Raw genomic sequence first — 55,397 nt, 5'->3', positions numbered from 1 at the left:
CTGACCGTTTGTCTCGGCGGGGCTGAGCTTCGAGGCGCAGTGCGCCAGGAACAACATCTGGCCGTCGGCAGTACTCGGCAGGCCATGGCTGAAGCGTGAGCCGTGCACTTTGGCTTGGTCCCGGACCGACTTCTGGTCCACGGACCAGTCCATGCCGAACGGCGGGTTCGAGAGCACGTAGTCGAAGGTCTGGTCCTTGTAGAGGTCCTCGACGAGGGTGTTGCCCTGCTTGATCGCGTCCGGACGGCCACCTTGGATGAGCAGGTCTGCCTTGCCGAGTGCGAACGCTGAGGGCATGAGCTCCTGACCGTAGAGCGTCACGTCAATCTTCCCATTCATCCGCCTCAGCGCGTCCTGGGCGATAAGCAGCATGCCGCCGGAACCCGCGGTCGGATCGTAGATTGAGCGCGCCGCGCTCTCCCCCGCCAGGGTCTCGTCGTCATTCGTAATGAGGATGTCGACCATTAGCTTGATCGCGTCGCGCGGGGTGTAAAAGTTGCCCGCGGCCTTCCCCTTCTTGTTGAAGGCCCGGTACATGATGTCCTCGAAAACATCGCCCATCGCGGTGTTTTCGAGTTTGCTCGGAGCAAGGTCCAGCGTCGAGAAATGCTTGATGACGGCGTGCAGGCGGTTCGCCTCGGCAAGGACCTTTGCGCGCCTGGCGAAGTCGAAGGAGACCCAGATGTCGGCGATGTTGTTCGAGAAGCCGGCGATGTAGGCTTTCAGGGAATTCTCGACATTGTCGTCGACAGAGGCGATCGTGGTGAGGTCGAGCGGCGAGACGTTGTAGAAGCTGAGCTTGAACTTTTCCTTGACGGCGATGTCAATGAAGTGCGGCGGCATATCCCCAAGGGAAGCTACGAACTGGGTCACCTCTTCCTTCGAGTCCGCCAGCATGCACTCCAGACGGCGCAGCACCGTGAATGGGAGGATATAGTCTCCGTAATCCTCCTCGTCAACGATATTGCGCAGGAACTTGTCCGCGGTGTCCCATACAATGCGAGCAGTCGTACTGGTGGATATCGCCGTGGGCTCTGGCATGCTTGTTCGTTCCTGACTCACTTGTAGATCCTTGTATCAAGAACTTTACATCGGGCCGTGTATCAGGAACGTGACATCCTGCTCGTGTCTGAGACAAACGGGATCACGCCGGACTGCGGATATGGCACTGGGATCACCGGCCTGGAGCAAGGGAATGAGTCTGAGTGGTAACGATAGTCGCCGCTAATCGCTCAGATCTCTTCGAACGGCAGGTTCACTCTCTCATCACCGACGTCGACGGCTGATCCCGGCGGCGCTGCTCGTGGGTGGTCTTGGTACAGCGCGTCGGAGAGCCCCATGCCTGTGGTGGCGAGGACCTGTTCCCAGATGAATGCCATGGGCATGACTTTATCGTTCAGCCGTACTCACGGAGGATCTTAGTGACACGAGCGGTGAGTTCGTCGGCTCTGGCCAGGATCCGTTCCTCTTCCTCCGACGAGATCTCGTGTCTGGTAGAACGCGGCTCAGGATCAGGCATCGGAGTGCGGACAGGGGCAGGGCCTTCCAGCAAGGCGTCCATGGCTCGGATGACTGCCGTGAGCGACGAGGGGTGCATCGAGGCGTAGGGGTCGACGTAGCCCCAGCGATCGATCGCAGGCAGCATGCCGACGCAGAAGAGCCAGTCAGGGTTGGCGTCCGGTAGCAGGTGGCGGTGCTCGTCGTCCTCCCGGTCGCGGCGGTGGCCCAGTGCCCGGACGGCCCCGTGCGACCACCCGTTATTGGTGCCGACTACCTCGAGCCACGACCATACGGCGCACGCGGAGCAGGACTGCGCATCGGGTGCGACGCCGATACGTGGGCGCAGCCGTTGCATCTCATTCGGCCTGAGGCCCAGCGCACCTGCTCGGTCCAGGCCCAGTCCCCCGTGCCCGGGCGGCGCGATCATCACCGCGGCGAAGAGCATTCGCCGCAGGCGCAGACGGAAGACCCATTGGGTCGCAGGATCTTGGATCAGTACGGTGGCGCGCTTTACCAGCCGACGGAGCGATTCGGGGTTGTCTTTGTGGCAGCGCGGCCAGGCCGGGGCGACGGTTGGCTCCTGACTGATCATTCGCCGTAACGAGGCCAGCACAGCGCGCGATGCCCCGACCTGCCTGGAGAAGAGAGCAAGGGTGGCGTCGTCGACCAACTCGGTGGGCTTGCCCGCGACCGAGCACCAGTCGAGCCAGAGATCGGGCAGGGCAGTCGTCATTCTCTTGATTGTCCCACCGGGCGCTGGACAGCTCTGGCTTTTCGTTCTTCATGTCCCCTGCAGCCGAGTGCATGACTATGCGCTGGTTGTGAGTGATTCAACAATCACCGCGTCACGCGAAGGCAGTCCTTCTCCATGCCCCGATAAGCGCACTTATCAGGGACCCAACGGCAAATGTCACTACACCGACTTGCTCCGAGCCAGATCGTGGGAAGGACAGTTCCCGCAAGCGGCCCGACGGGCCGCCCTATCCGCGGGTGGCAGATCAAGCCACTAGCACGCGAGAGGGACATGCGTGGATGATCCGAAGCGTGAACGCCTCAGCGCGTAGCAGTGACCACATTTAGAATTGATCCCATGGAGCGCAAAGGTAAAAAGGGGCAGGCTTCTTCCGAGGCCGCCGCTAAAGCCATCGCGTTGCGGCCGATCCCGCCGGAGGCCATTCGCTCCGGGGCCACTGTCGCGGCCGCCATCGCGATCCGTCGCGAGCAAGAGCGTCTGACGGCACTCGGGGGCAATCCAGACCGGCGCTGACGCGAGCTTGCGATTGGACCAGAAGTCATCCCTAAGCAGTCGGGAATTCGGCGTCCGCCGGCAACCCTGTACTGCACCTTGAACGGCCAGGGGCGCTACGCTCGGAATCCTCCGACCGCCACACGCCGGCGGGTTCCTGCGGTGGAGTAGACTCGGACCATCATGATCAGCCCGTTGCCGTCAGGCAGGCCTGATTTTCTTTGCCACTGCAGGCTCCGCTTCTCTGCGAAGGCTGCTCTCAGTTCGCCGACTGATTCGGGATGCGGTGGTGCAGCCGAACGAATTCGACGGGCACCTATTTGTCGCGGCGCCCGTGCCGTCGTAGGGCTCCGATATCAAGGCGGCGCGGGCCTCGGTTGCCTGCTTGGGCCCGGCCTCGGTCTTCCAGCCCACCTCGTCCACGATCGCTCCCAAGTCTGAGCTCGAGACAGTCCATGGCGATATCAAAGGCCAATTCCATGTCGGTAACCCGCGAACCGGCTACGCACCGTCTTCCTTAGCCCCACGGGCAAAGTCGGCGAGTGACAGCGCCATCTGCGCCTTTGTGAGCAGCAGGTGTCCCCCTGCCATCCTTGATCAAGGTACTGGTCTCATGAGTAGGCGATCTCCGTCACCACGTCACCTCTCCATGCTCCTCTATATAGGCATGGTAGATCGGTTGGGATCTCGCAGTGGTCGGTGTCCCGGAAGCGGGTCTCATCGACCACACTCCGAAAGTTTTGGGGGCCAGAGGCGGGCACCCACCTCGTAACCTGCAGTCACACCGCTCAGTGAGGGGAGGTGGGTCTGACGCCAGATGCCCCACCAATCGCGACAGGAGCAGTCAGCGCGGAAGCAGATCAAAATAGGCGGTGCCAGAATTCCAGCTGATTGGGTGCAGTAATGTACCCACGGCAGGGTTCAAGGCACTCCACATCATGCCGTTGCCGGCGTAGATGCCAACGTGCCCCCAGTTGTTCGGTCCCTGCGGATTCTGAACCACCAAATCCCCCGGCTTCGGGGTGTCCGTTTGTACCCCAACACGCCACTGCTCTACCCGGGGCAGTTCGATACCGGCCTGACGGTAGATCCATTGCACGTAACCTGAACAGTCCCATGCCTTAAATGCAGTACCGCCCCACACATACCGTCCGCCTAGACCTTCCTGCGTGAACCGTAGGATGTCCTGGCGGAGCTGACTTAGATTTTGCCAAGGGGCCCCAGACCGCTCTACGGGCGGTGACGATGAGCAAAGAGCCGGCGATGTGTCTGTTTCCAAGGCCGCAACGACGGCTGTCGCTGCCCGTTCCCAACGCGCATAGAGCTCGGGGAAAGCAGATACCTGGACCGCCTGGGCAGCCAGGCCTTTGTCCATTGCCTGCCACCCCGGTATGTCGAGCAGCCCTCGAGGACTTCCTCGGTTTGGTCCCAGTGGGCCGCCATAGAAGGCGCGGGCGTTGTAGAAAGCGTTCATTAGCTGCTCGACACTCCCCCAGCCCGCCCCGGGACGCTGTTGGGCCGATCCTATCGAGTCATGGTCACTGCCGACGCCGTCATTCGGAAAGCCCAGGGAAGCCGGCACGCTGGGGTTTGCGAGTACGCGCAATCCCGACTCCTGCATTGCCATCATGATGGCAATGATCTGTCCCGACCGGGGTACGCCGAGCTGTTTGCCGACCCCGACGTACGCGCGCGCCACACTTTCCTGTCGCGAGTTCAGCTCGTATAGGACCTGGCTGCCATCGCGGACCTCCAGGCCACCGCCAGTCCCCGTACCCGTGCTGATAGATGCGGCATCAGCCGGAACACAAGCGACAGTTGGCTCCCTTCTCAGACCAGCAAGTAGAGCCACACCCGCGACGAACGCCATCAGGCCGAGAAGCACAAGGACAGTCGAAGCGGCAGCGACACCCTTGAGGAGTGCCCGCCTTTTAACCAGACCGGCCACGGCCATAGGACCGAGCATCAGTAGACGATCCGGTCTGCGGTCGCATAGAAGGCCACCATGACGCAGCGGTCAGCCGGAGCTGTAATCGCAGGCGGGCAGTTCAGCATCACCGTTATAGGTGCGGAATAAGCGTTTTGGTCCCTGCTCGTCTCATCGACCACTTGCACGATCACAGTGCACACATGAAGGCCTACCCAGGGAGGTGGGAATTCCTGAACTTTGGCCAACTCAAGATCGCAGCGAACAGATTGCGCTGTGCCGGTCCGGCGCGCCGACTCCCGTCCAAGGCTCGCGAAGGAAGTGGCAGTCACACCAGTGGCCTCGAACTCTTTGACTAACACCGATAAGGGGTTGGATCCATCGGGAAGCAACTCCCACCACGAGCGCACCCGTGCATACACATCCGAATACGACGACGAGCGGCTGTCCCAGGTGTAGATTCCCCTTGCTGCCTCTAAAGCGAGCGCACGGAAGTCGCGCGTTGGCGAAAGATCAACAGGCGAGGCCAGTGCGGCCACATTGGTTTCGCCAGGGAGAGCAGAGGGCGCGCCCGTTGCTGCGGGTGTCCCGGAAGGTACTGACGCTGGAGGCATGCTTGGTGTCGGGCTTGGGACCGGCGCCGCAGCGGACCTACCGACCGGCCGGAACAGGATGACAAGGCCGCCTATCAGCAACACAACGAAGAGTCCGGCAACGAACGAGCGCTGACGGCCCACCGGAAGGAGTGCACGCAGTCCCCGGCCAACCATGACTTATGCAGTCTGCCTGTTGGCCTCGTGCTGGAGCACGCGCCAAGCTGTCCGGTACAACTGCCGCGCGAAACCGATATTCACGGCGACATACCGCTCAGTGACACCAAGCTCCGTCGCCAGCGCCGCCATCTGCACAGACCTAGGCAGGCCGCGCAACCCTGGACGGACTATGGTCTCCGCGACTCTTCTCAGAACAGCCGTGGGAAGGCAATCCGCAGCGCACCGGCAAAGACCTTCCATGCTGACCCCCGGCTCGGGGTGGCAGTTCAAAGCAGCATTGATAGTCATGGCGGTCTGCCGCACGACGGTAACGGCATGCCAGCGCCTCCTGTCCCTTGGCGAGGGCGGCCCGTAATGCCTTGGCCCGACTAAGCTTGAGACAGCCAATTGCCAGGTATCCTCCCTCACGTTTTTTTGCACCAGGCCAAGCATGGCCTGAGCCCAGGCGTGATCGACATACTTCTCCGTGCTGTCCCAACCCAACCCGGCGCTGACGACAGCAAGCACTTCAGGTGAGGGTTCCGCCGTCGTGAAATCCATGAGCAGCGGCAAAGTCTGATGACTAAGTTCGCGCCGGACGTGTGCCGCGCAGATCTTGTTGCAGACACCTTGGACCCAGGCTTCGAACGGAATGCCGGGCAACTCCCGGTAGCGCCCCTTCGTCACGCCGTCCCATACGGCGACCCGGATATCCTGCATGAGGTCGTCCACATCGCACATGCGCCCAATCCGCGTAAGACGGGAAACCACGTAACCCTGAACACTGTTGACCGCGCTCATGATGCGGTCGATCGGGATATTGCACTCCCCTGCCGCAGGAGGGTTTAGCAATGAGACGTCGACAGTGATGGTCTTAACTGGTTCCCGGATGGGTTTATTTGCTTTGGCGTCGAGTTCCACGACTTCACCGCTTTTGTTCAGATCGAGTAGTAAGCAGAGTCGCGGGTAGAGCAACTCGCGGATGTGGATGCGCAGATCCACCAACGACCAGTAGAAGCTATAGAAGTTATTGTCGAAGATACTTAAAGTATCGTCAAGGGTGCCGTTCTTACTTTTTGGTCAACCTTCGGGAAGAATGTGGCTATGCCGCGGATTACCCAGCCACACGACGCCGCCTGGTCGGCTGACGTTGAGGCTGCCGTCGCCACTTTTGGCAACCGGTCGCGGAACGAGATTCTCCGATTCCTCACGGCGAATGGACCGGCGACGCGAGGCGACATTGTCGCAGCCGTCAGCGCCGGCGAACCGAGCGTAGCTAAGCACCTCACCGCCCTGGAGGACGCGGGCGTGGTGATAGTCGACGTCGAACCTGGGCGCCGGCACGGGCGCTCGCCCCGGTACTCTGCCAACGCAGCCCGAATAAAGGAACTGCTCGACGCGCACCTAGGCTACCTGCTCGAGAAGTAGTGGCAACGTTTGCGACGGCGGTAGCGCCTGTTCGATCTATTCCGCTGCTTCACCCGCGTCTGACGATGAACCCGCCGCTGCTTGCTCACCTTCCGGCCGCCGGCTGATGTCCCTGTTCAAATACTCTGTGATGACACGAAGCGTTTCCGGGGACACATCACCAAGAGTCCTGGCCGCAAACGTCTTCACACGAGCTGCGCGCAGGGACTTCACAAACTCAAGCTGTGAATCAATGCGCTCGGGCAGGTCAGCGGCCTCGCCTCCCTGCAGATACCCAGGGTCGACATTGAAGATTTCACACAGAGCTCCCAGCAACGCCGGGTCACTGACGAGTCTCCCCGTGCCGTCCTTCATGTAGAACCAGCGGGCTCTGGAAAGCTTGATTCCCCTGCTCTGCAGCTTCTGCTGAACCTCACGGAACGTGACCGGCTGACCTCGCTCGGCAACCACAACATCAAGCAGAAGGTTCAGGCGTCGCGCCAACTCTGCCTGTGGAGACGAGCCAGCACTGAATGCCTCTTGGTCAGAAGACAAGACCCGCCTCCCTTCTGGTGCGATGGTTCACGCCGACCCTGGTGCCAGTATTCCTCTGCGGAACGCCGCCTGCAATAAGGCTTGCGGGTTGCTTCCATCCCCTTACGGATGAGCGTATCGTTCTCCTGTAGACCCGTCTACAGGTCGTTCAGCTCAGTCATTCGGCGGGGGTCTCCGTGGCAGAGGACATCTTGATGAACCGGACGCGAAGCCGACTCCTTCGGTTCCTAATCGTGCATGGTCCAGCGTCTTGCGGGCATGCCTCTCGTGCCCTGGGACTTTCGCAGTCGACCGTCCGTCGACAGATCACGCTGCTGAGCGACGCCGGTCTAATCACCCCGCTAGCAGGAACCTTCGGCGCCCAAGTGGACCTAATTGAGAAGCATCTTCAGGAGCTATCCGCCGGGTTCCAATGTCCTGTTACCGACCTCAGGAACCCAGACCATGAGGACGCGCACTCGTCCGAATCGCCGTTCCACTCCTGCGAATGCCCAGGAACGTCGGAGGAAACCAGCTGAACAAGGTCGGATCGATTTTTTGAGGATTGCTCTGAAACTTCAAAAATGGAGTCGTCTGTTCCGGCGCCATAGAGGATGAGAGTGGAGTCGCAAGCTCGCCGGCACGTGCCACCCAACCGACGGTCGAGCGATCATTAGGATGCTCGACCCGCGGCTCGGGCGCCTACTTTGCCACTTAGTACATGCAAGCCCACCGGGCCATTGACGCATCCAAGGACCAGGCAGACAGGACCATGCTTTCAGCGCCGTTACACAGACAGAAATGAATGGCAGGATCTACCAACTGCCTGAAGTACGAAGGCAGGTACAGCTATTGGCGGAGACTTCAGAGGTAGTGCAACCATGACGTGTACCAAGCGGTTCTTGTTTAGTCTAGGAAGTTCACGCGTCCCTGGCGCGTCACATAGGGACTTGAACCGCCAGGCCCCACTTATCGCGGCGAGGCATCCCGGGCATTCCCGGTTATTGCCGCCGCACCTTGATGTCGGGGTGGTTCTCCTCGACCCAGTCGGCCATCCGGTTGCCCCGCAACGCTATGAACTTCAGCGAGGCTTCCCGAACCCTGATGTACTCGTCTTTTGTGACCGGGACGCCGGAGCGCGTGAAGACCTTGTCCTCGTCATCCTCCTCGAGGAAGAAGGCGATCTTCCCCTCCGGCGTCACGAGATCCTGGAAATGGAAGAACTCCACGAACTTCTCGAACGTGCCGAAGAGTTCGAAGAAGTCCCAATAGTTAGTGATGACGTCGGCGAGGGGGCTGTCTGGTTCCTTGGCGTAGTGGCGCCGGATGCACTCCAGCGTCAGGTCCATCCGGTCCGCAATCTTTGCTCGCATTCCCCTGGCGGTGTTGAGGGTGGGCAGGTGTATTCCCCTGACGGGCCAGATCATGGCGCTGCCGATCGTGTACGGCGGGTCGAAATAGCGGCGCTTCTGCTCCTCATTCAACTGGGCCTTAGCCTCGACCAAGGCCTTGGGCTTCACCCACCTGGTGTAGGAGTTCGTGATGGCGTCACTGCCGAACGTGATCGATTTGTCGGGCGTCTGCTCGAACATCAGGTAGTTTTTCCGACGCACCTTGGGAATTTCCGAGACCGCCAGTTCGAACAGCTGGCCCCCGCATAGCTCCTTCGTCCAGAGCAGCTGATGGTCAGCCTTGAGCCGCGGACTATTGGAGTCCGCGTCCGTTCCCGGAGGCGTGGTGTCGAGAAGGTAGTCGAAGGCGATGTCGAAGACGCGCATGGAAGGAAGTCTAGGTGGCCGCCTATTGCGAACCGCGGAACCTGCGGTTGAAACAAGCTTGTCTCCCGCGGGCGGTCGCGGATGTCCCTCTGAGGGTAGACGAATTGTTAATTTACTGGCGGAAAGCACGGGCTTCCGCTTGTTAAGGTCCGCCCAGAAACCCCGCAAACATAAGGACTGATTGTAAATTTTCGGGCCGAGTGGACTGTTATTATGAGTGTCGTTAAGGTATAGGCGTGGTCTTTAACGCGTCGCTGACAAAAGCTCGGCGCCGACGGACACAACCGGAGAGGTCTGCAGGATCTTGCCTTGTCCCTGCTCCGGTTCGACTCGCGCGTTGGCGGAGTCAGCTCATGTACAGTCGCGAGACCGCCCCTTGCACACGGCGTGCCGCACTGTCCCTTACCTGGGCGATGCTATTCCTGAGGCGACTGAACTGCTCGGCAACCACGGCATCGGTCTGGGCGATCGATTCTTCGTTCCGGAATTCCCACAAGACGCGCTCTCCGCTCATGGGCGGATTCTGGTCTCACACTTCGCGGAAGGGTTCGCAACTCTTTACCGGGCGACTACTCCAGAATCCATTACGTGAACGAGTTGATCGATGTGCTACGCGGCGCCCTCGGCGACACAGATGTGCAAGCGCTTGTGCACGCGGCGACGGCGGGGGGATTCCTTGTGGCAGCCCACACCACTGATACCCGTGATAAACCCAAACGCTACGCTACGAAGCCGAATTTGAAGGCCGCGCACCGGCGGTCACGCCGTGCTCCTAACGGTCACCGCACGCCGGCTGCGGCGACATCCGGCTATGCCGAAGGTGTCGGATATTCTGACCGTAAAAAGGCGAGGTGGGGCAAATTGACGAACAGCAGGCAATAGCGGCCGTAGCGAAGGCATTGAAGAGTATTCCCGAAAAGAATTTCAGCGCGTGGCCGGGCGGGTGGCCTGACCAAATCGGTTTGTCTCTCGTCGATGCCGTGTTCTCCATCCGAGCCGTCTATAAGACGAAGCACCCGGCCAAAGGCGTCCTCGGCAGGGCGAAGTTATTCCGAGACGCCTACCCCGACGCCGCAAACGACCTTGAGTGCTTGCGCAACCTAGGCGAGAAGCGAATAAGGGAGGTCATGGGGAACGGTAAAACCGTCGGACGCTTCAAGAGCGAGTGCATCATCCAAGCGGCCGACAACTTTCTTTCTCTCACTCCCCCAGTTCGCAGCGCGACGCACCTCCATGCACTCGACCCGGACCACAGAAGTGCCTACACGGAGGTAAAGGGCCTCGGCGACGTGACATACGAGTACCTCACCATGCTGCTTGGCCAGCCCGGGATCAAGGCAGACCGAATGATCCGTGGCTTTGTCGATGCCGCACTCAAAGAACAACATCTGGCGCCTGTGAAGGCGGAAACTGCTAGGCGAATTGTCGCCGCCGTGCATGCCGCGGAGCGCCCCGATGTTGAGCTTCAGAAGTTCGACCACGCGATCTGGAAATCACCACATCGGCTTGCCTGTTAGCGCAATGCCAGCTCGACTCGTCCGATTACAGAGTTGCTTAGAACCGCCAAGAGGTCAAAGGTCGTCAGCATTGGAATGGCCTCGGCTCAGCACAGCGATCGGCTAAGGGCCCCCGACAGGATTAAAGGCAGTTCTTCAGGACGCCGACAATGACGTCATGCTCGGGTTGGGTGACCCAAAGCGCGTACTTGGCCTTGACGTCAGTTTGCCGCTCGACATATTCACACCGAAAAGCTTTGTTCGGGGGAAGCCATGTTGCGGCGTCTTTGTCGCCTTTGGCGCTGTTAGTAGGGCCGTCGGCGGCCATGAGGTTCAGTGGGTCGTTCGCGAGCTCTTTGCGCTGATCTGCGCTCAGCTGCTGGGCACCTTTCTGCCACGCGTCGCTAAGCGGGACAATGTGGTCAATTTGGATGTCGGAGCTGGCGTCCTGCCCGCGGACGAAGTTGATCGTGGTGCCCGTGTACTTGTCGGCCAGTGTGCCTGTCGCGACGACGCAGTTGTTGGTACCGGGTTTGAACGTCTCCTCGGTCAGGTCGCGGGCGAGGATGTCATTACGTGTGTCGCAGCCGTTGTGGTCTGTGTCGGCCCAGGCGGGTCCGAACTCATCGCGGGTGTAACCAGTCTTTGGGGCTCGGCCCTTGACCGGGATGGTCTCAAGCTGGACGAGGGCTTGTCCTGCCTCTCGGGCAGCGCCACCGCCCGAAGACTGACCAGCAGAGGTACTTGGAGCGGTTCCGATGCCCTCTATGGCATGGGCGGCAGCGTCACAGCCGGCAAGCGGGCCGACCAGCAAGAGGGCGGCAGCGACTGTCAGGGCTGGGGCAATCGAGCGAATGATTTGAACGGCCCTTCCGTATTGAGGCGAGTTGCTTCACACTAACTTCGGCCACCTTGTGCAAGCGGTAAGAGGACATGTCGTGCCCGCCACACCGGAGCAAGTGTAAGAACTGAACCAGGAAGCCCCTGGCAGGCCGAATCAATTCACCGTGGCCAGGCGGGCCTTGGAACGGGTCCCTATCAGCCGCTGCTTGGTCAGGGGTTGCTCCGTTGATTGCTTGGACTCCGCGCCACCAGGAAGGATCTCGCTCAATCTCGCAATTTCCCGGATGTGCTCTGAGGTAAAGATGATCTTTCCCTTGCCCCAGCAGGCGTGAGGGAACTTTCCGCTGGTCGCGCCGTCACGCAGCCAAGACTCAGTGCAGCGCATCAACGCTGCTGCTTCGGCAGGCTCAAAAAATTCGATATCCACAGCGTCTCCCAGGAATAGGTGCACGTTTCCCAGTTCATGCACCCGGCAGGACTCGCCAACATGACCGAGATCCGTAGTCGCCGGCGCCGACTCCCTTAAGGCTCGCTACAGCCGCTGGAAAGCCGTCACGGACCGCTCAGTGGCGTCGGCACCCACCTGCAATGCCTCAGGCATCAAGTGCCCGTAAACCTGCTCCGTGGTCTTCGTGGAAGCGTGCCCGAGCCGGCGCGAGATAGTGAACAGGGGGACGCCGTCCTGGATCAGCCAGGACGCGTGCGTGTGGCGCAGGTCGTGGATTCGCGGGCTTTTGGTCAAGCCGATTGCCTGGGCCGTGCGAACGGCAGGCACCCAGTAGTCAGCCCAGTAGAGCTTGTGGACGATCCGGCCGCCCGTGGGCGTCGTGAACACCAGTTCCTTTCCTGGCCTGCTTGCCACGAGCGGGATCAACAGCTCCACCAACGCCGGGTTCAGCCCTATGGTCCTCTTGCCAGCTCCGGTCTTGGTCGCGCCAACATAGAACTGGTTTTGACCATCCCGCTTCCAAGCCTTGTTGATCCGGGCAGTAGGTGGTTTGGAAAGCAGGTCTACATCCGCCACGGTCAAGGCTGTCGCTTCTCCAAAGCGCGTACCGGTCATGACCAAGAAGTCCGTGAAGGCCCTGTACCTCTCCCCCATCCCCTCCATGATGAGTCTGTACTCGGCATGAGTCAGGAACATGGCCTCATCTTCAGCCTTCTCAATGTTCGGCAACTGCACCCCGCGGCAGGGATTGCGGCCGATGTAGCCGAGCATCTCGGCGGTGTTCATCGCAGCCGATATCAGACCATGGATGTTGTGGATTGTCTTGGGTGCCTTGCCCTTAGCCATCATGGACTTCACCCAGTGCGCGATGACGCGGTAGTCGAGCTTGTCCACGGGAACATGACCGATGACTGGCCGGATGTGGAGGTCCAGCATGGTCTGGTACGTCTTGACCGTTCCGCTCGATGGGCGGACTAGCAGGTCGATGTGTTCCTGGATGACTTCCGCCACAGTGGGCGGACGTTTCTCATTCGTCAGGATGGCGTGCTGAGCGATCTCAAAGGACTGGCCGTTGGCGTCCAACAGCCGCTTAAGGGTTTCCGCCTCGGTAAGAGTGGCTACGGTAAGGCCTTGGGCGGTCTTGGACTTCTTGTCCCGCCAGCGAACCATGTAGGACTTCGAACCGTCCTTTTTGGTGCGAGTACTGATGCTGGCCACACACAAAACGGTACGCTCGTGTACACACTTCGGCGGATTTTGTACACGCACATTCCTTCAACAGGCCCTTGACCTGCGGAAACGCTGTGCCCGAGGTGGGACTCGAACCCACACACCTTTCGATACCGCATTTTGAGTGCGGCGCGTCTGCCAATTCCGCCACTCGGGCGCGGATTACGCGGAGCCAAAGTACGCTCACAGCTGACTGTGAGCAACGCGATCGCTTCACGTACGCGGAATTACTCTACATGCAGATAGGCTGAATTCCAGAATCGCGCCGCCGTCGCCGCAAACGAACCCTGCAAACCAAGTACAGCAGCGGTGGCACCTAAGATAGTGATGTCCCGCCGTACCTTTTCAAGGAGATCCCGTGACTGAACAGACGGAGTCCAAGCCCACGTCCCAGCCGGCGCGCCGCGTCATTGTGGCAGAGGATGAAACCCTCATCCGCCTCGACATCATCGAGATCCTGCGCGGCGAAGGTTACGATGTCGTGGGTGAGGCGGACAATGGCGAGAAGGCCGTCCAGCTCGCCGAGGAACTCAAGCCGGACCTGGTCCTCATGGACGTCAAGATGCCCGTCATGGACGGCATTTCTGCGGCCGAAAAGATCGTCAAGGCCCGTATCGCCCCCGTGGTGCTGCTGACCGCCTTCAGCCAGAAGGAACTGGTGGAGCGTGCCCGCGACGCCGGCGCCATGGCCTACGTCGTCAAGCCCTTCACCCCCGCGGACCTCATCCCGGCGCTGGAGATCGCACTCTCTCGCCACGAGGAAATCAAGGCCCTCGAGAGCGAGGTGTCCGACCTGCAGGAGCAGTTCGCCACCCGCAAGCTCGTGGAACGCGCCAAGAGCCTGCTGACCACCAAGATGGGCCTGACCGAACCCGAAGCCTTCCGCTGGATCCAGAAGACCTCGATGGATCGCCGCCTTAGCATGCGCGAGGTTGCAGAGACCATCATCAACCAGGTCAACTAACGCGCCGGCCGGGCCCGAAGAGTTTCCGACGGCGGCCCGGCCCCCACGGGTACCCTAACGCGCACAGCACCAAAGCAAAGGACCCCTGCCAACCGGCAGGGGTCCTTCGCTGTGTCTGAAGACTAGGCCTGGGCCTTCTTCTTCTTTTCCGGCCACGGGCCGAGCTTTTCCTTGTTGCTGGCGACGTCTCCGGCGCGCGTGGAGTCGGCGAGGTCGCCCACCTTGTGCACCTTCAGCGAGTTGGTGGAGCCGGCCTTTCCGGGAGGCGAACCGGCGGCGATGACCACCAGGTCACCGTCTTCCACAAGTCCCATTTCCTCAAGGCTGCGGTCCACCTGGGCCGTCATGGCGTCGGTGTGGTCAACCATCTGGACAAGCACCGGCTGGATGCCCCAGGTCAGCGCCATCTGGTTCCAGACCTGCTCCACCGGGGTGAACGCGAAGACCGGCTTGATGGGCCGCAGGCGGGAGAGCCGGCGGGCCGAGTCACCGGACTGGGTGAACGCACAGATGTACTTGGCGTCCAGCTGGTCGGCGATTTCGACGGCGGCACGGGTGATGGCGCCACCACGGGTCCTGGGCTTGGTCCCCAGCGGGGGGACGCGCTCCAGGCCGTGGACTTCGGTGGATTCGATGATCCGGGCCATGGTCTTGACCGTCTCGATCGGGTACTTGCCCACGCTGGTCTCACCGGACAGCATGACGGCGTCAGCACCGTCCAGGACGGCGTTGGCGCAGTCGGAAGCCTCTGCACGGGTGGGGCGCGGGTTGTCGATCATGGACTCAAGGACCTGGGTGGCCACGATGACCGGCTTGGCCCAGCGGCGTGCCAGTTCAATGGCGCGCTTCTGCACGATCGGCACTTCCTCCAGCGGAAGCTCCACGCCCAGGTCGCCACGGGCCACCATGATGGCGTCGAAGGCGTCGATGATCTCGGGCAGCTGCTCAACGGCCTGCGGCTTTTCGATCTTGGCGATGACCGGTACGCGGCGGCCTTCCTCGTCCATGATCTCGTGGACGCGGGCGATGTCCGTAGCGTCACGCACGAACGACAGCGCCACCAGGTCAACGCCGCGGCGCAGCGCCCAGCGGAGATCGTCCTCGTCCTTTTCGCTCAGCGCGGGCACGTTCACGGCCACGCCGGGAAGGTTGATGCCCTTGTTGTTGGACACCATGCCGCCAACGGTCACCTCGGTGACCACCTTGACGTCGTCCACCGCCGTGGCACGCAGGGCCACCTTGCCGTCGTCGATCAGCAGGGCATCGCCCACCTTGACGTCCTCGGTGAGGCTCTTCAGCGTGGTGGAGCAGATCTCCCGGGTACCGGGAACGTCTTCGGTGGTGATGGTGAAGACGTCACCCACGGCCAGGGCGTGCGGACCGTCGACGAAACGGCCCAGGCGGATCTTGGGGCCCTGCAGGTCGGCCATGATGGCCACGGCCTTGCCAAGGTCGGATGCTGCCTTGCGGACGTTCTCATAGGTGTTGTCATGCACGGAGTAGTCGCCGTGGCTCATGTTCATGCGGGCGACGTCAACGCCGGCTTCCAGCACCGCGAGGGTGTTTTCGTAGCTGGCAATTGCCGGGCCAAACGTAGCCACAATTTTTGCGCGTCTCATATACCTACCCTATTGGTCTCTTGCATTGGTTAAGTTGTCTGCGAGGTGAACCCTCGATGCATCCTGCGGGACTGCGGCCAGAGGACGGCGGCTAGAGGACGGCGATGGCCCGGTCCGTCGGTGCTACGGGAGCGGGAAGGATCGTGCTTCCCATCAGGTACTTGTCAACGGCGGCAGCGGCGGCACGTCCCTCGGCGATGGCCCACACGATCAGGGACTGCCCGCGGCCGGCGTCACCGGCAACAAACACGCCCTCGGTGTTGGTCATGTAGTAGCCGTCGCGGGCCACGTTGCCGCGGCCGTCGAATTCGGCGTGCACCTGTTCGGTGATGCCGGCAGGCTCGGCACCGGTGAAGCCGAGGGACAGGAACACCAGGTCCGCCGGGATGATCCGCTCGGTGCCGGCCTTCGGGAGGCGCTTGCCGTCAACGAACTCGGTCTCCGCCACCTTCACGCCGGTCAGCTTACCGTTCTCGCCAACGAACTCGACCGTGGACGCGAGGTAGGTGCGTTCGCCGCCTTCCTCGTGCGCGCTGGCCACCTCGAACAGGGTGGGGAACGTCGGCCACGGCTGGTGGCTGGCACGCTCCGACGGCGGCTGCTTGCCAATCGCCAGGGTGGTCACCGAGGCGGCGCCGTGCCGGTGCGCGGTCCCCAGGCAGTCAGCACCGGTGTCGCCGCCACCCAGGATGACAACATGCTTGCCGTGGGCGTTGATCTGGTTCTCGATGGTTTCCCCGGCGACTGCACGGTTGGCCGGCACCAGGTAGTCCATGGCGAAGTGGATGCCGTCCAGGTCGCGGCCCGGGATGGGCAGGTCACGCGGAACCGTGGCGCCGGTGCAGACCACGACGGCGTCGTAGCGCCTGCGCAGCTGCTCCCAGGTGACGTCGGTCCCCACGGAGACGCCGGTACGGAAGCGGGTGCCCTCGGCCTTCATCTGCTCGACGCGGCGGTCCACCTGCTCCTTTTCCATCTTGAAGTCGGGGATGCCGTAGCGGAGCAGGCCGCCGATCTTGTCGTCCCGCTCATAGACGGCAACCGTGTGGCCCACGCGGGTGAGCTGCTGGGCGACGGCGAGTCCTGCCGGGCCGGAGCCAACCACCGCAACGGTCTTGCCTGTCAGGCGTGCGGGCGGCAGCGGGTTGACCCAGCCGTTGTCCCAGGCCTCGTCGATGATCGAGACTTCCACCTGCTTGATGGTGACCGCGGGCTGGTTGATTCCCAGCACGCAGGACGCCTCGCACGGCGCCGGGCAGAGCCGTCCGGTGAACTCGGGGAAGTTGTTCGTGGCGTGCAGGCGCTCGATCGCTTCCTCACCTTTGTCCCGCCACATGAGGTCGTTCCACTCGGGAATGAGGTTGCCCAGCGGGCAGCCCTGGTGGCAGAACGGGACGCCGCAGTCCATGCAGCGTCCGGCCTGGGCCTTCAGCGTGCCTTTTTCCTGCGCCTCATAGACCTCTTTCCAGTCCATGATGCGGACGGGAACAGGACGGCGTGGCTGGGTTTCACGCTGGCGTACTTTCAGAAATCCGCGTGGATCAGCCACCGGTCACCTCCAGGATTCGAGACCATACTTCTTCGCCGTCAGGGTCAAGGCCCTCTTCGATGGCGTCGAGACGGGTTTGCAGCACAGCCGCGTAGTCGCGCGGCAGCACCTTGGTAATGCGGGCAGCGGTGTCATCGAAGTTCTCGAGGAGACGCGCCGCCAGCTGGGAGTCAGTTTCTTCCACATGCTTGACCAGCAGGCCGTGGACGATGTCGCGGTCTTCGGCGTCCAGCTCGCGGAGCTGGAGTTCGCCGGACTGCAGGGCGTCCTTGTTGACCTTGGCAGTGTCCAGGTCCAGGACGTAGGCGGTTCCGCCGGACATGCCGGCACCGAAGTTGCGGCCGGTGCGCCCGATGATCAGCGTCTGGCCGCCGGTCATGTACTCGCAGCCATGGTCGCCAATGCCTTCGACGACGGCGGTGGCACCGGAGTTGCGGACCAGGAAGCGTTCGCCCACCTGGCCGCGCAGGAACATCTCGCCGCTGGTGGCGCCGTAGCCGATGACGTTGCCGGCGATGACGTTGGTCTCCGCCTTGAACACGTTGGTACGGTCCGGGCGGACGACGATCCGGCCGCCGGAGAGGCCCTTGCCCACGTAGTCGTTCGAGTCGCCGTAGAGCCGCAGGGTGATGCCGGCAGGCAGGAAGGCACCCAACGACTGGCCGGCGGTGCCGTTCAGCGTGATGTCGATCGTGTCCGTGGCCAGCACATCCGTGCCGAAGGTCTTGGTGACCACGTGGCCCAGCATGGTGCCCACCGAACGGTCGGTGTTGATGACGTCAACGGTGATCTTCACCGGGCTGCGGTCCGTCAGCGCTTCCGTGGCCATGGTGATCAGCCGCTGGTCGAAGTGCTTGTCCAGCTCATGGTTCTGGCCGGTCATGTTGCGCAGCGGCGCGTCGTCGTCGAACTCCAGGCCGTGCAGGATCGGGTCCAGGTCCAGGCCGTCGGCCTTCCAGTGGTCGATCGCCTCGCGGGCGTCCAGGACCTCTGCGTGGCCAATGGCCTCCTCGAGGCTGCGGAAGCCAAGCTCCGCCAGGATCTCGCGGACTTCCTCGGCAAGGAACTCGAAGAAGTTGACCACGAACTCCGGCTTACCGCTGAAGCGGGCGCGCAGCTCGGGGTTCTGCGTGGCCACACCCACGGGGCAGGTGTCCAGGTGGCAGACGCGCATCATGATGCAGCCTTCCACCACCAGAGGAGCGGTGGCGAAGCCGAACTCCTCGCCGCCCAGCAGCGCGGCGATCACAACGTCGCGGCCGGTCTTGAGCTGGCCATCCACCTGCACCACCACGCGGTCGCGCAGGCCGTTGAGCATCAGCGTCTGCTGGGTTTCGGCCAGGCCGAGCTCCCACGGGACACCGGCGTGCTTGAGCGAGTTCAGCGGTGAGGCGCCGGTACCGCCGTCGTGCCCGGAAACGAGTACGACGTCGGCCTTGGCCTTGGTCACGCCGGACGCCACGGTGCCGATCCCGACTTCCGAGACCAGCTTCACGTGGACCCTCGCCGAGGGGTTGGCGCGCTTGGCATCGTAGATGAGCTGCGCGAGGTCCTCGATCGAGTAGATGTCGTGGTGCGGAGGCGGGGAGATCAGCCCCACGCCGGGGGTTGAGTGCCGTGTCCGGGCCACCCAGGGGTAGACCTTCTGCGCCATCAGCTGGCCGCCTTCGCCGGGCTTGGCACCCTGGGCCATCTTGATCTGGATGTCGTCCGCGTTGGTCAGGTAGAGGCTGGTCACGCCGAAACGGCCGGACGCGATCTGCTTGACCGCAGAGCGGCGCTTGGGATCGAGCAGGCGATCCACGTCCTCGCCGCCTTCACCGGTGTTGGACTTGCCGCCCAGCTGGTTCATGGCGATGGCCAGCGTCTCGTGGGCCTCCTGCGAGATGGAGCCGTAGCTCATCGCTCCCGTGGAGAACCGCTTGACGATGCTGGAGACCGGCTCCACTTCCTCAAGGGGCACGGACGGGCGGTCGTTCTTGAACTTGAGCAGGCCGCGGAGGGTCATCAGGTTGGTGGACTGGTCGTCCACGCCCTTGGTGTAGGCCTTGAAGATGTCGTAGCGGCGCTCACGCGTGGCGTGCTGCAGCCGGAACACGGTCTCCGGGTTGAACAGGTGCGGTTCGCCGTCACGGCGCCACTGGTACTCGCCGCCGCCCAGCAGGGGGCGGTGCGGCTGCTCGATGCCCCCCTCGGGGTAGGCCATCTGGTGGCGTGCGGACACTTCGGCCGCGATCACGTCCAGGCCCACGCCGCCCAGCTGGGAATGCGTGCCGGCAAAGAACTCGTCCACCAGGTCCTGGCCCAGGCCAAGGGCTTCGAAGGTCTGGGCGCCGGTGTAGGACGCCACGGTGGAGATGCCCATCTTGGACATGATCTTCAGGACGCCCTTGCCCAGGCCCTTGATCAGGTTGTAGACGCCGTCCTGCGGGGTCACACCGGTGACGTCGCCGGCAGCGATCAGCTGCTCCACGGATTCCATCGCCAGGTACGGGTTGACGGCGGACGCGCCGTAACCAATGAGCACGGCCACGTGGTGCGTTTCGCGGACATCGCCGGCCTCGACCACCAGGGCGGTCTTGGTGCGGTTGGCACTGCGCAGCAGGTGGTGGTGCACGGCGCTGACCAGCAGCAGCGACGGGATGGGTGCCCATTGGGCGTTGGAGTCACGGTCGGACAGCACGATGTACTGCACGCCGCGGTTGATGGCGCCGGAAACCTGCTCGCAGATCTCGGTGAGCCGGGCGCGGAGCGCGTTCTCGCCGCCTTCGGGCCGGTACAGGCCGCGGACCTTCATGGCCACGCGGTTGCCGTCCGCGTCCTCGATGTTGGCGATCTTGGCGAGCTGGTCGTTGTTGATCACCGGGAAGGGCAGCTGGACCTGGGGCTGGCGGACCTGCTTGGTGTCCAGCAGGTTGCCGTTGGGTCCGATGGCGCAGGTCAGGGACGTGACCAGTTCCTCGCGGATGGCGTCCAGCGGCGGGTTGGTGACCTGCGCGAAGGACTGCACGAAGTAGTCGAAGAGCAGGCGGGGGCGCTTGGACAGCACGGCCACGGGGGTGTCGGAACCCATGGCGCCCAGCGGCTCGGCGCCAGTACGGGCCATCGGGCCGAGCAGGATCTTCAGTTCCTCGGTGGTGTAGCCGAAGGTGCGCTGGCGGATGTTCACGGACGCGGCAGTGTGCACCACGTGCTCACGCTCGGGCAGGTCGTTGAGGTCGATCAGGTTGTCCTTGACCCACTCCGCCCACGGGTTGGCCGCGGCAACTTCGGCTTTGACCTCTTCATCATCGATGATGCGGCCGGCCTCGGTGTCCACCAGGAACATCTTGCCCGGGGACACGCGGCCCTTCTTGACCACCTTGGAGGGTTCGACGTCGATCACACCCACCTCGGAGGCGAAGACGATCAGGCCGTCTTCGGTGATCCAGAATCGTCCGGGGCGCAGGCCGTTGCGGTCAAGGGTTGCGCCCACCAGGTTGCCGTCGGTAAAGGACACGGCGGCGGGGCCGTCCCACGGTTCCATCAGCAGGGAGTGGTACTCGTAGAAGGCGCGACGGGCCGGATCCATGGTGGCGTGGTTTTCCCAGGCCTCGGGGATCATCATCATGATCGAGTGCGTGATGGGCCGGCCGGACAGCCACAGCAGCTCCGCTACCTCGTCGAACGAGGCGGAGTCGGAGGCGCCGGGGGTGCAGATGGGGTACAGCTCTTCCGGCGAGTCGCCCAGCAGCGGGTTGGCGAGCTGGGACTGGCGGGCGCGCATCCAGTTCCGGTTGCCCTTGACGGTGTTGATCTCACCGTTGTGGGCAATGGTCCGGAACGGCTGGGCGAGCGGCCAGGACGGGAAGGTGTTCGTGGAGAAGCGTGAGTGCACGATCGCCAGCTTGGTCTTGAACCGCTTGTCCGAAAGGTCCGGGTAGAACGGCTCCAGCTGGGCGGTGGTGAGCATGCCCTTATAGACGATGGTGCGCGAGGACAGCGAGGGGAAGTACACGCCGAACTTGTTCTGGGCACGCTTGCGGATGCGCCAGGCGCGCGAGTCGAGCTCGTTGCGGTCCAGTTCCTCGCCGTTGGCGGATGCCAGGAAGGGCTGGGAGAAGTAAGGCATGCAGGCGCGGGCCATGGCGCCCACGAGGTCGGCGACCACCGGCACTTCACGCCAGCCGAGGACCTTCAGGCCCTCATCGGCGGCCAGGCCCTCGATACCTGCCTTGGCGGCGTCGGCCTCGCGCTGCTCGGCAGGCAGGAACGCGGTACCGGCGACGTACTGGCCCGGTGCGGGCAGCTCGAACTCGGTGACCGCACGGAAGAACTCGTCGGGGATCTGCATGAGCAGGCCCGCGCCGTCGCCCGTGCCCTCGTCAGCACCCACGGCACCGCGGTGCTCCAGGTTGCGCAGGGCGGTCAGGGCGGCGTCGACAATGTCATACCCGGGTTCGCCGCGCAGGGTCGCGATGATCGCGAGTCCGCAGGCGTCCTTCTCCTGTTCCGGGTTGTAGAGCCCGGCGGCCTCCGGCATGGCTGCGAAGCGCTTGAACGGCGACATTGCAGTCTCAGGCTGGTCCGGTTCGGACCAGCTGGGAGTGTGAAGAGTTTGGGTCATGGGAGACGTCCTTCCTCCTGATCGTGCGTATGGAAGGGACACCGTTGGCCCCACTCGTCGGCGCCGCTGCGGTGGGCACAACAAAGTGTTGATTACTGGAAATTGTAGGTCAGCGCAGCCTGCTGAACTAACGGTTACGCAGGCCCCTGCCCGAGGCATCATCAGCCAGCAAATCCATGCTGGACGGACGGTGCCCCATGCCACGACATTGTGGTTTTCGGGCGCTTCGAGCGGTGGCTCTGCTGCCCTGCCTGGCCGGCGCCCTACTTGCCGGTGCCGGCCTCCGGTGCGGGTCCTGTGGCTGTGCTGCCGGAGTGTCCGGCAGCCGTTGCATCCGTTCCGGGCTTTGAGCCCGCCGGTGCCGCCGCGGCTTCTTCCGTGGGGTCGGAAGCATGCCTGGAACCGCTGTGGTTATCAGGGAGATTACCACGCGAATCACTATCTGAGACAACATCGTCCGGATCACGGACTTCATGACTGGCCACGGAATCGGTTCCCGGTTCCACGGTTTTCTCCGCTCCGCGCCCCGGAAGGTACACGGTGTCCGGGTCCGTCCGGCTTTTGAGGCCCAACAGGATGAAGGCGACCAGGGCCGCCAGGAACACGAAGATGCTGGTCCACACGTTGAGCCTGGTGGTGATGCCGAAGATGGTGATCTGTTCGGCGTCGTCGATGCGCATTGCCTCGATCCAGACCCGGCCCAGGGTGTAGTACATGGCGTACAGCCAGAAAAGCCGGCTCCGGCGGAAGTTGAAGCGCCGGTCCAGGGCCAGCAGGATCAGGACGCCGGCCAGGTTCCACAGGGACTCGTAGAGGAACGTGGGGTGGAAGAGGGTGTCCGCCGGCATGCCGGCGGGGAAGTTGGGGTTGTCGGCGTCCACCTGCAGGCCCCACGGCAGCGTGGTGGGACCGCCGAAAAGTTCCTGGTTGAAGTAATTGCCCCACCGGCCTATGGCCTGGGCCAGGAGCAGGCCCGGGGCCGCTGCGTCGGCGAATGCGCTCAGCTTCACTCCGCTGCGGCGGCAGCCGATCCAGGCGCCAAGGGCCCCAAGGACCACGGCGCCCCAGATTCCCAGCCCGCCGCGCTGGATCTGCGGGATCAGCGAGAGGTCTCCGGTGCCGTCGAACCCCGGGCCGAAGTAAGCGTCCGGTGATGACACCACGTGGTAAAGCCGGCCTCCGATGATGCCGAAGGGTATGGCCCAGATGACGATGTCCCAGACGCTGCCTTCAGGGGCGCCGCGCCTGGCCCAGCGGACGGATGTGAGCCAGAGCCCCGCGACGATCCCCGCGAGGATGCACAGCGCGTAGGCGTGGATCCGGAGGCTGCCCCATGGCAGGGGAATGTCGAACCCGGACCAGTCCGGGCTGGGGATGCTGGCCGGCACCATCGTGGGTACCAGCGCGGCTGCCTGAAGGAGTGGCTGCATGTCCTAGGCCCCGGCTTCCTGCGCCAGGCCCGGTTCAGGCGCCAGGCCGGTGCTCAGGTCCTTGGTGAGGGCGGCGACGGCATCCACTCCCCCGTCGCGGAGGGCCGCCACCAGGGCGGTGCCCACGATGACGCCTTCGGCGTAGGCGGCGATTTCGCGGACCTGGTCCGCGGTGGACACGCCCAGCCCGACGCAGACGCGCTCGGCGCCGGCGCCGTGCGCCGCCGCCACAACGTCCTTGGCTGCGGTGCTGACGGAGGTGCGGGCACCGGTGACGCCCATGATGGAGACGGCGTACACGAATCCACGGCTGGCATCCACGGTCCGCTGCATGCGCTCGGCGGTGGAGGACGGCGCCACGAGGAACACACGGTCCAGGCCGTACTTGTCCGAGGCTTCCATCCACTCGGCGGCCTCATCCGGAATCAGGTCCGGGGTGATCAGCCCGGCTCCCCCGGCCTCGGCCAGCCGGCGCGAGAACTCATCCACGCCCATCCGGACCACCGGGTTCCAGTACGTCATGACCAGGACGGCGGCGTCGGTCCTGCTGGTGATGCCGGCCACGACGTCGAACACCTGGCTGACGTGGAAGCCCTTGGCCAGTGCCTCGGTGGTGGCGGCCTGGATGACCTGGCCATCCATGACGGGGTCCGAGTAGGGAATGCCGATCTCGATCAGGTCCGCGCCGTTTTCCGCCAGGGCAATGCCTGCGGCGATGGTGTCCTCCACACTGGGGTAGCCGGCGGGGAGGTAGCCGATGAGGGCGGAGCGTCCCTGGGAGCGCGCCCTGTCGATGGCTGCTGCCGACTTGCTGGTCATCTTTGCCCGGTTAGGCATTTCTGCACTGCTCACAGCTGCTCCCCCTCTTTGCCGATCTCGGATTCGGCGGAATTCTTGTCCAACAGGTCAAACCATTCGGCGGCGGTGGCCACGTCCTTGTCTCCGCGTCCGGACAGGTTGACGATGACGATCTTTTCGGCCGCTGCCGCCGGGTCTTCGGCAGCAAGCCGCTGTCCCACCTTGATGGCTCCGGCCAGCGCGTGCGAGGACTCGATGGCGGGGATGATGCCCTCGGTGCGGCACAGGAGGCGGAAGGCCTCCATGGCTTCGCTGTCCGTGATGGGCTCGTAGCTGACCCGTCCGATGTCGGCCAGGTAGGAGTGCTCGGGTCCCACGCCGGGGTAGTCCAGGCCGGCGGAGATGGAGTGCGACTCGATCGTCTGGCCGTCGTCGTCCTGCATCAGGTAGGAGCGTGCGCCGTGCAGCACGCCGGGCTTGCCCAGGGTGATGGTGGCGGCGTGCCGGCCGGTTTCGACGCCGTCGCCGCCGGCCTCGAAGCCGTAGATCTTCACGGAGGGATCATCCAGGAACCCGTGGAAGATGCCGATGGCGTTCGAGCCGCCGCCGATGCAGGCGCAGACGGCGTCCGGGAGGCGGCCCTCCTGCTCCAGGATCTGGGCGCGGGCTTCCTCGCCGATGACCTCGTGGAAGTAACGGACCATGGCCGGGAACGGGTGGGCTCCGGCAGCGGTGCCCAACAAGTAGTGGGTGTTGCCAACGTTGGCCACCCAGTCCCGGAGGGCCTCGTTGATGGCGTCCTTGAGGGTCTGGGATCCGCTGGTGACGGGAATCACCTTGGCGCCCAGGAGCTCCATGCGGGCGACGTTGAGCGCCTGGCGGCGGCAGTCCTCGGCGCCCATGTACACCACGCACTCCAGGCCCATCAGGGCGGCAGCGGTAGCGCTTGCCACGCCGTGCTGGCCTGCGCCGGTCTCGGCGATGACGCGCGTCTTGCCCATGCGCTTGGCGAGCAGCGCCTGGCCAAGGACGTTGTTGATCTTGTGCGAACCCGTGTGGTTGAGGTCTTCGCGCTTGAGGAAGATGCGCACTCCCCCGGCGTGCTGGGAGAACCGCTTGGCTTCGGTCAGGAGGGACGGCCGGCCGGAGTAGTTCTTGTTCAGGTCAGCGATCTGCGCACGGAAGTCGGGATCGTCCTTGGCCTTGTTGAAGGTCTCTTCAAGTTCGTCCAGGGCGGCGATGAGGGACTCGGGCATCCATCGCCCGCCGTAGTTTCCGAAGTACGGCCCCGGGGCGTGGCGGAGGGATCCGCCCTGCAGGAATGCTTCCGCGGTGTTGTTGTCAGCGTTTCCTGAGGGTGCGTCAGCCATCAGTCCTGTCCTGTTCGGTGGTGGTTGGTCAAAAAGTTGCTGTTCCGGCGGTGGCGGCCGGAATGGTGTGCTGTCCTGCGGGCCGGCGTGCCACGGGCCCGCAGGACGACGGTTTGGTGCGTTTCGTCAGCCGCGGGCGGCGATGGCGGCGGCACCTGCGGCAGTGAACTCTGCGATGCGTTCCCGGGGCGTGGCGTGGCTTACCAGTGCCTCGCCCACGAGTATGGCGTTGGCGCCGCTGCCGGCGTAGTGCGTGACGTCGGCGGCGTCGCGGACGCCGGATTCGGCAACCACCACGGCCTCGGCCGGAATCAGCCCCGCCAGTGCGGCAAAGACGGAACGGTCGACGTCGAGCGTTTTGAGGTTGCGCACGTTGACGCCGATGATCCGCGCGTTGGCGGCCACGGCCCGCTCGATTTCCTCTTCCGTGTGGGTCTCCACGAGCACGTTCATGCCCAGGTCCCGGCTGAGGCCGCTGAATTCGGCCAGCTGGGCGTCCGAGAGGGCAGCCACGATGAGCAGGATGAGGTCGGCGCCGTGGGCACGGGCCTCCCAGATCTGGTACTCGTCGAGCGTGAAGTCCTTCCGCAGCAGCGGGATGTCGACGGCGGCGCGCACGGCGTCGAGGTCGGCCAGGGACCCGTTGAAGCGGCGCTGTTCGGTGAGGACGCTGATGACGGAGGCACCGCCGTCGGCGTACTGCCGGGCGAGCGACGCCGGATCCCCGATGCTGGCGAGATCGCCCTTGGAGGGGCTGCGGCGTTTGATTTCGGCAATGACTTTCAGCTGTTCCCGGGTTGGGGAGGTGCCGCCGAGGGCGGCCCACGCGTCACGGGCAGGTGCCGCGGCCTGGGCCAGGTCCTTCAGCTCAGCCAGGGAAACGAGCCGTTTCCTGGCCTCCATATCCTCCCTGACACCGGCGTTGATGTCGTCGAGAACAGTCGCCATCAGTGGCCGGAGTTCTTCAGCTTGCTGCCTTCGACGCCGTAGCCTGCCTTGCGCATGACGTATCCGAGGATCAGTCCGACGACCATGACAACGGCGCCGCCGATGAAGATGGGGGTGCTGGCGATGACGAAGGCGATGGCTGCGATGAGCGCGCCGACGAGCATGACGATGACGCAGGTCCACGCGGCCGGGCTGTTGCCGTGGCCCAGTTCCTGGCTGTGGTCAATGGCGCCGGGGGCAACGGTGCGGGTGCCTGGCTTGGAAACGGACGCAGGTGCTTTGCTCATGGAAATCTCCTCAGGATGGATACTGCTTACATTCTGCCATTTTTTGGCTGCCGCCCGCGTACTGCAGGGCCTGCCGCCCCTGCCGGCGCCGGCGTCCGCCGGTCTTAGGTGGGGTCCTCGCCCCGGGAAAGCCGGTCCCAGCTGTCGATCTCGTCCACGGGGCCGGCCACCGCCGTGGCGCCGGCGGCCGTGGGTGCTGCCGCTCCGGCCGCGTCATATTTGGTGCGCGTCTTCCAGTAACGGGAGGCGGGCAGGATCAGCAGGGCTGACAGGGCGAGAAGGCAGCCCGCGACGACGGCGAGCAGCGGGAACGGGGTAACGTCCACGTGCGCCTGGCTGCCGGAGACGCCGGTGGCTGCCGCAATGGACCCTTGCGCCGCGGCGAGCGGATCGGCCAGGACGGTGGCCGCCGCCGTCACCACGCCTGCGGAGGCAAGGACGATGATGGCCGTGATCACCCACCGGGCGATCCTGCCGGCGATGGCCGCTGCGAGCCCGCCTGCCAGGGCCACCAGGGCCAGGGCCGTCACCGTGGTGGCGGCCTTGCTGCCCTGCACCTGGATGGTGCTTTGGGCGGCTCCGGCCTGTCCCACCTGGTTGGGGTCCAGGGTGGCGGTCATCCAGGTCTGGGTGGTGGTGCCGAAGGCGGCCAGCGCCAGGAGGGTAATCAGCATGACCAGGGTGGACTTGCGCGCCCAGACCGGCACGGCCCGGGTCTTGCGGGCTTTGCCGGCCTTGGCCGCCGTATCCGCCTGTCCTGCCTTGGCCGCCTCTTCGGGGCGGCCTGCCGCCATGCCGGAGTCCGGCATCAGGAAACCGACCCGTCGGGAAGGGATTCCGCGGAAATGTTGTGCAGCGATCCGGCCGTGTGCACGGCGCGTAACGGAGCGGCGGCCTTGTTGACCGTTTCCAGGGCCTCGGTGGGGTTCACGGAGTCTGCCACGATGCCACCCCCTGCCTGGACGTAGGCGCGTCCTTCCCGGATCAGGGCGGACCTGATGGCGATGGCCATATCCATGTCGCCGGCGAAGTCGAGGTAGCCCACCACGCCGCCATAGATGCCGCGGCGGTGCGGTTCCAGCTCGTCCAGCAGCCGCAGGGCACGGGGCTTGGGTGCGCCGGAGAGGGTGCCGGCCGGGAAGGTGGCCTTCAGCACGTCATAGGCTTTGGCCTGCGGAGCCAAACGGCCCACCACGGTGGACACCAGGTGCATGATGTGGCTGAAGCGCTCCACCTCCATGAACTGGGTGACGTCCACCGTTCCCGCCACGCAGACCTTGGACAGGTCGTTGCGGGACAGGTCCACCAGCATCAGGTGCTCGGCGCGTTCCTTCTGGTCCGCCAGGAGCTCCTCGGCCAGGGCCTTGTCCGCCTCGACCGTCTTGCCGCGCGGACGCGAGCCGGCGATGGGGTGGGTGATGACTTCCTCGCCGGTGACCGTGACCAAGGCTTCGGGCGAGGAGCCGACGATCGAGTACTCGCGGCCCTCGGCGTCGGCCAGGCTGAAGATGTACATGTACGGGCTGGGGTTGGTGTTGCGCAGGACCCTGTAGACGTCCAGCGCGGACGCCTTGCACTCCATCTCGAACCGGCGCGAAATCACCACCTGGAAGACCTCGCCGTCCACGATCGCTTCCTTGCCGCGGTCCAGCGCCGCAAGGTATTCAGCCTCGTCCCAGCGTTCCTGGACGCTGGAGGCAAAGTCCAGGGCCGCCGGCGTCAGGACGGAGACCGGCTGCACCACCGGGGTGCTGATTTTGGCCAGGAGTTCCTTGACCCGGCGCACGGCGTCGTGCCAGGCCTCGTCAACGCGTTCGGAGCTGTTGTCGAAGTTGATGGCGTTGGCGATGAGCAGGACCGTACCGTCCACGTTGTCATGCACGGCCATGTCGGTGACCAGGTTCAGGGCCATTTCCGGCAGCTGCAGGTCATCCTCGGGCGGGCTGACCAGCCGTTCCCAGTGCCGGACGGTTTCCCAGCCGAGGAAGCCCACCAGCCCGGAGGTAAAGGGCGGCAGCCCTTCGAAACGGTCGGTGCGCAGCGCCTCCACGGTGTCGCGGATGGCGTCCACCGGACTGCCGCTGACCGGCACGCCCGCGGGCGGCTGGCCCAGCCAGTGCGCCTGGCCGTCCTTGGTGGTCAGGGTGGCACGGGACTTGGCGCCGATGAAGGAGTACCGGGACCAGGCTCCGCCCACCGCTGCCGATTCCATCAGGAAGGTGCCGGGCTGACCCTGCGCCAGCTTCCGGTACAGCCCGATGGGGGTTTCGGCGTCGGCGAGGACCTTGAGCCGGACGGGAATGACGCGGCTGTGGCCGGCAAGTTCCCGGAATTCCTCGAGGCTCGGGCTGATGGTTCCAAGGTCCTGCATGGTTATGCTTGTCCGCCTGTTCTTCGAAAGGGCCGGCATTGCCGGGCGCCTTGGTGTGCTTGCTGGAGTGGCCGGGGCTGTGGAGGAAGCCCGGCCGGGCAGCGTGTCCGCCTAGCCTGCGTGGCCTGCCACCACGTCGAGGTCCCTGCCGTCGAAGCAGGTGCGGGTGCCCGTGTGGCAGGCCGCGCCCACCTGGTCCACGCGCACCAGCAGTGCGTCGCCGTCGCAGTCCATGGCCACGGATTTGACCCATTGCACATGCCCCGAGGTATCACCCTTGCGCCAGTACTCCTGCCGTGAGCGGGAGTAGAAGGTCACCCGGCCGGTGGTCATGGTGCGGTGCAGCGCCTCGTCGTCCATCCAGCCGAGCATGAGGACTTCGTTGGTGTCGTACTGCTGCACCACCGCGGCCACCAGGCCGGCGGCGTCGCGCTTGAGTGCCGCGGCTACCTCCATGGGCAGCGGGCTGGCCGGGACGGATTCCCCGGACGACGGCGGCACGGATGCCACAGGCTGGGACACGGCGGATCCTGCGGTGGGGACGGGGGTTGGCTGCTCAGACATCGGGTCAAGTCTAGTGCCTTCACGTGCCCGTCCTCCTGTTGTGAACAACGGCACGCCACCTGCCCCTGCGCTGCTGCCCAACTCCGCGCCTGTCGTGCTAGTTTTCCAAGTGATGCATTTCGTCGAACCGTCCCGAGAAGTCCTGGCCGAAACCCTGCTTGCGGCCGGCCCTGATGCGCCCACACTGTGCAAGGGCTGGCGTACCAGGGACCTTGCCGCGCACCTTTACCTGCGCGAGCGGAAGGCCGCCGTCGGGCTCGGTTTGATCATCAAGCGCCTGGCCAAGGCCTCGGACCAGGCAACCGCCAAGCTGGCAGCCAAGCTGACCACCAACGAGGACTACGCCCGGCTGGTCAACACTTTCCGCGCCGGTCCACCGGCGCTGTCGCCGATGAAGATCAAGGCACTGGACGAAAGTTCCAACCTGATCGAATACTTCGTGCACACCGAGGATGTCCGGCGGGCCGTGGACCGGTGGGCGCCCAGGGCACTTGATGAAGCGTACTCTGACGCACTGTGGGACGAACTGGTCAAGCGTGCCGCCATCCTCTACCGCGGCGTGGACCTGGGCATTGTCCTGGTCCGTCCGTCCGGTCCGCGGCATGTTGCCAAGCGCGCCCCCGTCTCGGTGGCGATCGTCGGCGAGCCGGGCGAACTGCTGATGCACGCCCACGGCCGGACACGCCACGCGCTGGTCACCTTCGAAGGCCAGCCCGACGCCGTCGCCCTCCTCCAGTCAGCCGAAGTAGGCCTCTGACCCAACTGGGTCGCAATTGTTGTCGTTATGAGCGTTCATAACGACAACAAATGCGAGTCAGTCGGGTTAGCGGACTTCGAAGCCGGCTTCCCGGATCGCTTCCTTGACCTGGGACATCATGTTGTCCGGTCCCCAGTGGAAAATCGAAGCCGCCAGGACGGCGTCCGCGCCGGCTGCGACGGCCGGCGGGAAGTGTGCGGGCTCTCCGGCACCGCCGGACGCGATGATCGGGACCCTGACGGCAGCCCGGACCAGCTTGATGAGTTCGAGGTCGAACCCGTCCTTGGTGCCGTCGGCGTCGATGGAGTTCAGCAGGATCTCCCCCACCCCGCGGTCAGCCGCTTCCCTGGCCCACTCAATGGCGTCGATGCCGGTGCCGGTGCGGCCGCCGTGGGTGGTCACTTCGAATCCCGACGGCGTGGGCTGGGACCCCGGGCGGGTGCGGCGGGCGTCAACGGACAGGACGAGCACTTGGGAACCGAAGTGCCGGGTGATTTCGTCGATGACGTCGGGCCGGGCCACGGCCGCGGTGTTGATGGAGGCCTTGTCGGCGCCGTAGCGCAGGAGCTTGTCCACTTCCGCCACGCCGCGGACGCCGCCGCCCACCGTCAGCGGGATGAATACTTCTTCGGCCGTGCGGCGGACAACGTCGAACGTGGTCTCGCGGTTGCCCGAGGAAGCTGTGACGTCAAGGAAGGTCAGTTCGTCGGCGCCGGCGTTGTCGTAGCGGTGGGCGAGTTCCACGGGGTCGCCGGCATCGCGCAGGCCCTCGAAGTTGACGCCCTTGACGACGCGTCCGGCGTCGACGTCGAGGCAGGGAATGACGCGTACTGCTACTGCCATGGGGTACTCCTGGAGTCTGTGTTGGTTGCTGCGGGGCCGGCTCAGATGCGGCAGGCGTGGATGCTGCTGACCAGGATGGCGCGGGCGCCGAGGTCGTACAGTTCATCCATGATGCGGTTGGTTTCCTTCTTGGGAACCATGGACCGGACGGCCACCCAGTCGGAGTCGCGCAGCGGCGAGACCGTGGGCGATTCGAGGCCAGGCGTCAGGCCGGCCGCCTTCTCCACGAGTTCCTTGCGGATGTCGTAGTCCATCAGCACGTACTGGCGTGCCACCAGGACGCCCTGGAGCCGGCGGATGAGGACGTCGATTTCCTTGGCGGTGCCGTTGGCGGCGCCCCCGTTGCCGGTGCGGCGGATCAGGACGGCCTCGGATTTGAGGATGGGGTCGCCGAAGATTTCCATGCCGGCGGCCTTGAGGGTGTTGCCGGTTTCCACGACGTCGGCGATGGCGTCGGCGACGCCCAGGCGGACCGAGGATTCAACCGCGCCATCCAGCCGGACCACCTTGGCGTTGATGCCGCGTTCGGCCAGGTAGTTGCGCAGCAGTCCGTCGTAGCTGGTGGCCAGGCGCTTGCCCTCGAGTTCCTCCACCTTGCTGAAGTCGCCGACGGGTCCGGCAAAACGGAAGGTGGAGCCGGCGAAACCCAGCGGCAGCAGCTCTTCGGCTTCCACGCCGGCGTCCAGGAGCAGGTCGCGTCCGGTGATGCCGACGTCGAGTGTTCCCTGGCCGACATAGACCGCAATATCGCGGGGGCGGAGGAAGAAGAACTCGATTTCGTTGTCAGGGTCCACCATGACCAGTTCGCGCGTGTCGCGGCGCTGGCGGTATCCGGCTTCGGAGAGCATGGCGGAGGCGGCTTCGGACAGGGAGCCCTTGTTGGGGACGGCTACTCGCAGCATGGGAAATTCTTTCTGGGGTGGAAGGTCTGGGTTTTCAGGCAGTGCAGGCCACGGCGGGCCCGGCGGCAGTGCGCCGGACCGGTGGCTACAGATGCTTGTAGACGTCTTCCAGGGTCAGGCCTTTGGCGAGCATCAGAACCTGCAGGTGGTACAGCAGCTGGGAGATTTCCTCGGCCGCGGCTTCATCGGATTCATATTCGGCAGCCATCCACACTTCGGCTGCTTCCTCAACGACTTTTTTGCCGATGCCGTGAACACCGGACTCCAATTCAGCGACGGTGCGGGAGCCTTCCGGGCGGGTGGCTGCCTTCTCGCTGAGCTCAGCGAACAGCGTCTCGAAATTCTTCACGCCCTCCAGCCTACTTGGTGCAGCCGCAGCGGCGCTTCCCGGGCCGTTGCATGACGGGCGCGATGTGAGCGAATACACACACCGCGCCCGTGCAACAACCTGACGCCGGGTCCGGTGCTGCGCCTAGCTCCGGTACTGCTTGAGGACGACGGCGGTAGCCAGCGCAGCTGTCACGGCCTCATGGCCCTTGTCTTCCTTGGAGCCGGGCAGGCCTGCCCGGTCCAGCCCCTGCTGTTCGTTGTCGCAGGTGAGCACGCCGAAACCCACCGGCACGCCCGTGGACACGCTGACGTCGGTGAGGCCCGACGTCGCGGCCTGGCAGACGTAGTCAAAGTGCGGGGTTCCGCCGCGGATCACGACGCCGAGGGCAACAACGGCGTCAAAGTGCCGTGCCAGCCGCGCCGCGGCAACCGGGAGCTCGAAGCTGCCGGGAACCCGCAGCACCGTGGGCTCGGCGATGCCGGCATCCTTGGCGGCCCGGAGTGCGCCGTCCAGGAGCCCGTCCATGATCTGTGTGTGCCAGCTTGCTGCGATGATGGCCAGTTTCAGCTGCGACGTCTCGGCCGGGTTGAGGGTGCTGAGGTCGATGTCGGGGGCGCCGTGTCCACTCATGGGTTCTTGTTCCGTTCAGTCTTGTTCGTGGTCGAAAGGGGTTTCAGGGGCGGGCACGGGCACGGGAGCCACGCCGGTGTCCAGCAGCAGCCGGTGTTCCATGCGGTCCTTCTTGGTGCGCAGGTAGCGGATGTTCTGTTCGCGGGACGGCACCTCCGTAGGCACCATTTCCACGACCTTCACGCCCGCCTTGGCCAGCCTGTTCTGCTTGTCCGGGTTGTTGCTCAGCAGCCGCACCTCATGCAGGCCCATTTCGGCCAGGATCTGGGCTGCGGCCTTGTAGCACCTGGCGTCAACGGGGAGGCCCAGCTGCTCGTTCGCCTCAACTGTGTCGAAGCCGGCTTCCTGCAGGGCGTAGGCCTTGATCTTGTTGGCCAGGCCAATGCCGCGGCCTTCCTGCCCGCGCAGGTAGAGCAGCGTGCCGCCGTTGTCCCGGATCAGTTCCAGCGCGAAGGCAAGTTGTTCGCCGCAGTCGCAGCGGTAGGAACCGAAGACGTCGCCGGTGAGGCACTCGGAGTGCAGCCGCACCAGTGGTGCTTTACCGTCAGTGGGAGCGTTGGGGGAACTGACGGCGAGGTGTTCCACACCCGTCACCAGGTCCGTCCATGCCTGTGCCACGAACTCGCCGAAGGCCGTGGGCAACTGTACAACCGGCCCTCCGCTGACGGGATGGGGCGCTGCGCCGGACACCGTGTGGTGTTTCCGGTGGCCGTTCTGGTGGCTGTCGTCGGTGGCTGCCGCTGCCGTCATCGCTTCTCCTTCTCTTCGCCCGGCGTTACCCGGACATCCTCACGCTGGGTTCCCCCGGCCCCGGCTTCAAGATACGCCACCAGGTCCTCGATGGAGATCAGGGGGCATCCATGTTCAGCTGCGAACGAACGGAGCCCGTCCAGGCGCATCATTTCACCGTCGTCATACACCACTTCCGCGATCACCCCGACAGGCTCCAGGCCTGCAAGGCGGCACAGGTCCACCGCGGCCTCGGTGTGCCCCTGGCGTTCCCGCACTCCACCGTCAACCGCGCGAAGCGGGAAAATATGCCCCGGGCGGGTCACGGATGCAGGACCGGCGTGCGGGTCGGCCAGAATCCGGGCGGTCAGGGCCCGGTCCGTGGCGGAGATTCCGGTGCTGACGCCGGTGGCGGCGTCGCAGGATACCGTGTAGGCCGTGCCTTTGGCGTCCTCGTTGACCGCCGTCATGGGAGGCAGTGCCAGTGCATCCGCGCGGTCTCCGGTCAGCGGCACGCAAATGACGCCGGAGCTGTACCGGATGGTCCAGCCCATCAGGGCGGGCGTGGCGTGCTGGGCGGCGAAGATGATGTCGCCTTCGTTTTCGCGGTCCTCGTTGTCGACGACGAGCACGGGCCGGCCGGCGGCCATGGCCCGGACTGCGTCCTCAATGGAGTCCAGTCCCACGGCAGGCGCGGACGTCCGTCCATCGGTCACAGTGACAGCCTCCGCGGATGCGGCGGGTTCCAGGCGTACGGCGGCGTTCACCGTGCACCTCCTGCAACCGCGGCGCCACCGGTACCGGTTGCTGCATCCGCGTCGCGGAAGGCCAGCAGCCGCTCGGTGTACTTTGCCAGCACGTCGACCTCCAGGTTCACCCGGCTGCCGGTGGTTTTGGTCCCCAGGCCCGTTTCTGCCAGCGTGGTGGGGATCAGGCCTACCTCGAACCAGGGTTCCTGCTCCGAAGCCGGGCTGACGGCCGTCACGGTGAGGGAGACGCCGTCGATGGCGATGGAGCCTTTCTCGGCAATGTAGCGGGCCAGGTTGGCGGGGACGGCAAAACGCAGCCGCTCCCAGTTGCCCTGGGGTTCGCGTTCCAGCAGGACCCCCACGCCGTCCACGTGGCCCTGGACCACGTGTCCGTCCAGCCGGCCGCCCGCGGGAACACAGCGCTCCAGGTTGACCGAATCGCCGGCTGCGAGTTCGCCGATGGTGCTCCGGACCAGGGTCTCCCCCATGACGTCCACGCTGAACTCCTTGCCGTCGATGGCGGTTGCCGTGAGGCAGACCCCGTTCACGGCAATGGAGCCGCCAAGTGCCAGGCCTTCGGTGGAGCCGGGGGCGTGCAGCCGCACGGTGGCGCTGGTGTTACCGTCACGCTCGACGGACAGCACCTGCCCCTGCTCGGCAATAATTCCGGTGAACATCAGTAGCCTCCCTGGGCTTCTTCCGCGCTGCCGCGGGTTGGTGGGTGGTCGAGTGCAACTTTCCGTTGCGGTCTGAGGTGAAGCCTGAGGTCCCGGCCGAGCGTCCGGACGGCGCCGCCGTCGGCCTCGTCCCATTCCCATTGCTGGGCGTCCGGGAGGCTGGTGATGCCCAGCCCGTTCAGGGCGGGGGTGCCGGATCCCAGCAGGGTGGGGGCAAGGTAGACGATGAGTTCGTCTACCAGGCCGGCAGAGAGGAAGGAGCTGAGGATCCGTGAGCCGCCTTCCACCATCACATGCCGGATCCCGGCTTTGTACAGCAGGGTCAACGCTTCGCGGGGGTTCCGGGTGGGGAGGTGGACAGCCAGGCCGTCATCGCCGTGGATCGCGGCGTCGTCCGGAATTCCGCGCAGTCCCATGACGGCCCGTACCGGCTGTTTGGGTGCGGGGTCTCCGGAGGGTTCCCGGGCGGTCAGGCGGGGGTTGTCCACCAGCACGGTCTGGGTGCCCACCAGGATGGCGTCGATGCGGCCGCGGATTCCGTGGTTGTCTGCCAGCGACTCAGGGCTGGAGATCCATTGGCTGGTGCCGTCTTCGGCTGCTATCCGGGCGTCCAGGGTCTGGGCGATGTGGAGGGTGACGAACGGGCGCTTGGCGGCGACTGCCTCAAACCACTGGCGGTTCAGGTCCAGGGATTCGTCGGCGCCGAGGCCACTGCGGACCCGGACGCCGGCCGCCCGCAGTGTTGCTGCGCCACCGGCCGCCGGGTCATGGGGGTCGTCGACGGCGTACACCACGTCCGTGATGCCGGCGTCGATGATCGCCTGCGTGCACGGCCCGGTGCGGCCCACGTGGTCGCAGGGCTCCAGCGTGACCACCATGGTGCAGCCGGATAGATCAAGGCCGACGGCGGCGGCCTGGGCGATTGCGTCCGCTTCGGCATGCGCGGTGCCGGCGCCGCGGTGGTAGCCGGTGACAAGTTGGCGCCCGTCAGGACCGACGACGACGGCGCCCACCAGGGGATTCGCTCCGCGCGGACCCTGCAGGGCTGCCTGCAGGGCGTGCTCCATGGCGCGGGTTTCGTCGGCGCTGAAGGCGGTGACCACCCCGGCCGCGGGCTTCAGTTCCACCGGGCCCGTCATGCGGCGGCCGGGACGGATGGGGTGCCTGCCTTGGAGGCGGCAGTATTTTCGGCGGTTAAGAGCCATCGCTGGGGGTTCATGCGTGTCGTTCCTTCCCTGTCGAACCGCGATGGCTCCGGGGATACGACAGCAGAACGTTGCGGACCCAACGGGCCCACTGATACAGCTGTACGTGCTTCTCTCATCCAGACTTTAACTGTCGGTACCGGAATTCCACCGGTTCAACCGTCCGCCGGAATCCTCCTGGGAGGAAGCCGGCTCGCGGGTCGCGGACTGTCACCGCCGGTTCGGACTTACACCGACCCCGGAGCACGTATGTGTGTTGTTATTGTGCCACAACCGGCAGGGGCACCCGGTTATTCCGTCGCCCCGCGTAATGTCCGGCTGCCCTTGTGGCGCAGCAGGTCGATGGCTGCGGCGGGGTCATCGGCGCCGTAGACGGCAGAGCCCGCCACAAAGACGTTGGCGCCGGCCTCGGCGGCGCGGGTGATGGTTTCCTCGGTGATCCCGCCGTCCACCTGGATGGCAACTCCCAGCCCGGAGCCTTCCACAGCTTCGCGGGCCCGGCGGATTTTGGGGAGCGTGACGTCCAGGAACGCCTGGCCGCCAAAGCCCGGTTCCACAGTCATGATGAGCAGCATGTCCAGCTCCGGCAGCATGTCGAGGTACGGCTCCACGGGGGTGGCGGGGCGAAGCGCCATGCCCGCTTTGGCCCCCCTGCTGCGCAGTTCCCGCGCCAGCTTGATGGGCGCAATGGATGCCTCGGCGTGGAACGTGACCGATGCCAGGCCTGCGTCGGCGAACCCGGGCGCCCAGCGGTCCGCGTCGGCAATCATCAGGTGGGCGTCGAGTGGAACCGGGCTGACGGCCTGGATCCGCTGCACCACCGGCAGCCCGATGGTCAGGTTGGGGACGAAGTGGTTGTCCATGACGTCCACGTGCACGGCGTCGGCGTTGCTGATCCGCCGCAGTTCGGCCTCAAGGTTGACGAAGTCGGCGGAGAGGATGCTCGGGTTGATGCAGCATTGCGTCACAGGGTTGCCTTTCGGATGAACGTGCGTTGGTCGCAGCGAAGTTCCAGCCCGCTGCAGGGAGCGGGCGGGGCTGGTAGCCGCAGGTCGGGAAGCCGGGAATTCTTCCTGGCCAGGTTTCTTTGCCTGTCAGGGTTTCTTCTCTCCTGTCAGGATTTCTTCTGTATCAGGGCCAGGAACATGGCATCGGTGTGGTGGATGTGGGGCCAGAGCTGCGCGGTCAGTTCGTGGCCCGCGCCAAGGCTTCCAGTGAGGCTGACTGCGTCAAGTGCGGCGCCGGCATCGAGGAGTTCCAGGTCGCCGCGCTTCCGGAGCACGTCGGCCACAACAGCTGTGGTCTCTGCCGGGTGCGGTGAACACGTCACGTAGGCCACCACTCCCCCGGGCCGAACCGCGGCCAGGGCAGAGTTCAGCAGCTCGCGCTGCAGTGGGCCCAGGTCTGCAATGTCCTTGGGCGAGCGACGCCACCGGGACTCGGGCCTGCGCCGAAGTGCCCCCAGGCCGGTGCAGGGAACGTCCACCAGGACACGGGAGTATTGCCCCGGCTGTTCGGCGCCTACATCCCGGCCGTCGCCGGTCCGGACCTGCCAGCTGTCCTGCGGTACGGCGGACAGTGCCTGGCTGACAAGCTTTGCGCGGTGCGGGGCGGGCTCGTTCGCAAGAAGCGTGGCCCCCCGCTGGTGCGCAAGGGCACCAAGGAGTGCCGCCTTTCCACCCGGGCCTGCGCAGAGGTCGAGCCACGCTTCACCGGCACCATCGGCCGCCTGGCCGATGTTCACCGCGGCCAGGGCCCTGGCCACCAGCTGGGAACCGACATCCTGCACCCGGAGGGTACCGGCGCGTACGGATGCCAGCCGCCCCAGGTCACCGCCGCTGGAGAGCGCGGAGCCTTCCACCAGTTCCCCGGGGGTGGCACCGTTTTCCAGCGCTTCGTCGAGGCTGCCCAGCCCCGGCAGGGCCACAAGGTTGACCACAGGGGCGGCGTTGTCCGCTTCGAGCAGGTCGTTGATCTCGGCTGCGGGCCGGCCATGGGCCACGAGCGACTGGCGCATTGCCCGGACAATCCATTCGGGGTGGGCGTACCTGAGCGAGGCAATCTTCGTCTCGTCGGTTTCGCCCTCCACCAGCAGGTCCAGCCATTCCTCAAGGGGGTGGGCAGTGACCTTGCGGAGGACGGCATTGATCAGCGCGGAGGGTCCCGCCCCGATGACGGCACGGGCAAGTCCAACCGTCTGGTCCAGTGCGGCGTGCGCGGGGACCCGCATGGCCAGCAGCTGGTGGGCGCCGATACGGAGGGCGTCGAGGACGGCGGGGTCAAGCTGGGCCAGGGGCCGGTCCACGCACCGCGCCAGGATGGCGTCGTAGGTGCCTTGGCCGCGCAGGGCTCCGTAGCTTAGTTCCGTGGCGAATCCGGCGTCGCGTTTGTCCAGCCGGTGGTGCCGGATCCGCGCGGGCAGCACGAGGTTGGCGTAGGCGTCCTCCTCAGCCACGGCACGCAGCACTTCGAAGGCCACCAGGCGGGCTGGATCGGCGCGCCTGGTCCGCTGCGACGGCGCCTGCCCGGTGAAGTTCCGCTGCGGCCCGCGGTTGCGTTCCCGCCCTTTGGCATCCCTTCTGCTGGCATCCCGGGGTCCGCCCTTGCCGCGGCCGCCTCCTCCGGCGCTTCCCCCTCCGCCGGTGTTTGGTCCGCCCGTGTTCCGTCCACCTGTATTACCGCCGGACACGCTCATTCGAACACCACACCCTCCAGTGAAGCCATGCCGCGTGCCCAGTCGGCTGCAGCCATCATCTTTTTCCCAGCGGGCTGGACCCGGGTGAGTTCCACGGCGTGTGAACCTGTTCCCACCAACACGGCTTTCCCCTGCAATGCCACTGAGCCAGGGGCAAGTCCTGAAATATCCGGCCGGAGCCGGACAGGTTCGAGCTTGACCCGCTGCCCGTCCAGCAGGGTCCAGGCGCCGGGCTCAGGGGTGACTCCGCGTGCCTGCCTGTTGAGGGCAAGGGCCGGGTGGGACCAGTTAAGGTGTCCGTCCTCCAGAGTCAGTTTGGGTGCCAGGGAGATCTCTCCGGCCTGCGGCTGCGGCGACGCTTTTCCGGCCTCGATGGCGGACAGTGTCTGCGCCAGCAGGACGGCACCGCTGCGGGACAGCCGCTCAAGCAGGTCTCCTGCCGTGTCCTGGGGCCTGACCGCCTCGGTGAGGGTGCCAAAAACAGGACCGGTGTCGAGTCCCTCTTCAAGCTGGAAGGTCACGGCACCTGTGACATCGTCTCCGGCAATGACGGACCGCTGGACCGGTGCCGCGCCTCTCCAGGCCGGCAGCAGGGAGAAATGCAGATTGACCCAGCCGTGCGCCGGTATGCCCAGGGCCGCAGGGGGAACCAGTCCGCCGTAGGCAACGATGGCCGCGACGTCCGGCTGCACTGCGGCGATGGCGGCGACGGCGTCGGCGTCGACCCGGGCGGCACGGATGACATCAATGCCCAGTTCCCCGGCCCGTTGTGCCACCGGCGACGGCGTCAGTACGCGTTTGCGTCCTACCGGGGCATCGGGACGGGTCAGGACCGCGACCACGTTGAAGCCGGCATTGACGAGGGCGTCCAGGGATGGCACGGCGACGGCGGGCGTCCCCGCGAAGAGGACCCTCACCCTGCTCCGCCAAAGCTGGAGCCGGGGGTGCTGGTTTGGCCAAAGCCGGCACCGCCGAAACTCGATCCCACGTTCTTGGCGCGCTTGGCTGTGGTCCGACCGGCGACGGCGTCGTAATTGGCGTTGCGGATGGACCGCAAGGCAGCCTTCCGGTCTGCGCCTTCGAGGCGGTCGGTGTAGAGGATGCCGTCCAGGTGGTCATTTTCGTGCTGGAAGCAGCGTGCCAGCATGCCCTCCCCGTCGATGGACACCGGATGTCCATGCACGTCCACACCGGTGACCCGGGTGGCGCGGAAGCGGCGGACAGGGAAACCGAGGCCCGGAATGGACAGGCAGCCTTCCACCTGGTCCGGCTGGTAGTCCCCGCTGTTCTCCAGGACCGGATTGATGATGTGCCCTTCCACACCGTCGATGCGGTAGGTGAAGACGCGCTTGCTGACGCCGACCTGCGGGGCGGCAAGCCCTGCACCGTCCACGTCCTCCATGGTTTCGGTCATGTCGGCCACCAGTTTGGCAAGCTCGGGTCCGAATTCCGTCACGGGATCGGCAACTGTGCGCAGCACAGGATCACCGATGATGCGGATATTCAGAATAGCCATGCGCTGTTTGTCCTCACGGTTGGCGGCAAAGGGAACCTATCCAGTTTAGGTGCAGTCTCTCCGGGTCCATCCGGCGCTTAGGCGGTACGGGCCTGTGCCAGCGGCGGGGGTGCGATGGGCAGCAGCGCGGTGCCTGCACTGATGGTGTCCGCCGACAGTTCCCAGACCCGGCGCAAGGCGCAGAATTTCCACCAGTGGTGCTTGAGGACCTCGGGGTTGGCACGGACGGGCCGGACCTCCGTCTCCCCGATGGCGACGGCCAGCAGGACCGGGTTTTCGCCGTACTTCCAGGGCTCCCAGGTTCCCGCCTCCGCATCCACCAGGCTTTCCTCCGCCTTCATGCCGGCCACCAGCTGCATCACTACTTTGTCGTCCAGCGGTTTGACCAGGCCGTCGCGCGTTGTGCCCTTGGTCTTGTAGTCGATCAGGCAAATGCGTCCGTTGATCCGCGCCACAAGGTCAAGGGTGCCGGCGTAGCCCACGGTGTTGTTCCAGACCGTGATCTCGGGGGCGATGGGCTCCACCTGGAAGAGCTCCCACCACTCGTCGAAGCGGACCGCGAACGCTTCCTCCCCGTTGGCGGCCAACGCCTCACGGGCCTCCTTCATGGCGTGGGGACGTCCCAGCGCTCGCAACGCCACCTGCTCGCAGTAATTGTGGACCCGGTCCCCGCGCCGGGCGGCATCATCACGATAGGTTTCCGCAGCCTTGGCCGCACGGTTGATGGCCTGCTTGATTTTGGCCGGGCTGCCCAGGCAGTCCGACAGCAGCGGATCATTGGCCAGGCTGCTGGCACCCATGTAACCGAACCAGCCATCAAGGCCATGCGGCTGCTGGCTGATAACCGTGGTGATGGAAGGTACGGAAAACTGCTCAGACGTTGACCGTGCGTACATCCGGCCGTATTCGGTGGCGTGGGCGAGAAGCGGATCAGTCATACAAAAGACTCTTTCACAGGGGGCCGACAAAAGCTCCGGGAGGCAGGCGCTGCACATGAAAAAGGCCCGTCTCCGCTGCTGATGAGCGGAAACGGGCCTCTGCGGTGGGCGATACTGGGTTCGAACCAGTGACCTCTTCGGTGTGAACGAAGCGCGCTACCACTGCGCCAATCGCCCCGATGCATTTGAATGCTAGCCCACCTCTGCCCTATTTCAAAAATCGAACAACACACCCCGCTGACCGGTACCGCGCCGCCGCCCCTGCCTGGCCGGGAATCCTCGAAAGCAGCCCAACGGGACACAGCCTGCCGCCCCCGGGCGCCCCTGCCGCCGTCGGAAATTACACAACTGTAACTCGCAAAATCCGCGTGATTACAGCGATCTGGAGGCACACAATGGGCGCAGGGCCGAAGCGATTTGGAGAATCCCGGAACCTCCTATATTGTTTTTACTCGTTGGAACGCGAGGAAATGCCGGAAACGGCAGGGAATCAACCCTCCAAAATGCGGACGTAGCTCAGCTGGTAGAGCACCACCTTGCCAAGGTGGATGTCGCGAGTTCGAATCTCGTCGTCCGCTCGCAGGACACTGTCACAGCAAAGGTTCTTCGGAATTGACGCTAACACGGTGGGTTGGCCGAGAGGCGAGGCAGCGGCCTGCAAAGCCGTATACACGGGTTCGAATCCCGTACCCACCTCGGTGAAAACCATGGTTTCCGGATACTTCGGATGCAATGGGCGATTGGCGCAGCGGTAGCGCGCTTCCCTGACACGGAAGAGGTCACTGGTTCGATCCCAGTATCGCCCACTGGCAAGGCAACTTGCCCGCAGTACCACCGGTTTACCGGTCCATCCTGCACACGCGGACGTAGCTCAGCTGGTAGAGCACCACCTTGCCAAGGTGGATGTCGCGAGTTCGAATCTCGTCGTCCGCTCTCTTACATCCCACAGCCGGTCTTCCGGTTCGGGGCGATTGGCGCAGCGGTAGCGCGCTTCCCTGACACGGAAGAGGTCACTGGTTCGATCCCAGTATCGCCCACCATGTAAAGCAGCTCTGCGGAGCTGCTTTTTTCGTATTCCCGCTCCGCTGCAGGCGAATTCCCTTGGCACACCTTTCACGCCCGGATAGGATCGAAGGCGCGAGGAGCGACCTGGCTCCGCGACAGAAGGGAGGTGCTCGTGGGTTTGATTGACGATCTAAAGGGCAAGGCTCAGGGTCTCATCCGCGGCAACGAGCAGGCCATCAAGGACGGCATCAGCAAGGCCGGCGATTTCGTCGACACGAAGACCGGCGGCAAGTACGCAGGCCACGTCGACAAGATCCAGGATGGCGCTTCCAAGCTCATTGACAAGAACGGAACCCCGGGCCAGGCACCTGCCCCCGGACAGGTTCCCCCGGCAGCTCCTGAAAATCCGGTTCCGCCGGTGGACAGGGCTCCGTAAAGGATTTGGCCGGGGCCTTGCCCCAGCACGTCAACGGGGCGCGGGTCCCGCCGCGAGGCGGCGCCCGCGCCTTTGGCGTTTAAGAATGCCCTCGGCTGCCCGGCCAGTCTGCCTTTGGCAGCCCCGATTGCCGGTTCCCAAACCCGCGCCGGTAACCTGCCGGATATGCCCAACTCCCCCGCACCCTCCAGGACAACCAAGGCCGGACTGCCGCGGTTCGACTCCCGGCCCGTTGTCGCCGGGATCGTTACCGCCCTGGTGGGCTTTACCTCGTCCTTTGCCGTAGTCCTCGCCGGCCTCAAGGCGGTGGGCGCCGATTCCACCCAGGCCGCGTCCGGCCTGCTGGCGCTGACCCTCGCCGTCGGGCTGGGCGTCCTGGTCCTCGCCTGGCGCTCCCGGGTTCCGGTGACTCTGGCCTGGTCGACGCCGGGTGCGGCGCTGCTGGCTGCAGCGGGAATGCCCGACGGCGGGTGGCCGGCCGCCGTCGGCGCCTTCCTGGCGACAGGCCTGCTGTTGGCCCTGACCGGCATGGTGCCGGCGCTTGGCAGGTTGATGGCGCGGATTCCGTCCCCGCTGGCGCAGGCAATGCTGGCCGGGGTCCTGCTCCAGCTTTGCCTGGCCCCCTTCAAAGCCCTGGGCACGGTTCCCGGTTTTGTGGCGCCGGTGATCCTGTGCTGGCTGGTGATGATGAAGTTCGCTCCGCGGTGGGCGGTGCCCGCGGCTTTGCTCATGGCCCTGGGCGTGATCGGAATTTCCCTGGCGTCCGCCGGGACGCCGGTGGATGCGGGAGGCCTTATGCCCACACTCGCCTGGACCACGCCGGCGTTCAGCCTGCAGGCCCTGGTGGGCATCGCCGTCCCCTTGTTCGTGGTGACCATGGCGTCGCAGAACGTTCCCGGGGTAGCTGTCCTGCGGTCATTCGGATATGACACTCCGTGGCGGCCGGCGATGCTGGTCACGGGAGCGGGGACTGTTGCGGGGGCTCCCTTCGGCGGCCACGCCATCAATCTTGCAGCGCTCAGCGCGGCGCTGGCCGCAGGCGGGGAAGCAGGCGGGGACCGGAGCAGGCGGTGGGTTGCCGGCTTCACCTCCGGGCTGGCCTACCTGGTGCTTGCCGCTTTTTCCGCTGCCCTGGTGGCGGTGGTGAACCGGGCGCCGGCCGGGATGCTCGAAGCAGTGGCCGGGTTGGCCCTGCTGGGAACCCTTGCGTCGGCGATTTCGGCTGCCCTGGCGGACACGGAAGACCGCATCGCCCCGGCCGTCACGTTCCTGATGGCGGCCTCAGGCCTGGCATTTGCCGGAATAGGCTCCGCGTTCTGGGCGCTCATTGCCGGGCTGGCGGTGCGGTGGGTGCTGCAGCCACGGCGCAGCGGGACCGCCTCTTAGGACGGTTCGTGGTTCTGCCCTTCACGCGCCAGGGCGGTCAGGCGGGACACGGCGCGGAAGTATTTCTTCATGTACCCGCCGGTCATCATTTCCTCGGTGAACAGCTGGTCGAAGGGGACGCCGCTGGCCAGGATGGGAACGTCCTTGTCGTAGAGCCGGTCCGCCAGAACCACGAACCGCAGCGCCACAGCCTGCTCCTTGATGGTTTCCACGTTGCGCCACACCACGCCGTCAATGCCGTCGATCAGTTGGCGGTAGCGGCTGGGGTGGACACCGGCCAAGTGGTGGATAAGGGTGGAGAATTCGTCCTGGGCAACCGTCTTGCCGTCGAACTCCGCCTTCATGTGGGCGTTAAGTTCGCTGTTTCTCAGCGGGGCCGGTGCGGCGGGGAGGCCGCGGTGGCGGAAGTCCTCGCCGTCGATGCGGATGACCTCGAACTGGTCCGCCAGGACCTGGATTTCGCGCTGGAAGTCTACTGCGGCAAAGCGGCCGTCACCCAGGGAACCCGGCAAGGTGTTGGACGTGGCGGCGAGCTTGACGCCGGCGTCGGCCAGTTCCCGCATGAGCCGGGACATCAGGACGGTGTCGCCGGGATCGTCCAGTTCGAATTCGTCGATGCAGACCAGCTTGTAGCTGCTCAGGGCGTCAACGGTCTTGCGGAAGGACAGGGCGCCCACGAGGTTGGTGTACTCCACGAACGTGCCGAAAGCCTTGGGGCCCGGCGAGGCATGCCACAGCGAAGCGAGCAGGTGGGTCTTGCCCACGCCAAACCCGCCGTCAAGGTAGATGCCGGCACGGGAATCGTCCTTTTTGCCGAACAGCTTCTTGAACAGCCCGCCTCCGTTGCCCGACCCCACGCCGTCGGCAAACCCTTCCAGTTCGCGCACGGCAGCGGCCTGGCTGGGCTGCTTGGGGTCCGGGCGGTAGCTCGCAAAGGAGACCTCCCCGAACCGCGGCGATGGGTAGAAGCCCTTGAGGAGTTCGTCCACCGAAACTGCCGGAGTGCGGGCGGCAAGCTGTTCGATCTGTACCAAGGTGGTCCGTTCTGCTGGTGGTTGGTCCCCAGAAAGGATACCGGCAATGCGGACCGGACCCGGGCTGGTTGCCTCCCTCCCGACCGAGGGCGTGACGAAGGCAACATTTCGTCCTATTAACGGAATACGGACAACGTCATGGGCACTGGCTAGGGTGGGAACAGGTTCCAATGCATGTTCCACGGTTTCCCGTGCTCTTACTGAAAGGCCAAGCCATGCCCTACCCGGTTGAACAGAATGAGAAGTTCGCAGCCTACGCCCACCCGGAGCGGCTCGTTTCCACGGAGTGGCTCGCGGCTGCCATCAAGGACGGCGCCGTGGCCAATGGCGGGCTGGTGGTGGTGGAGTCCGACGAGGACGTGCTGCTGTACGAGACCGGCCATATCCCCGGTGCCGTCAAGATCGACTGGCACACCGACCTGAACGACGAAGTGTCCCGCGACTACATTGACGGCGCGGCCTTCGCTGAGCTGGCGGCGTCCAAGGGCATCTCCCGGGACAGCACCGTGGTCATCTATGGCGACAAATCCAACTGGTGGGCCGCATACGCGCTCTGGGTCTTCACGCTCTTTGGCCACCAGGATGTCCGGCTGCTCGACGGCGGCCGGGACAAATGGATCGCCGAAGGCCGCGAGCTGACCAAGGACCGGCCTGCCCCCGCCCGGGGCAGCTACCCGGTAGTTGAGCGCGACGACGCCCCGATCCGCGCCTTCAAGGACGACGTCCTGGCTCACCTGGGCAAGCCCCTCATCGACGTCCGCTCCCCCGAGGAATACACCGGCCAGCGCACCCACATGCCTGCCTACCCGGAGGAGGGCGCCCTCCGCGGCGGCCACATCCCCACTGCGGCATCCATTCCCTGGGCCCGTGCCGCCGCAGCTGACGGCACCTTCCGCAGCAGGGAGGAGCTGGAGGCCATCTACCTGGGCGAAGCCGGGCTGTCCGAGGGTGACGACGTCGTGGCGTACTGCCGCATCGGCGAGCGGTCCAGCCACACCTGGTTCGCCCTGAAGTACCTCCTTGGCTTTGATTCCGTCCGCAACTACGACGGATCGTGGACCGAGTGGGGCAACGCCGTGCGCGTGCCGATCGTCAAGGGCGCCGAGCGTGGTTCCGTTCCCGTCGCCGTCGGAGCCTGACGCAGGACCACCCGCGTAGACTTGGAACGATGACTACTCAAGCTTTGCCTTCCGCCCTGGCGGCAATCGTGGACGACTTCCAGGCCCTGTCCGAACCCGAGAGGCTGCAGCTGCTGCTGGAGTTCTCCGAAGGACTGCCGGAGCTCCCCGACCGGCTCAAGGACCACCCCGAACTCCTGGAGCAGGTGGTGGAGTGCCAGTCGCCGCTGTTCCTCACCGTCGAGACAGAGAAGAACGACGCCGGTCCCGCCGGCGCCGTGCGGCTGTACTTCAAGGCCCCGGCTGAGGCTCCCACCACCCGGGGTTTTGCCGGCGTCCTGCACGAGGGACTGGACGGCCTGTCCGCGGAGGAGATCCTGTCCGTGCCGGACGACATGCCGGAGCTGCTGGGGCTCACCCGGGCCATCACCCCGCTGCGCATGAGGGGCATGACGGCCATGCTGGGAAGGATCAAGCGCAAGGTGGCCGCCGCCGCCAAGGTCGCCTGACCCCGCCTCCATGGCACGCAGGAACGGCTCCCAGGGAACCCCGGCCACAGCGGCTTTGACCGCGGCCGGGGTTCCCTTTGTGCTCCACCCCTACACCCACGATCCGGCGGCCGCGAGCTATGGCACCGAGGCCGCCGAGGCCCTCGGCATTGATCCGTCCCGCGTCTTCAAGACGTTGATGGTGGACGTGGAGGGCCGGCTGGCCGTGGGCATCGTACCTGTCAGCGGAACCCTCGACCTGAAGGCAATGGCTGCCGCACTCGGAGCCAAGAAGGCTGCCATGGCTGATCCCGCAGCGGCCCAGCGGCGCACAGGCTATGTGCTCGGCGGCATCTCCCCGATCGGCCAGCGCCAGCCCTCCCCCACGGTCCTGGACTCCTCCGCGTTGCGGCTGGAGACGATGCTGGTGTCCGGGGGGCGCCGCGGCCTGGACATCGAGCTAGCTCCGGCCGACCTCATCCGGCTGACGGAAGCTGTTGCGGCGCCCATTGGTTCGCCGGCTGCGGGCAACTCCCGTCCATAGCAGTGCAGGGGCTGGGAGCCCCTGGCTACTCGATTACGTACCGCTGCATCATGTCGTTGTCCTCGTGCTCCAGGATGTGGCAGTGCCAGACGTATTCACCCGTGAAGGATGAGCCGATGGCCAGTGGGTCACCTCCTGCCGCGGCTGCACCGAAGGGGACGCGGATCCGCGTCACTTCGCCAGGCATCGCCACCACGGTGTCCTTCCATCCCTGTTCATTGGCCGGCGAGGCCTTGGGACGGCCGATCAGGAAGGGCTTGACCGGTACAGCGCACCCCCTTCCCGGCGTGACGAGGCCGGTGGCCGGATCGATATAGTCCGTGGCCTCAAGGTAGGAGTCGGCATCGAACTTTTGCCGGTTGAGCACCTGGAACTGGGTGAAGTGAAGGTGGATCGGGTGGGCGTCCACCGTGGTGTTGATGAGCTCCCACTGTTCCAGTGTGTCTTGCTTCACCACCGTGATGTCGGGGCTGTCGAACATCCTGTTGTTCAGCAGCGCCATGATGGGAACGTCATCGGCGTTCGCCACTTCCACCAATGCCATGGACCTGGTGGCCACGGTGGGCAGTTCCACGAGCCGGGTGAGAGGCTCGGACCGCAGCTGGGCCGGCAGCGGCACCGTATAGCCGGGCTCGGAGAGGACAGTGAACTGCATGATTTGTGGGAGCGGGATGGCGCCGCGCTGGACAGATTCCGGCCCGTTCGGGAAGGGCACCCGGGCACTGTTGGCCAGGACCACCTTCGAACCTGCCTTCAGCCCGGCGAAGTCCACCACAATGTCTGCCCGCTCACCGGGTCCCATGACCAGCCTGTTGAGCCTGACCGGGGCGTCCAGCAGGCCGCCGTCGGACCCTATCTGGTGGAAAGTGACTGCGGTGCCGTCCGCGATGAACTTGAAGTCGTAGAACCGTGCGTTGGAGCCGTTGAACATCCGGAAGCGGTACTTGCCGCGGGCCACGTCCAGGTTGGGCCGGCATTTTCCGTTGACCGTGGCAACATCGCCGAAGAACTCAGGTGCCCAGGGCCGGGCTGCGCCGTCTGCGTCCACTAGTTCAGGGTTGGGCGGGTAGGCAAACGAGCCGTCCGGGTTGAACATGCGGTCCTGGATGACCAGCGGCAATTCATATGGCGGCGGTGGAAGATGTGTCCCGTCGCCGGTGTCGATGCCCGTACTGCGGGTGTCCCGGAGCAGGTAGCCACCGGCCAGCCCGGCGTAGACATTCAGGCGGGTGAGGCCCAGCGCGTGGTCATGGTACCAGAGGCCGGCCGCATCCTGGTTGTTGCCATAGTGGTAGGTGTACGAGGCGCCGGGCCGGAAAGTCTGTCCAGGGCCGCCGTCGGACGTTGGTGCAGTGTTGCCGCCGTGGAGGTGGACAGCCGTCCTGGGAGATCGGGCGTCGTTGCTGCCAGGCGGGACCAGTTCCGGGTCGATGGCGAAGGCAAGGGGATGCCGCCCAATATCGTTGTGGACTGTGAGGCTCAGGGGTGTACCCTTCCGGGCGATGATGACCGGCCCCAGGTAACTCCTGGATGATGCAGCGTCCTGGTACGTCAGCGTGTCGGTCAGGCCCATTTCGGCCTGGAAGCGGTGGCGGGAGTTGCGGGCCCACAACTCGAGGTTGCCGCCGGACCGCATGTCGATAACCCCCAGGTCGGCGAGCGCGGGAAGCTGCTCCGTAAAGGTGCCGGGCGGGGAAACAGGGGCCGCCAGTCCCGGGCTGGCCCCGGATCCATAAGCCTGGGTCAGAACACCTGCACCGGCCACAGCGCCGGCCTGCAGCAGTTGTCGTCTTGTAATGCGCATTTTGGGGCCCCATTTCTTCGCAGCGGTATCCCCCCTTGGGCAGCAGGATAAACCTGTGCTTTAGTCCGTCATAGGGTCACGGGTCCCCTCTGTAAGGGGGTGGGCCACCCCGGTATGCCCTCCAGTCCGCCCCGCGGCCCGGCCGGTGAAATGGTCCATGGTTTGGTTGACCCCCAGCACGTCCATGACCCGGTCGAAGACGCCAACCGGAAGGACCCGCAGGGCCGGCAGCAGGTTCACGATGGGCGGCAGGACCAGCTTTCGGCGCCCGGCTTCGATGGCATCCAGGACCTTGGTTGCCACCTGCTCTTCCTGGAGGATGGGAAGAAGCAGGGGCCAGCGCGTCCGGACGCCGTCGAACATCCCCGTGTCGATGTAATAAGGGCACACCGCCAGCGTATTGACACCAATTTTTCCAGCGCGGAGCTCGGCACGGAGTGATTCGTTGAAACCGAAGGCGGCAAACTTGCTGGCGGAATAGTCTGTCTGGCGGGCGACGCCCACCAGGGCTGCAGCACTGGCAATGGTGACCACGGTTCCCCGCCGGCGGTCTACCATTCCGCCCAGGAAGCCGCGGGTGACCCAGTACAGGGCCATGACGTTGACCTTCATGGTCCTTTCGATGGCTTCTTCCGTGGCGTCGAGGAGTGCCAGGCCGCTGACCACTCCGGCGTTGTTGACCAGGATATCCACGGGTCCGGCAACAGCCGCCGCGGCCTTCACGCCCCCACGGTCCGTGACGTCCACGGCATGGGCTTCGGCCAAACCGCCGGCAGCCCGGATCTCGTCGCGCACCGCCGTGCCGCGTTGGACGTCCACATCCCAGATCACCACCCGGCTCCCGCGCCGGGCTGCTCCAAGCGCCAGGCGGCGGCCCAGCCCGCTGCCGCCTCCCGTGATCAGCACAGTTGCGCCGGAAAGCCTGGTTCCCTGGGGCATATCAGTCCTCCTGCGATGTTGGCGGCGCGTGTCCCGGCGCCACAGGCAGTGTCCTTTGACGGCTTCGGGGTACGCGGCCCATCACCCTGATGGCCCCTTTCATGATCCGTGCGTAGGTCCGGTTGGACATGCCGGGAAGGGGTGCAACACGGAGCAGCCGCTGCACGGCGATGGTCTGCGGCTCGGTGTACTTGAGGATGCCTTCCCGGCCGTGGCGGCGGCCTGCGCCGGACTCCTTCATGCCCCCGATCGGTGCATCATGGGATGCCCAGGTGGCTGCGTAGCCTTCATTGACATTGACCGTTCCCGTCAGAAGCCTGCGGGCCACTGCCTCGCCCCGCCGGGCCGACCAGACGCTGGCATTAAGTCCGAAGTCGGAATCGTTGGCCAGGGCAACGGCTTCGTCGTCGTCCGTTGTGCGGTAGACGGCCACCACCGGCCCAAAGGTCTCTTCCCTGGCAAGGAGCATCTCCTGCGTGACTCCCGTCAGGACCGTTGGCTCGTAGAACAGCGGCCCCAGATCCGGCCGGTGCCGTCCGCCGGTGACCAGTTGGGCTCCTTTGGCGAGCGCATCCTGGACGTGGCGGTCAACCCGTTCCAGTTGCGCCGGGCTGATGAGGGATCCCATGCCGATGTCCCAGTCCGGTCCGGGAGCCATGCGGATGCCTTTCACCGCGGCCGCGAAGGCGGCCAGGAAGCTGTCATGGACGTCTGTGTGCACGTAGATTCGTTCGATGCTGACGCACAGCTGTCCGGAGTTGGAAAAACAGGCGTGTACCGCGCCGGCGGCGGCTTTGCCCACATCCGCATCGGCCAGGACCAGCATGGGGTTCTTGCCGCCGAGTTCGGCCGAGAAGCCGATCAGCCGCTCACTGCACTGCCGCGCCACGGTCTTGCCGGTCTGCGAGGATCCGGTGAACATCAGAAAGTCGACCCGCGCGATCAAGGCAGGGCCAATTGCAGTGCCGGGCCCTGTGACCACTTGGAACAGGCCTGCGGGAAGCCCCGCCTGCCGGAGCAGTGTGAGCATCAGCAGGGCGGTGAAGGGCGTCTGCGAATCCGGCTTCAGGACGATGCCGTTCCCGGCCAGCAGGGCCGGGACGGCGTCCGAGACCGCAAGGGTCAGCGGGTAGTTCCAGGGGCTGATGACCCCCACCACTCCCTTCGGAAGACGGTGTTCGGTGGTGCGGGTCAGGACCGGGGCGGCGCCCTTCCGGCGGCGCGGCCCAAGGTGCCGTTCTGCGGTGCGCGCGTAGTAGTCCGCCGTCAGGACCACGTCCGCAAGTTCCTCAAAGGCGCTCAGCCGGGACTTGCCGCTCTCTGCCTGCACCAGGTCCAGGATGTCCTGCTCCCGGTCCAGCACCAGCCGGCGGAAGCGCCGGATCACCCGGCAACGGTCTTCGACGGAAACGCCTGCCCAGTACCGCTGCGCCACGCGGGCAGTTCCGACGGCGGCATCAACGTCGGGTGCGCTGCACACGGGCACTTCGCCCACAAGCGTGCCGTCAAAGGGTGCGTGCGAAGCCTGCGTCGGGGCGCCCGGTGCTGCCGCAACCAGCCTTGACAGTCCCGCGGCGAGATCCCGGCCCCGCGCGCTCAAGGCCGCCGTCCCGGGCTGTTGTTCGTGGAGTTGGTCCGCCATGTCACGCCCCCGCAGCGGTGTGCCCGGCCAGCGTTCCAGGGGTGAGCCCTGTGCCGGGGTTGAGGCGCGGAGCGAGCTGCTGCCGGAGCCAGGCCTTAACCAGCCGTTCCCAGCGCTCGGGGTCCACATTCCATTCCTTGGTGTGCCGTGCGTGGTTGAACGTCTCGAACGTGACCATCTCCGGGTTCCGTTCGGCCAGGAGCGCGGACGGTCCGTAGGGCACGTACTCGTCGTCAACGCTGTGGATGATCAGCGTGGGTGTCCGCAGCTCCACGGCCCGGGACACCCAATCCATGACCTTCAGGTCCACCGGTGCCGACAGGCCGGTCAGGCGGCGCCCCAGCGGGTGGCCCAGCATCAGCTGCCCGTAGCGGCCCACCAGCGACGGAATCCGGTTCAGCTGTGCATGGTGCGCCAACACGGTCACCCAGTCGATCACGGGTGCGTCAAGCACCATGGCCCGGATCAGGTGCCGGTACCGGGAAAGGTCCGCGGTCTGCAGGCAGATGGCCCCTCCCATGGACCAGCCGAACAGGACAATTTCCTCGGCCCCCTCGGCCAGCGCATACTCAATGGCGGCTTCGATGTCCTGCCACTCCGTAGAGCCCAGGCCGTACCGTCCGTCATCGGCCGACGGCGCCAGCCCGTCGTTGCGGTAGGACACCAGCAGGCTGGTCAGGCCCAGCTCCAGTGCCGGTCCCACCGCCCGCAGCGCTTCCTGCCGGGTGGCTCCGCGGCCGTGCACCATGATGGCCCAGGTGCGGGCTGTCCCCTTGGCCCGGACCAGCCAGGCCGGCGCTTCCCCGCGCTCCACGGGTATCAGCACGTCCTCGGCAGGAATTCCGACGGCGGCCGGGTCAGGGTAGGTGGCGCCGCTCCACCATCCCCAACGGGCCGTGGACAGGTCGCCGCTGTAGACGGCTTCGACCTCGCGCAGGACCGTGCGTTCGGCCGGCGAGTAGGAGATGATGCGGCCGATCCGCGCGTGGCCCTTGCCGCCGTCGAAAAAGAATCCGTAAACCCCATCCACGGTGGTGTCGTCATTGGCGGCCAGGATCACCTGCTGCTTCTGCCCGTCCCGGATTACGGCCAGCAGTTCCTTGTCCGCTGCCCGTTGCCGGGCCGGGGTAATGACGCGGCGGGCAAAGTACACGGCGAGCGCGGACGAACCGGCGCCCAGCAGGCTGGCCACGGAGCCGCCGGCGACAGCTCCGCCGATGGCCCACTTCGCCCCCGGCGACATTCCGCCGGAATCCCTGGTGGTTGCAGTCATTGCAGGGCGCGCTCGCCGGAAAGGTGCCATGGGACTATTCTTACCGGCGTTGCCGCCGATACCCGCATTCCCGGACAGGAACGGCACGGCGGCGCACGGCTCTCCGGTCGTGTTCCGGCACTTTCCGCAAGTGCGGTGCAGGCGCCCCCGAGCGGCGCTAGGCTAAGGCCATGAGTGATCCGATCATCATCCTGACCGAAGAACCCCTGGGCGCGGACGACCGCGTGAACATTGAACGGCTGGTGGATGGGTCGGACAGCCGGCTGCTGGTCCTGGTCCCTGCGAACACCGAGCGCCACCTGCTCGTGGACTTCCTCGAAAACCTCTCCATGCTGGACGTTGCCAAGGCATTCCGGGAACTCGCCGGCCGCAACCCGGACGCCGCCGCCGAGCGGGCGCACGCGGATGAAACGCTCGCCACCTCGCTTGCCGCGCTGGAGGGCCTGGGCTCGGGTGTGAGCGGCCAGGTGGTGGAGGGGAAGGCGGTGGACGGCCTTGTGGCGAAGGTCCGGGAAACCGGCGCCTCGCAGGCCGTGGTGATCACCAGGCCGCATGCCGTGGCCGATACCTTCCACACCGACTGGGCCAACAAGGCGCAGGACCAGCTCGGTGTCCCTGTGCTCCACCTGTACGCGGGCTCGGGATTTATCGGCGACTCCTGAGCGTTGGGAATGCTATGAGCATCTTTGGAAACAGCATCTTCGGTAACAAGTCGGCAGGCGTTGTTGGCGGGGCACCGGCCAATGCCACGCAGGACCCTGCCCGGCATGACACTGCCACACAGGACACCCCTCAGCAGGACACCGGCATCCCGGAAACTACCGTCAGGAAGAGCGATGAACAGTGGCGGGAGGAACTGACGCCGGAGGAGTACCACGTGCTGCGGCAGGCCGGAACCGAGCGCCCTTACACCGGTGAGTACTGGGATACCCACACAGAGGGTGTGTATCAGTGCCGGGCGTGTGGCGCCGAACTGTTCACCAGCAACGAAAAGTTTGACTCGCACTGCGGCTGGCCTTCCTTCTGGGCTCCGCTGGCTGAGGGGAATGTGCGCTACATCCACGACAGGACCCTGGGCATGGAAAGGATTGAGGTGCGGTGCGCGTCGTGCGACTCGCACCTGGGCCACGTCTTTGCGGGCGAGGGGTATGGAACGCCTACCGACCAGCGCTACTGCATCAATTCGGTGTCACTCCGGCTGGTGGCCAGGGATGATGCCGGGGAAAGTACGCCGGAAAGCTGAGCCGGAGAGGGCAGCGTTCCGGGACTGATCCCACAGCGGAGGGACAGTCTCGATCCTTCCCGGAAACCATCGAGGCTAAGCGTTTCTTACGAATGAGTTGTTTTGGCATAAGTCCTGCTGGTTGCTTGTTACGCTCACCGGAGAAGCAAGCAACCAGAAAGGCAGCCGACGATGACAGAGACCCTGACCACCGCCGTCACCGGGATTTCCGCACAGGACCACGACTGGCTCCGGCTCAAGGCCGCCGCCACCGCACTGCAGGCGCTCCAGGTCCAGGACGGGTCCGTCCCCAACCCCGCGGACCACGGGGAGGCAGCGCAGTACGTGGATGCCATTGTGGCCGCCATCCGGGCCCTGGCCCCCGCCTTTCCGCACGACGCCGACTACCTGGACGCCGCCTGCAAAGACTTCGAGGCATGGGCCGCCGGCGGCTTTCCTGTCCCCGACTTCCTCTCCTCGCTCCTGGCCTTCCAGCCGCAGGAGCACCGCCGCGACGGGCTGCAGCACCTTGTGGTGTTCCCGATGTACACCCAGAACGGCAGCAGCAACAGGCTGGTGGAGGCTGTGCTGGTGGAGGTCATCTGGCCCGAATTCATCGCCGGACTGGAGGCCGGGGACTACTCGAACAAGCTGTTCGTCCCCATCCGGTTCGTCGACTTCACTCCCGGCTACGACACGAACTCGGCCGTCCTCTTCCCCGAGACTGTGGCCGTCAGCCAGACCCCCACGTTCACATGGGGCGCCATCTTTGCCGACCGTGAAGCCGCCCGGTTCCGCCGCGTGCTGAAGGCCGCCGCGGAGATCACGGCCCTGGAGCTGCCGGAGGCCGCCGCGGAACTGCTCGCG

55 protein-coding genes, 7 tRNA genes and 1 riboswitch (2 of these 63 cut by a window edge) are annotated in these 55,397 nt (G+C 65.3%); of the genes, 19 read left to right on the top strand and 43 right to left on the bottom strand.

The window, feature by feature from the left end:
* The 3 genes from ACEN9K_RS09960 to ACEN9K_RS09950 form a co-directional block, all read right to left on the bottom strand.
* Positions 1-1,062, bottom strand: partial view of a type I restriction-modification system subunit M gene (locus ACEN9K_RS09960; protein ID WP_495635613.1) — the 5' portion only. 906 nt of this gene lie to the left of the window's left edge; the window shows 1,062 of its 1,968 coding nt (coding positions 1-1,062); the start codon lies at positions 1,060-1,062; the stop codon falls past the left edge of the window.
* A 170-nt stretch (positions 1,063-1,232) separates the two neighbouring features.
* Positions 1,233-1,379 carry a hypothetical protein gene (locus ACEN9K_RS09955; RefSeq protein WP_495635612.1) on the bottom strand — a complete coding sequence of 49 codons (147 nt, stop codon included), beginning with the start codon at positions 1,377-1,379 and terminating at the stop codon, positions 1,233-1,235.
* Positions 1,380-1,396: 17 nt separating this feature from the next.
* The gene (locus tag ACEN9K_RS09950; RefSeq protein ID WP_495635611.1) at positions 1,397-2,233 is read right to left on the bottom strand and encodes a hypothetical protein; all 837 of its coding nucleotides are present in this window, start codon (positions 2,231-2,233) and stop codon (positions 1,397-1,399) included.
* A gap of 357 nt (positions 2,234-2,590) precedes the next feature.
* On the opposite strand from ACEN9K_RS09950, the gene ACEN9K_RS09945 reads away from it, so the two are divergent.
* Positions 2,591-2,767 carry a hypothetical protein gene (locus ACEN9K_RS09945; RefSeq protein ID WP_165838088.1) on the top strand — a complete coding sequence of 59 codons (177 nt, stop codon included), beginning with the start codon at positions 2,591-2,593 and terminating at the stop codon, positions 2,765-2,767.
* An 823-nt stretch (positions 2,768-3,590) separates the two neighbouring features.
* On the opposite strand, the gene ACEN9K_RS09940 is transcribed toward ACEN9K_RS09945, so the two are convergent.
* The 3 genes from ACEN9K_RS09940 to ACEN9K_RS09930 form a co-directional block, all read right to left on the bottom strand.
* Positions 3,591-4,445 (bottom strand): C40 family peptidase, encoded by an 855-nt coding sequence (locus tag ACEN9K_RS09940; RefSeq protein ID WP_133247112.1) that lies wholly within the window; start codon positions 4,443-4,445, stop codon positions 3,591-3,593.
* A 266-nt stretch (positions 4,446-4,711) separates the two neighbouring features.
* Positions 4,712-5,212, bottom strand: a complete 501-nt coding sequence (locus ACEN9K_RS09935; protein WP_133247113.1) for a hypothetical protein — start codon at positions 5,210-5,212, stop codon at positions 4,712-4,714.
* A 234-nt stretch (positions 5,213-5,446) separates the two neighbouring features.
* On the bottom strand, positions 5,447-6,427 hold the full coding sequence (locus ACEN9K_RS09930) for a hypothetical protein (protein ID WP_134164336.1): 981 nt from the start codon (positions 6,425-6,427) through the stop codon (positions 5,447-5,449).
* Between the two features lie 102 nt (positions 6,428-6,529).
* Here ACEN9K_RS09930 and ACEN9K_RS09925 point away from each other — a divergent pair, with 102 nt between their 5' ends.
* Positions 6,530-6,853 (top strand): ArsR/SmtB family transcription factor, encoded by a 324-nt coding sequence (locus ACEN9K_RS09925; protein ID WP_109864167.1) that lies wholly within the window; start codon positions 6,530-6,532, stop codon positions 6,851-6,853.
* Positions 6,854-6,889: 36 nt separating this feature from the next.
* Here ACEN9K_RS09925 and ACEN9K_RS09920 read toward each other — a convergent pair whose 3' ends face one another.
* A complete protein-coding gene (locus tag ACEN9K_RS09920) occupies positions 6,890-7,387 on the bottom strand; it encodes a hypothetical protein (protein ID WP_109864168.1) in 498 nt (165 codons plus the stop codon).
* Positions 7,388-7,581: 194 nt separating this feature from the next.
* Here ACEN9K_RS09920 and ACEN9K_RS09915 point away from each other — a divergent pair, with 194 nt between their 5' ends.
* Positions 7,582-7,905, top strand: coding sequence for a winged helix-turn-helix domain-containing protein (locus tag ACEN9K_RS09915; protein ID WP_109864169.1), 324 nt, complete (start codon positions 7,582-7,584; stop codon positions 7,903-7,905).
* Positions 7,906-8,367: 462 nt separating this feature from the next.
* Here ACEN9K_RS09915 and ACEN9K_RS09910 read toward each other — a convergent pair whose 3' ends face one another.
* Both ACEN9K_RS09910 and ACEN9K_RS09905 read right to left on the bottom strand, forming a co-directional pair.
* On the bottom strand, positions 8,368-9,144 hold the full coding sequence (locus ACEN9K_RS09910) for a DUF6994 family protein (RefSeq protein ID WP_134164338.1): 777 nt from the start codon (positions 9,142-9,144) through the stop codon (positions 8,368-8,370).
* 346 nt (positions 9,145-9,490) lie between these two features.
* On the bottom strand, positions 9,491-9,658 hold the full coding sequence (locus ACEN9K_RS09905) for a hypothetical protein (protein WP_165838089.1): 168 nt from the start codon (positions 9,656-9,658) through the stop codon (positions 9,491-9,493).
* A 337-nt stretch (positions 9,659-9,995) separates the two neighbouring features.
* Between ACEN9K_RS09905 and ACEN9K_RS09900 the strand changes: the two genes are divergently transcribed.
* Positions 9,996-10,661, top strand: coding sequence for a DUF8548 family protein (locus ACEN9K_RS09900; protein WP_134164339.1), 666 nt, complete (start codon positions 9,996-9,998; stop codon positions 10,659-10,661).
* A 121-nt stretch (positions 10,662-10,782) separates the two neighbouring features.
* Here the strand turns inward: ACEN9K_RS09900 and ACEN9K_RS09895 are convergent, their stop codons facing one another.
* From ACEN9K_RS09895 to ACEN9K_RS09880, 4 genes are all read right to left on the bottom strand, one after another.
* Positions 10,783-11,454, bottom strand: a complete 672-nt coding sequence (locus ACEN9K_RS09895) for an HNH endonuclease family protein (protein WP_240617859.1) — start codon at positions 11,452-11,454, stop codon at positions 10,783-10,785.
* A gap of 183 nt (positions 11,455-11,637) precedes the next feature.
* On the bottom strand, positions 11,638-11,910 hold the full coding sequence (locus ACEN9K_RS09890; protein WP_133247110.1) for a hypothetical protein: 273 nt from the start codon (positions 11,908-11,910) through the stop codon (positions 11,638-11,640).
* Positions 11,911-12,015: 105 nt separating this feature from the next.
* A complete protein-coding gene (locus tag ACEN9K_RS09885) occupies positions 12,016-13,200 on the bottom strand; it encodes a tyrosine-type recombinase/integrase (RefSeq protein WP_240617860.1) in 1,185 nt (394 codons plus the stop codon).
* 36 nt (positions 13,201-13,236) lie between these two features.
* A tRNA-Leu gene (locus ACEN9K_RS09880) sits at positions 13,237-13,318 on the bottom strand.
* A gap of 201 nt (positions 13,319-13,519) precedes the next feature.
* On the opposite strand from ACEN9K_RS09880, the gene ACEN9K_RS09875 reads away from it, so the two are divergent.
* A complete protein-coding gene (locus ACEN9K_RS09875) occupies positions 13,520-14,125 on the top strand; it encodes an ANTAR domain-containing response regulator (protein ID WP_009358190.1) in 606 nt (201 codons plus the stop codon).
* 122 nt (positions 14,126-14,247) lie between these two features.
* On the opposite strand, the gene pyk is transcribed toward ACEN9K_RS09875, so the two are convergent.
* The 11 genes from pyk to hisI form a co-directional block, all read right to left on the bottom strand.
* Entirely contained in the window at positions 14,248-15,744 is a 1,497-nt protein-coding gene (gene pyk, locus ACEN9K_RS09870) for a pyruvate kinase (RefSeq protein ID WP_043425225.1), read from the bottom strand.
* 91 nt (positions 15,745-15,835) lie between these two features.
* Positions 15,836-17,293 (bottom strand): glutamate synthase subunit beta, encoded by a 1,458-nt coding sequence (locus ACEN9K_RS09865; protein ID WP_056393678.1) that lies wholly within the window; start codon positions 17,291-17,293, stop codon positions 15,836-15,838.
* On the bottom strand, positions 17,286-21,899 hold the full coding sequence (gltB, locus tag ACEN9K_RS09860) for a glutamate synthase large subunit (RefSeq protein ID WP_056393676.1): 4,614 nt from the start codon (positions 21,897-21,899) through the stop codon (positions 17,286-17,288). Before gltB ends, ACEN9K_RS09865 begins: the two co-directional genes overlap by 8 nt.
* A 263-nt stretch (positions 21,900-22,162) precedes the next feature.
* Positions 22,163-23,329 carry a prolipoprotein diacylglyceryl transferase gene (gene lgt, locus ACEN9K_RS09855; protein ID WP_495635610.1) on the bottom strand — a complete coding sequence of 389 codons (1,167 nt, stop codon included), beginning with the start codon at positions 23,327-23,329 and terminating at the stop codon, positions 22,163-22,165.
* Between the two features lie 3 nt (positions 23,330-23,332).
* A complete protein-coding gene (gene trpA, locus ACEN9K_RS09850; protein ID WP_495635609.1) occupies positions 23,333-24,166 on the bottom strand; it encodes a tryptophan synthase subunit alpha in 834 nt (277 codons plus the stop codon).
* Between the two features lie 11 nt (positions 24,167-24,177).
* Complete coding sequence (gene trpB, locus ACEN9K_RS09845) at positions 24,178-25,497, bottom strand: tryptophan synthase subunit beta (RefSeq protein WP_134164343.1); 1,320 nt, start codon at positions 25,495-25,497, stop codon at positions 24,178-24,180.
* Positions 25,498-25,623: 126 nt separating this feature from the next.
* Positions 25,624-26,445: an indole-3-glycerol phosphate synthase TrpC gene (gene trpC / locus ACEN9K_RS09840; RefSeq protein ID WP_134164344.1), complete on the bottom strand. Its 822-nt coding sequence runs from the start codon at positions 26,443-26,445 to the stop codon at positions 25,624-25,626.
* Positions 26,445-26,732 carry an HGxxPAAW family protein gene (locus tag ACEN9K_RS09835; RefSeq protein WP_495635608.1) on the bottom strand — a complete coding sequence of 96 codons (288 nt, stop codon included), beginning with the start codon at positions 26,730-26,732 and terminating at the stop codon, positions 26,445-26,447. Before ACEN9K_RS09835 ends, trpC begins: the two co-directional genes overlap by 1 nt.
* 104 nt (positions 26,733-26,836) lie before the next feature.
* Positions 26,837-27,541 carry a Trp biosynthesis-associated membrane protein gene (locus ACEN9K_RS09830; RefSeq protein WP_495635607.1) on the bottom strand — a complete coding sequence of 235 codons (705 nt, stop codon included), beginning with the start codon at positions 27,539-27,541 and terminating at the stop codon, positions 26,837-26,839.
* Positions 27,541-29,103 (bottom strand): anthranilate synthase component I, encoded by a 1,563-nt coding sequence (locus ACEN9K_RS09825; protein ID WP_018770782.1) that lies wholly within the window; start codon positions 29,101-29,103, stop codon positions 27,541-27,543. The genes ACEN9K_RS09830 and ACEN9K_RS09825 overlap by 1 nt, the downstream gene beginning before the upstream one ends.
* 111 nt (positions 29,104-29,214) lie before the next feature.
* A complete protein-coding gene (hisI, locus tag ACEN9K_RS09820; protein WP_018770780.1) occupies positions 29,215-29,667 on the bottom strand; it encodes a phosphoribosyl-AMP cyclohydrolase in 453 nt (150 codons plus the stop codon).
* Positions 29,668-29,779: 112 nt separating this feature from the next.
* On the opposite strand from hisI, the gene ACEN9K_RS09815 reads away from it, so the two are divergent.
* Positions 29,780-30,424, top strand: coding sequence for a TIGR03085 family metal-binding protein (locus ACEN9K_RS09815; protein WP_018770779.1), 645 nt, complete (start codon positions 29,780-29,782; stop codon positions 30,422-30,424).
* Positions 30,425-30,490: 66 nt separating this feature from the next.
* On the opposite strand, the gene hisF is transcribed toward ACEN9K_RS09815, so the two are convergent.
* The 14 genes from hisF to ACEN9K_RS09745 form a co-directional block, all read right to left on the bottom strand.
* Positions 30,491-31,267 carry an imidazole glycerol phosphate synthase subunit HisF gene (hisF, locus tag ACEN9K_RS09810; RefSeq protein ID WP_018770778.1) on the bottom strand — a complete coding sequence of 259 codons (777 nt, stop codon included), beginning with the start codon at positions 31,265-31,267 and terminating at the stop codon, positions 30,491-30,493.
* 41 nt (positions 31,268-31,308) lie between these two features.
* Positions 31,309-32,169 (bottom strand): ATP phosphoribosyltransferase, encoded by an 861-nt coding sequence (gene hisG, locus ACEN9K_RS09805; RefSeq protein ID WP_018770777.1) that lies wholly within the window; start codon positions 32,167-32,169, stop codon positions 31,309-31,311.
* An 85-nt stretch (positions 32,170-32,254) separates the two neighbouring features.
* Positions 32,255-32,518 (bottom strand): phosphoribosyl-ATP diphosphatase, encoded by a 264-nt coding sequence (locus ACEN9K_RS09800; RefSeq protein WP_009358176.1) that lies wholly within the window; start codon positions 32,516-32,518, stop codon positions 32,255-32,257.
* Between the two features lie 123 nt (positions 32,519-32,641).
* Complete coding sequence (gene ribH, locus ACEN9K_RS09795) at positions 32,642-33,130, bottom strand: 6,7-dimethyl-8-ribityllumazine synthase (RefSeq protein WP_056393668.1); 489 nt, start codon at positions 33,128-33,130, stop codon at positions 32,642-32,644.
* A 15-nt stretch (positions 33,131-33,145) separates the two neighbouring features.
* Positions 33,146-33,880 carry a GTP cyclohydrolase II gene (gene ribA / locus ACEN9K_RS09790; RefSeq protein ID WP_056393665.1) on the bottom strand — a complete coding sequence of 245 codons (735 nt, stop codon included), beginning with the start codon at positions 33,878-33,880 and terminating at the stop codon, positions 33,146-33,148.
* A complete protein-coding gene (gene ribB, locus ACEN9K_RS09785; protein WP_082581848.1) occupies positions 33,877-34,626 on the bottom strand; it encodes a 3,4-dihydroxy-2-butanone-4-phosphate synthase in 750 nt (249 codons plus the stop codon). The genes ribA and ribB overlap by 4 nt, the downstream gene beginning before the upstream one ends.
* On the bottom strand, positions 34,623-35,285 hold the full coding sequence (locus ACEN9K_RS09780; protein ID WP_056393663.1) for a riboflavin synthase: 663 nt from the start codon (positions 35,283-35,285) through the stop codon (positions 34,623-34,625). The genes ribB and ACEN9K_RS09780 overlap by 4 nt, the downstream gene beginning before the upstream one ends.
* Positions 35,285-36,424 (bottom strand): bifunctional diaminohydroxyphosphoribosylaminopyrimidine deaminase/5-amino-6-(5-phosphoribosylamino)uracil reductase RibD, encoded by a 1,140-nt coding sequence (gene ribD / locus ACEN9K_RS09775; RefSeq protein WP_134164348.1) that lies wholly within the window; start codon positions 36,422-36,424, stop codon positions 35,285-35,287. The genes ACEN9K_RS09780 and ribD overlap by 1 nt, the downstream gene beginning before the upstream one ends.
* A gap of 168 nt (positions 36,425-36,592) precedes the next feature.
* A riboswitch (FMN riboswitch) is annotated at positions 36,593-36,741 on the bottom strand.
* A 39-nt stretch (positions 36,742-36,780) separates the two neighbouring features.
* Positions 36,781-37,458, bottom strand: a complete 678-nt coding sequence (rpe, locus tag ACEN9K_RS09770) for a ribulose-phosphate 3-epimerase (RefSeq protein WP_018770771.1) — start codon at positions 37,456-37,458, stop codon at positions 36,781-36,783.
* A 146-nt stretch (positions 37,459-37,604) separates the two neighbouring features.
* Positions 37,605-39,185 carry an RsmB/NOP family class I SAM-dependent RNA methyltransferase gene (locus ACEN9K_RS09765; protein WP_495635606.1) on the bottom strand — a complete coding sequence of 527 codons (1,581 nt, stop codon included), beginning with the start codon at positions 39,183-39,185 and terminating at the stop codon, positions 37,605-37,607.
* Complete coding sequence (gene fmt / locus ACEN9K_RS09760; RefSeq protein ID WP_495635605.1) at positions 39,182-40,102, bottom strand: methionyl-tRNA formyltransferase; 921 nt, start codon at positions 40,100-40,102, stop codon at positions 39,182-39,184. The genes ACEN9K_RS09765 and fmt overlap by 4 nt, the downstream gene beginning before the upstream one ends.
* Positions 40,099-40,701, bottom strand: coding sequence for a peptide deformylase (def, locus tag ACEN9K_RS09755; protein WP_495635604.1), 603 nt, complete (start codon positions 40,699-40,701; stop codon positions 40,099-40,101). The genes fmt and def overlap by 4 nt, the downstream gene beginning before the upstream one ends.
* A 77-nt stretch (positions 40,702-40,778) precedes the next feature.
* Complete coding sequence (locus ACEN9K_RS09750; protein ID WP_018770767.1) at positions 40,779-41,639, bottom strand: PD-(D/E)XK nuclease family protein; 861 nt, start codon at positions 41,637-41,639, stop codon at positions 40,779-40,781.
* 105 nt (positions 41,640-41,744) lie between these two features.
* A tRNA-Val gene (locus ACEN9K_RS09745) sits at positions 41,745-41,816 on the bottom strand.
* 328 nt (positions 41,817-42,144) lie between these two features.
* Here ACEN9K_RS09745 and ACEN9K_RS09740 point away from each other — a divergent pair.
* From ACEN9K_RS09740 to ACEN9K_RS09710, 7 genes are all read left to right on the top strand, one after another.
* Positions 42,145-42,217: transfer RNA gene (locus ACEN9K_RS09740), tRNA-Gly, on the top strand.
* A gap of 47 nt (positions 42,218-42,264) precedes the next feature.
* A tRNA-Cys gene (locus ACEN9K_RS09735) sits at positions 42,265-42,335 on the top strand.
* A gap of 38 nt (positions 42,336-42,373) precedes the next feature.
* Positions 42,374-42,445: transfer RNA gene (locus tag ACEN9K_RS09730), tRNA-Val, on the top strand.
* 54 nt (positions 42,446-42,499) lie between these two features.
* Positions 42,500-42,572 (top strand) — tRNA-Gly (locus tag ACEN9K_RS09725).
* A 32-nt stretch (positions 42,573-42,604) separates the two neighbouring features.
* Positions 42,605-42,679: transfer RNA gene (locus tag ACEN9K_RS09720), tRNA-Val, on the top strand.
* A gap of 137 nt (positions 42,680-42,816) precedes the next feature.
* Positions 42,817-43,080, top strand: a complete 264-nt coding sequence (locus tag ACEN9K_RS09715) for an antitoxin (protein WP_026265999.1) — start codon at positions 42,817-42,819, stop codon at positions 43,078-43,080.
* 165 nt (positions 43,081-43,245) lie between these two features.
* Complete coding sequence (locus ACEN9K_RS09710; protein WP_495635603.1) at positions 43,246-44,466, top strand: benzoate/H(+) symporter BenE family transporter; 1,221 nt, start codon at positions 43,246-43,248, stop codon at positions 44,464-44,466.
* On the opposite strand, the gene zapE is transcribed toward ACEN9K_RS09710, so the two are convergent.
* A complete protein-coding gene (gene zapE, locus ACEN9K_RS09705; RefSeq protein ID WP_018770764.1) occupies positions 44,463-45,500 on the bottom strand; it encodes a cell division protein ZapE in 1,038 nt (345 codons plus the stop codon). The genes ACEN9K_RS09710 and zapE overlap by 4 nt on opposite strands.
* A 215-nt stretch (positions 45,501-45,715) precedes the next feature.
* On the opposite strand from zapE, the gene ACEN9K_RS09700 reads away from it, so the two are divergent.
* The 3 genes from ACEN9K_RS09700 to ybaK are packed head-to-tail and all read left to right on the top strand — an operon-like array spanning position 45,716 to position 47,650.
* A complete protein-coding gene (locus ACEN9K_RS09700; RefSeq protein ID WP_018770763.1) occupies positions 45,716-46,639 on the top strand; it encodes a sulfurtransferase in 924 nt (307 codons plus the stop codon).
* Positions 46,640-46,668: 29 nt separating this feature from the next.
* On the top strand, positions 46,669-47,127 hold the full coding sequence (locus ACEN9K_RS09695; RefSeq protein WP_495635602.1) for a SufE family protein: 459 nt from the start codon (positions 46,669-46,671) through the stop codon (positions 47,125-47,127).
* Positions 47,128-47,137: 10 nt separating this feature from the next.
* Complete coding sequence (gene ybaK / locus ACEN9K_RS09690; protein ID WP_018770761.1) at positions 47,138-47,650, top strand: Cys-tRNA(Pro) deacylase; 513 nt, start codon at positions 47,138-47,140, stop codon at positions 47,648-47,650.
* A 25-nt stretch (positions 47,651-47,675) separates the two neighbouring features.
* On the opposite strand, the gene ACEN9K_RS09685 is transcribed toward ybaK, so the two are convergent.
* From ACEN9K_RS09685 to ACEN9K_RS09670, 4 genes are read right to left on the bottom strand one after another with little or no spacing between them, the layout of a single operon-like run.
* Positions 47,676-49,454 (bottom strand): multicopper oxidase family protein, encoded by a 1,779-nt coding sequence (locus ACEN9K_RS09685; RefSeq protein ID WP_495635601.1) that lies wholly within the window; start codon positions 49,452-49,454, stop codon positions 47,676-47,678.
* Between the two features lie 60 nt (positions 49,455-49,514).
* Positions 49,515-50,393 (bottom strand): SDR family oxidoreductase, encoded by an 879-nt coding sequence (locus ACEN9K_RS09680; RefSeq protein ID WP_018770759.1) that lies wholly within the window; start codon positions 50,391-50,393, stop codon positions 49,515-49,517.
* Between the two features lies 1 nt (position 50,394).
* Positions 50,395-52,035 carry a succinic semialdehyde dehydrogenase gene (locus ACEN9K_RS09675; protein ID WP_495635600.1) on the bottom strand — a complete coding sequence of 547 codons (1,641 nt, stop codon included), beginning with the start codon at positions 52,033-52,035 and terminating at the stop codon, positions 50,395-50,397.
* A 1-nt stretch (position 52,036) separates the two neighbouring features.
* Positions 52,037-53,308 (bottom strand): alpha/beta hydrolase family protein, encoded by a 1,272-nt coding sequence (locus ACEN9K_RS09670; protein WP_056393651.1) that lies wholly within the window; start codon positions 53,306-53,308, stop codon positions 52,037-52,039.
* Between the two features lie 170 nt (positions 53,309-53,478).
* On the opposite strand from ACEN9K_RS09670, the gene ACEN9K_RS09665 reads away from it, so the two are divergent.
* The 3 genes from ACEN9K_RS09665 to ACEN9K_RS09655 form a co-directional block, all read left to right on the top strand.
* Complete coding sequence (locus ACEN9K_RS09665) at positions 53,479-53,970, top strand: hypothetical protein (protein ID WP_018770756.1); 492 nt, start codon at positions 53,479-53,481, stop codon at positions 53,968-53,970.
* A gap of 14 nt (positions 53,971-53,984) precedes the next feature.
* Positions 53,985-54,551, top strand: a complete 567-nt coding sequence (gene msrB, locus ACEN9K_RS09660) for a peptide-methionine (R)-S-oxide reductase MsrB (RefSeq protein WP_495635599.1) — start codon at positions 53,985-53,987, stop codon at positions 54,549-54,551.
* A gap of 171 nt (positions 54,552-54,722) precedes the next feature.
* Positions 54,723-55,397: the 5' portion of a DUF6421 family protein gene (locus ACEN9K_RS09655; RefSeq protein WP_018770754.1), read on the top strand. The gene runs 693 nt beyond the window's last position; the window shows 675 of its 1,368 coding nt (coding positions 1-675); its start codon is at positions 54,723-54,725; its stop codon lies beyond the right edge, outside the window.

The organism is Pseudarthrobacter sp. Pseusp20 (assembly GCF_059492155.1).
The sequence above is the reverse complement of the archived record's forward strand: the minus strand, read 5'-3'. Positions and strand labels throughout refer to the sequence as shown.

What these genes read in the sequence shown, in the direction of transcription:
- trpA (WP_495635609.1), bottom strand. Translation starts at nt 24,166, where the DNA reads ATGCCTAACCGGGCAAAGATGACCAGCAAGTCGGCAGCAGCCATCGAC.
- ACEN9K_RS09695 (WP_495635602.1), top strand. Translation starts at nt 46,669, where the DNA reads ATGACTACTCAAGCTTTGCCTTCCGCCCTGGCGGCAATCGTGGACGAC.
- pyk (WP_043425225.1), bottom strand. Translation starts at nt 15,744, where the DNA reads ATGAGACGCGCAAAAATTGTGGCTACGTTTGGCCCGGCAATTGCCAGC.
- ACEN9K_RS09700 (WP_018770763.1), top strand. Translation starts at nt 45,716, where the DNA reads ATGCCCTACCCGGTTGAACAGAATGAGAAGTTCGCAGCCTACGCCCAC.
- ACEN9K_RS09750 (WP_018770767.1), bottom strand. Translation starts at nt 41,639, where the DNA reads ATGACTGATCCGCTTCTCGCCCACGCCACCGAATACGGCCGGATGTAC.
- ACEN9K_RS09950 (WP_495635611.1), bottom strand. Translation starts at nt 2,233, where the DNA reads ATGACGACTGCCCTGCCCGATCTCTGGCTCGACTGGTGCTCGGTCGCG.
- lgt (WP_495635610.1), bottom strand. Translation starts at nt 23,329, where the DNA reads ATGCAGCCACTCCTTCAGGCAGCCGCGCTGGTACCCACGATGGTGCCG.
- ACEN9K_RS09765 (WP_495635606.1), bottom strand. Translation starts at nt 39,185, where the DNA reads ATGAGCGTGTCCGGCGGTAATACAGGTGGACGGAACACGGGCGGACCA.
- ACEN9K_RS09905 (WP_165838089.1), bottom strand. Translation starts at nt 9,658, where the DNA reads ATGAGCGGAGAGCGCGTCTTGTGGGAATTCCGGAACGAAGAATCGATC.
- hisF (WP_018770778.1), bottom strand. Translation starts at nt 31,267, where the DNA reads ATGGCAGTAGCAGTACGCGTCATTCCCTGCCTCGACGTCGACGCCGGA.
- ACEN9K_RS09665 (WP_018770756.1), top strand. Translation starts at nt 53,479, where the DNA reads ATGAGTGATCCGATCATCATCCTGACCGAAGAACCCCTGGGCGCGGAC.
- ACEN9K_RS09710 (WP_495635603.1), top strand. Translation starts at nt 43,246, where the DNA reads ATGCCCAACTCCCCCGCACCCTCCAGGACAACCAAGGCCGGACTGCCG.
- trpB (WP_134164343.1), bottom strand. Translation starts at nt 25,497, where the DNA reads ATGGCTGACGCACCCTCAGGAAACGCTGACAACAACACCGCGGAAGCA.
- ACEN9K_RS09680 (WP_018770759.1), bottom strand. Translation starts at nt 50,393, where the DNA reads ATGCCCCAGGGAACCAGGCTTTCCGGCGCAACTGTGCTGATCACGGGA.
- ribA (WP_056393665.1), bottom strand. Translation starts at nt 33,880, where the DNA reads ATGACGGCAGCGGCAGCCACCGACGACAGCCACCAGAACGGCCACCGG.
- ACEN9K_RS09815 (WP_018770779.1), top strand. Translation starts at nt 29,780, where the DNA reads ATGCATTTCGTCGAACCGTCCCGAGAAGTCCTGGCCGAAACCCTGCTT.
- gltB (WP_056393676.1), bottom strand. Translation starts at nt 21,899, where the DNA reads ATGACCCAAACTCTTCACACTCCCAGCTGGTCCGAACCGGACCAGCCT.
- ACEN9K_RS09945 (WP_165838088.1), top strand. Translation starts at nt 2,591, where the DNA reads ATGGAGCGCAAAGGTAAAAAGGGGCAGGCTTCTTCCGAGGCCGCCGCT.
- ACEN9K_RS09670 (WP_056393651.1), bottom strand. Translation starts at nt 53,308, where the DNA reads ATGACTGCAACCACCAGGGATTCCGGCGGAATGTCGCCGGGGGCGAAG.
- ACEN9K_RS09925 (WP_109864167.1), top strand. Translation starts at nt 6,530, where the DNA reads ATGCCGCGGATTACCCAGCCACACGACGCCGCCTGGTCGGCTGACGTT.
- hisI (WP_018770780.1), bottom strand. Translation starts at nt 29,667, where the DNA reads ATGTCTGAGCAGCCAACCCCCGTCCCCACCGCAGGATCCGCCGTGTCC.
- hisG (WP_018770777.1), bottom strand. Translation starts at nt 32,169, where the DNA reads ATGCTGCGAGTAGCCGTCCCCAACAAGGGCTCCCTGTCCGAAGCCGCC.
- ACEN9K_RS09910 (WP_134164338.1), bottom strand. Translation starts at nt 9,144, where the DNA reads ATGCGCGTCTTCGACATCGCCTTCGACTACCTTCTCGACACCACGCCT.
- ACEN9K_RS09675 (WP_495635600.1), bottom strand. Translation starts at nt 52,035, where the DNA reads ATGGCGGACCAACTCCACGAACAACAGCCCGGGACGGCGGCCTTGAGC.
- ACEN9K_RS09825 (WP_018770782.1), bottom strand. Translation starts at nt 29,103, where the DNA reads ATGCAGGACCTTGGAACCATCAGCCCGAGCCTCGAGGAATTCCGGGAA.
- ribH (WP_056393668.1), bottom strand. Translation starts at nt 33,130, where the DNA reads ATGAGTGGACACGGCGCCCCCGACATCGACCTCAGCACCCTCAACCCG.
- msrB (WP_495635599.1), top strand. Translation starts at nt 53,985, where the DNA reads ATGAGCATCTTTGGAAACAGCATCTTCGGTAACAAGTCGGCAGGCGTT.
- ribD (WP_134164348.1), bottom strand. Translation starts at nt 36,424, where the DNA reads ATGACGGGCCCGGTGGAACTGAAGCCCGCGGCCGGGGTGGTCACCGCC.
- def (WP_495635604.1), bottom strand. Translation starts at nt 40,701, where the DNA reads ATGGCTATTCTGAATATCCGCATCATCGGTGATCCTGTGCTGCGCACA.
- ACEN9K_RS09830 (WP_495635607.1), bottom strand. Translation starts at nt 27,541, where the DNA reads ATGCCGGACTCCGGCATGGCGGCAGGCCGCCCCGAAGAGGCGGCCAAG.
- ACEN9K_RS09955 (WP_495635612.1), bottom strand. Translation starts at nt 1,379, where the DNA reads ATGGCATTCATCTGGGAACAGGTCCTCGCCACCACAGGCATGGGGCTC.
- trpC (WP_134164344.1), bottom strand. Translation starts at nt 26,445, where the DNA reads ATGGCGACTGTTCTCGACGACATCAACGCCGGTGTCAGGGAGGATATG.
- ACEN9K_RS09780 (WP_056393663.1), bottom strand. Translation starts at nt 35,285, where the DNA reads ATGTTCACCGGAATTATTGCCGAGCAGGGGCAGGTGCTGTCCGTCGAG.
- ybaK (WP_018770761.1), top strand. Translation starts at nt 47,138, where the DNA reads ATGGCACGCAGGAACGGCTCCCAGGGAACCCCGGCCACAGCGGCTTTG.
- ACEN9K_RS09835 (WP_495635608.1), bottom strand. Translation starts at nt 26,732, where the DNA reads ATGAGCAAAGCACCTGCGTCCGTTTCCAAGCCAGGCACCCGCACCGTT.
- ACEN9K_RS09685 (WP_495635601.1), bottom strand. Translation starts at nt 49,454, where the DNA reads ATGCGCATTACAAGACGACAACTGCTGCAGGCCGGCGCTGTGGCCGGT.
- ACEN9K_RS09915 (WP_109864169.1), top strand. Translation starts at nt 7,582, where the DNA reads ATGAACCGGACGCGAAGCCGACTCCTTCGGTTCCTAATCGTGCATGGT.